The following is a 55,187-nucleotide window of genomic DNA, read 5'->3' as shown; positions in this document are numbered from 1 at the left end:
CATCAAGATCAGGTTGGCGCCCCCGAGCACCTGACAAATCCCTCATGGCGGCGTTGCATCGTCTCGCCGTACAATCGTACTGTCTTCGACGATGCGCCTTGCCCTGAGGGCTTTGTTAGGCGCTTCCAATAAATGACCCAATAACAATGACCGACAAAGCCACCATCCGCGTTTTCATCGCCGACGACCATGCCATCGTGCGCGAGGGCCTGAAACAGATCCTGGCCGAGCAGCGCGACATCGTCGTCGCCGGCGAGGCCGAGAACGGGCTGGACGCCATCAAGCTGTTCCGCAAATCGCGCTGCCACGTGATGCTGCTCGATATCTCGATGCCTGACCGGAACGGCATCGAGGTGCTCAAGCAGATCAAGCAGGAGCGCCCCGAGCTGGCCGTGCTGATGCTGTCGATGCACCGCGAAGACCAGTACGCGATCCGCGCCCTGAAGGCCGGCGCCGCCGGGTATCTCACCAAGCAGAGCGCGCCGCGCGAGCTCGTCACTGCCATCCGCCAGGTCGCGGGCGGTCAGAAATACGTCAGCGCCACCCTGGCCCAGGCGCTGGCCAGCCAGGTCGGCGGCGACCACGACGCCCCGGCCCACGACAGCCTGTCCGATCGCGAATTCCAGACCCTGACCATGATCGCCTCCGGCAAGACGGTGAGCGAGATCGCGCGCGAGCTGTCGCTGTCGGTCAAGACCGTCAGCGAATACCGGGCCCGCCTCTTGGCGAAGATGAACCTGAAGACCAGCGCCGAGCTGACCCATTACGCGATCCGCAACCAGTTGGTCGAATAGACAAGGTTTTATGCATTGCCGTAAGTAAGATGCTTTTTAGCCTCTTTTCGTGCGATGCCGGAATGAAAAGGTGCTTATCATTGCTGCACAGTAAATACGTAAGCTTGCATCATGACTAACCCGCCCGCTCAGAATCCAGTCGACATCGCCCGCGAGGCGTTTCGGCGCCTTGCTACCCGCCGCATCGCCCCCACACCCGACGCTTACCGCGATATCTACGACGAGATCGCCGGCATTCCGAAGCCGGCGCCGGCGCCGGTGGCATCCGCCCCGGCCGAGCGTGTATTGGGCGACTTCGCGACCGAGCTGACCGACACCCCGGGGGAACTGGCCGAGTACGGACGCCGCCTGAACCGCGCCGTGAAGGGGCGCGACTGGGATGCCTATGCGCGCGCCCTGTCGCAGTTGGTCGAAAAGCACCTGCGGCGCGGGATTCCGCCCGGCGTCACCTACGGCATGGAAAGCAACGACACCAAGCTGCTGCGCGAGCTGCTCAGCCGCACGCTGGCCTTCGCGCTGGCCTCGCTGCTGCCAGCCAGCCCGACGCTCTCGAAGGAAGCCGAGTCGCTGGGCGCCGCCGTGAAGGTGGCCCACGGCGAAGCGGCGCTGCAGGAAATCGCGACGCGCCTGAAGGAACTGTGCTTCCAGATCGAACTGCACAGCGGCGACGCCGGCGAACAGCAGGAACTGCTGCTGCGCCTGTTCAAGCTGCTGCTGGAGAACGTCAGCGAACTGCTGGACGACGACAGCTGGATGCGCGGCCAGATCGAAGCCGTGCAGGAGCTGATTTCCGGCCCGATCGACACCCGTTCGCTGGAAGACGTCACGCGCAGCCTGAAGGACGTCATCTACAAGCAGGGCCAGCTGAAACACAACCTGTCGGACGTGAAGGCGACCGTCAAGAACATGATGATGACCTTCATCGACCGCCTCGGTTCGGTGGCGGCCTCGACCGGCGACTACCACGACAAGCTGGGCGGCTTTTCGGATCGCATCCGCCATGCCGGCGACATCACGGAACTGAACGAGGTGCTTGACGAAGTGCTGCGCGAAACCAAGCAGGCGCAAGCCGAGGCGCTGGCCTCGCGCGACCGCATGCTGGCCGCGCACCGCGAGGTGCAGGAAGCGGAGAGCAAGATCAAGGAGCTCGAAGCCAAGCTCCAGCACATGAGCGAGCTGGTGCGCGAAGACCAGCTGACCGGCACCCTGAACCGGCGCGGCCTGGACGACGTGTTCGAGCGCGAAAGCGCCCGCGCCGACCGCCGCAACACCCCGCTGTGCGTGGCCCTGCTCGACCTCGACAATTTCAAGAAGCTCAACGACACCTACGGCCACCTGGCCGGCGACAACGCCCTGCGCCACCTGGCCAAGGTGGTGAAAACGACGCTGCGCTCGATCGACGTGATCGCCCGCTTCGGCGGCGAGGAATTCATGATCATGCTGCCCGAGACCCCGGTCGAAGCGGCCGTGCAGACCATGGTGCGCCTGCAGCGCGAGCTGACCAAGCATTTCTTCATGCACGATAACGAGAAGCTCCTGATCACCTTCTCGGCAGGCGTGGCTTTGCGCTTGCCGAACGAGGATCAGGCGACGCTCTTGGCGCGGGTGGATCGGGCGATGTACCAGGCCAAGCAGACGGGGAAGAATCGGGTCGTGGTCGCCGAATAAGACGTGCCGTCGGTTTGCAAACCGTGAACGCGTGGGCTCGGGGCGCCCACCCTACGGTATGCAGCGGCTAACGATACCGTAGGGTGGGCGCCCTGTGTCCACGCGTCTCGAACGCTCGATCACACGCACAAAAAAATGCCCGCATTCGCGGGCATTCTTCATTTAACCATCCGACTAAAACTCAATACCCCGAATTCGCCGCCAGCGCCGCCAACTGCTGGCTCAAATAGCTGTTCATGCTCTGCATGTTCACCATCATCGTATCGAGCGAGGTGAACTGCGCGCGGTAGCGCTTCTCGGTTTGCGCCAGTTGCAGCTCCATCCGGTCCTGGCTCTTGCCCAGGCTGCTGATGGTGGCGTTCAGGCCGTCGGTGCGGGTCTTGAACACGCCCTTCGAACCCAGCATCTCGTCGGTCACCTTGGTCAGGCGGGTGGCGACGCCGTCGCTGCCGCCGAACAGGCTCGACACGGCGGTGAAATTGGTTTCCAGTGCGGTTTTCAGCTTATCCGGCTTTTCCAGCTTCAGGGTGCCGTCGCGCTGGAAGGAGATGCCGATGTCAGACAGCGTTTTGAGGCCGCCGGCGTCGCCGACCGCCTTGCCCAGTTCGGCGCGGATGCCGGTCAGGATCGAGCGTGCCGAGGCGTCGCCATTGAGCACGGCGCCGGTCTTGGTGGTGGCGTTGAATGCCGTCTGCTTGTTGACCGCCGTCGCCAGCGTGTTGTAGGCATCAACAAACGCCGTGATGTTCTTGGTGACGTCCGCCGTATCCTTCGCCAGGGTGACCTTGACCGGGCTGCCGACGTTGGTCTGGGCCAGGTTCAGGGTCACGCCCTTGATCGCGTCGGTGACGGTGTTCGAGGCTTTCGAGACCGGCACGCCGTCGATCGTCATCTCGGCATTTTGCGCCGTCTGCGACTTGGTCATGGTGCTGCCGGCGCCGGTGGCGAACTGGGCCAGCTCGCCGGTGGCGGCGATGGTGACGCCGTTGGCGGTGCCGGTGTTGTTGCCGGTGATGACGAGGCGGTCGCTGGTGCCGTCGTTCAGGATGGTGGCGGTGACGCCCGCATTGGCTTTATTGATGGCGTTCGACAGGCTCGAGAGCGAACCGTCGGTCGCCGTGACGGCCGTGGTCTTGCCGCCGATGGTGATGCTCATGCTGCCGCCGGCCGCGGTGAACTTCGCGTCCGGGGCGACGCCGGCGGACACGAGCTTGTCGCTTTGCGCCAGCTTGCTCACTTCGATCGAATAGGTGCCGGCGGTGGCGCCGCTGCCCTTGGCGGCGGAGACGCCGACCGTGTCGGTCTTGCTGGAGGTGGCGGTAAGCGCCGAGAGCGCGTCGCCCGAGACGTTCTTGACCGCGGTCTGGAAGGCCGACACCGCGCTTTTCAGGGTGCCGAAGGCCGACAGCTTGGCATTGAAGCTGGCCTGTTTCGATTGCAGGTTCGCCAAGGGCTGCTGCTCGACCCGCATCAGTCCCGACACCAGGTCGTCCACCGGCAGTCCCGACAACATGCCTGCGCCGCTAATAGTCGCCATGCGATTCTCCCTTCAATATGCCCGAGGCGTCCTGCCTCAAGCCTTGTCGCGCAACATCACGCCTTGCATCTGCTCGATCGAGCGCCAGAGTTTGAGCGCCTCGACCGTGGGGATCTGGCGCAGCACCTTGTCGGTCTGGGTGTCGACCACCTTGACCACGGTGCGGCCAGTGTCCTCGTCGACCGAAAAACGCACGCCCTGCGAGGCGGCCTGGGCCACCTTGTTGAGGTCGGCGACCGCGTTGCTCAGCTCGGCATGCTGGGGCTGCTTATCGGTCTTGACGGACGCGGCGGGCGCAGCGGCAACGGGAGCGGCAATCCTGGCTGCCCCATCGACAGATGGCCGTGCGCCGTTGCCGGCGACGGCCATTGGGTTTCCAGCGTTTAACGGTTGCAACATCGGAACACCTCCCGTGGAACGACGATGCGGGGCTCTGCCCCGCATCGTCAGTTCATCAATACTCTTTATCGATTATACCGCTCTGATATTAACCGCGGAGCAGCGACATCACGCTGTTCGGTGCCGAGTTGGCCTGGGCCAGCATCGCGGTACCTGCCTGCTGCAGGATCTGCGAGCGGCTCAGCTTGCTGGTTTCAGCAGCGTAGTCGGTGTCGGTGATGCGGCTCTTCGCTGCCGACTGGTTCTCGATCGAGGTTGCCAGGTTGCTGATGGCGTAGCCCATGCGGTTTTGGGCGGTACCCAGCGACGAACGCTCGGTGTTCAGGGCCTTCAGGGCGCCGTCGATCTTGGCGATGGCGTCCGATGCCGATGCCACGTCGGTGACGTCGACGTCGGTGGCTGCCAGGCCGGCGTAGGCGGTGTTGGCGCCGAAGCTGACGGTGATCTTCTGGCCCGAATCGGCGCCCACCTGGATGTCCTTGGTGACTGGCGACGAGGTCAGCAGTGCGGTACCGTTGAACTTGGTGTCCGAAGCGATACGGCCGATTTCAGTGTTCAGCGCCTTGATTTCGGTGTCGATGTTCGACCATTCTTCCGTGCCGTTGGTGGCGTTGGCGCCCTGGACTGCCAGTTCACGCATACGCTGCAGTGCGTCCGAGATGTTCGACAGCGCGCCGTCGGCGGTCTGGATCATCGAGATGCCGTCGTTGGCGTTACGCGATGCCTGCGACATGCCGCGCACCTGAGCGTCCATCTTGGTAGCGATCGACATACCGGCCGCGTCGTCCTTGGCGCTGTTGACGCGCAGGCCCGACGAGAGGCGCTGCATCGAGGTCGACAGTTCACCGGCCGACTTGGTCAGGTTACGTTGTGCGTTCAGCGAGGACAGGTTGGTGTTGATCGAAGTCATGGTCATTCTCCAGTGGGCAGTTCAGTTTGGTGCTGCTATCAGGGTTCGGTTGGTTTTTTGCGTCGCGTTTGCCGCTCGCTTGTATTCTTTAACGGAGACCTCTGCAAAACCTTGAGGACTTTTTTAAAAAAAATGTTTGTGAGCAACTTTGCATCGGATGCGAACGGTAAGACACGACGTTCTGTCCGCGACCTAAGCGTTCACGGCGAGCCGGACAAAACCTTTAGTTTTATTTAGGGAAGCTGCTTCAGCGCACCTTGTAATCTGGATGCGCTACACTCGCCATCGATGCCGACATCGGCCCCCAGTGACGCAGACGAATGAAATCCAGACTTCCCCAGAATACCGTGCAGAACGAGGCCAACCGCCTGTTTGCCAGCGGCCTCGCCGCCCACCAGGAAGGCCGCCTCGACGATGCCTTCGGCGCCTACGAACAAGTACTGCAGCGCGCGCCGCGCCATTTCGACGCCCTGCACCACCTCGGCATCCTCGGTTACCAGATCGGCAATCACGAACTGGCGCTGCAATTCATCCAGGCCGCGATCGAGGTCAATCCACGCGTCTCGTCCGTGTATAGCAACCTGGGCAATATCTTCAAGGCCATCGGCGAGCAGGAAGCGGCCTTGCAAAGCTATGAGCAGGCACTCGGGCTCGACGCCGACAATGTCGACGCTTTATATAACCGCGGCAATGTGCTGCAAGGCCTGAAGCGTTACGAGGAAGCGCTCGAGAGCTACGACCGCGCGATCGCGCTGGCGCCGGGCGATGTCGAGGCCTGGAACAATTGCGCGGTCGTGTTGCAGCATCTGAAACGTTTCGAGGAAGCGCTCGGCAGCTGCAACCACGCGATCACGCTCAATCCCGGCCATGCCGAAGCCTTCAACAACCGCGGCAACATATTGGTGTCGCTGGGCCGTGCCGACGAGGCCATCGCCAGTTTCGAGCAGGCCATCGTGCTGCGTCCCGGCTATACGGAGGCACGCGTCAACCTGGGCCAGGTGCTGCGCGTGCTGGGCCGGCTCGACGAATCGCTCGCCGCCTATGACACCGCACTCGCCGAAGCGCCGGATTCGGCCGACGCCCTGCACGGTCGCGGCGGCACCCTGCGCCAACTGAAACGAGGCAACGAGGCGCAGGCCGATTTCGAGCGCGCCATCATCCTGAAACCCGACTCGGCCGCCTTCCGCGCCAGCCTCGGCGGCATGCTGCACGAGCAGGCCCGCTTCAGGGGTGCGCTCGAATGCTTCGATGCCGCCATCGCCCTCGACCCAGGCCTGCCGGCCCTGCACAATGGGCGCGGCCTGGTGCTGCAGCGCCTGCGCCGCTTCGAGGAAGCGCTCGCCAGTTTCGACAAGGTGCTGGAACTCGAACCCGAGCACATGGACGCCATGCTCAACCGCGGCAACGTACTGGGCGACCTCGGCCGCATCGAGGATGCCCTCGCCTGCTACGACGAGGTGCTGCGCATTAAGGGCGAGACGGCGCCGCTCTGGAACAACCGCGGCAATGTCTACGAAACCCTGCGCCAGTACGACGACGCCCTGGCCTGCTTCGACCGCGCCATCGCGCTCAGCCCCGAATATGCGATTGCCCACTGGAACCGCGCCCTGCTCAACCTGCAGCACGGCCGCCTCGACGAAGGCTGGCGCGGCTACGAATGGCGCTGGAAGAACGAAGCGCTGACCGTCTACCGTCAGAAACGCGACTTTACCGAGCCCCTGTGGCTGGGCCAGGAATCGCTCGAAGGCAAGACCATCCTCCTGTTCGCCGAACAGGGACTGGGCGACACCCTGCAGTTCTGCCGCTATGCCCCGCTGGTGGCGGCGCGCGGCGCCCGCGTCATCCTCGAGGTGCAAGGCGCGCTGGTGGGCTTGCTGGGACAGCTCGAGGGCGTGGCCCAGATCGTGCGGCGCGACGACCCGTTGCCGCCCTTCGACTTCCAGGCGCCCCTGATGACCTTGCCGCTCGCCTTCGGCACCGACTTGCGCTCGATTCCCGCGCCGCCGCGCTACCTGGCGGCCGAGGCGGTGCGCCTGGCCGAATGGCTGCCGCGCCTGGGCGCCCACGTGCGCCCGCGCGTGGGGCTGGTGTGGAGCGGCAACGCCCACCACGCGAACGACCACAACCGCAGCATCGCGCTGGCCCAGCTGGCGCCGCTGTTCGCGCTCGACTGCCAGTTCGTCTCGCTGCAAAAGGAACACCGCGCCGACGACCTGGCCGTGCTCGAAGCCTCCGGCGTGCTGCGCATGGATGCGCACCTGAACGATTTCTCCGACACGGCCGCCCTGTGCGAACTGATGGACGTGGTCATTTCGGTCGACACCAGCGTGGCCCACCTGGCGGGCGCCCTCGGCAAGCCCCTGTGGGTGCTGCTGCCCCATGTGGCCGACTGGCGCTGGCTGACCGAGCGCACGGACGTGCCCTGGTATCCGAGCGCGCGCCTGTTCCGCCAGCGCACGGCGGGCGACTGGGAGGGCGTGGTCGAGGCGGTGAAAGGCGCGCTCGGCGCCCTGCCCCATCCATAAGCCGAGGCCCTCGCCATTACGCTCGCACCAAATTGATTTTACAATTGCGTGGCAATTGCAAAATTGCGGAGCTTCTGGCGTAATGCAGACTGGATCACGACCACAGCCGTATCGCGACGATACGGCGCGCCCAGCCCATGATGACACCATCCATTCCGGTCGACGAGGCACGCCGGCTCGCCGCGCTGCATGCCACGAACCTGTTCGGTACCGGCCCCGAGGAAGCCTTCGACCGGATCACGCGCATGGCGACCAAGCTGCTCAAGGTGCCGACCGCCCTGATCTCGCTGGTCGGGAGCGATACCCAATGGTTCAAGTCGCGCTGCGGCTTCGTGGCCCAGACCACCTCGCGCGACGTTTCCTTCTGCGGCCATGCCATCCTGACCGACCAGGCGCTGGTCATCAAGGATGCGACGCAGGATCCACGCTTCTCCGACAACCCGATCGTCACCGGCGCGCCCTTCATCCGCTTCTACGCCGGGGTGCAGCTGTATTCGGTCGAACGCGCCAAGCTGGGCACCCTGTGCGTCATCGACAGCGCGCCGCGCGAACTCGGCGAGGACGAGCTGGCCGAACTGCACGACTTGGCGCGCATGGTCGAGGAACTGATCTACCACCGCCAGCTCGCGATCGCCTCGCAGCAGCTGCACGACCAGCTGCAGCACAACGCCTCCGGCGAGCAGCTGGCGGCCAGCGCCAGCCAGGTGCAGTTCCTGCTGACGCACGACACCCTGACGGGTCTCGCCAACCGCCAGGCCTTGTTGAAAGCCATCCGCGACAACATGCCGGACTGGCGCCGCCAGGCCACGCCGGCGACCGTCGCCTGTCTCAACATCGACCGCTTCAAGCGCATCAACGACGCCTTCGGCCACGCCGCCGGCGACGAGGTACTGGTGGCCATCACGCGCTGCCTGCAGGCGGGGCTCGGCGAGCATGATTTATTGGCGCGCATCGGCAGCGACGAATTCGCGCTGCTGCTGAACGCCCCCGGCGCCGCACCCGACGCCGCACCCGACGATGCCGCGCTGCCGGCGCGCCTGCACGCGCTGCAGGCCAGCGTCAACGGCAGCGTTTCCTGGGCCGGCAAGGACATCGCCATTACCTGCAGTCTCGGCTATGCCTGTTTCCCCGAGGATGGCGAGGATGCCGACACCCTGCTCAGCAACGCCGCCACGGCCATGCGCCATGCCAAGGGCACCGGCGGCGCCCACCTGCAGCGTTTCGATCCCGGACAGCGCCGCGAACCGGGACGCCGCATCACGCTCGAACACCAACTGCAGCGCGCCATCGAGCGCGAGGAACTGTTCCTGCAATACCAGCCGAAAGTAGGCCTGCAAGACGGCAGCCTGGCCGGCTTCGAGGCGCTGCTGCGCTGGCGCCATCCGCAGCATGGCGTCGTCTCGCCCGAGGAATTCGTGCCGATCGCCGAGGAAACCGGCCTGATCGTCCCGATCGGCGACTGGATCGTGCGCACGGCCGTACATCAAATGGCGGCCTGGCGCGACGCCGGCGTCCCCGCCATTCCCGTGGCGGTGAACCTGTCGGCCCGCCAGTTCCTGCAGGGCGACGTCGTGCTCCTGGTCGAGCAACTGCTGCGGGACGCGAAGATCGCGCCGCACCTGCTCGAGCTGGAATTGACGGAAAGCCTGTCGATGGCCGATCCGGGACGTAGCCTGGCCATCATGCACAACTTGCGCGCGCTCGGGGTCACGCTCAGCATCGACGACTTCGGCACCGGCTATTCGAGCTTCAGTTATCTCAAAAAATTACCAATCGACAAGCTGAAAATCGACAAATCCTTCGTCAACGACATGGTGCACAGCGCCGACGCGCGCGCCATCGTGCAGGCCATCGTCGCCATGGCCCACCGCATGCAGTTGCGCGTGGTGGCAGAAGGCGTGGAATCGGCGGAACAGGCCTTGGCCCTGCGCGAGACCGGCTGCGACCAGGGACAAGGCTATTACTATGCCCGCCCGCTCGACGCGGCTGAAGCCGGCAGCTTCCTGGCGCCCGGGCCGGGGCAGGTGCGGATGAGCGCACGCTGACACCGGATTACAACAGAAACAATTTCTCACAAATGAGGTTTGTGCGCGCGGCCGACGTGGATATCATTGTGTTAACGCGACACGGAGGACGTATCTGACGTCCGGCCGGCTGTCGACCGAGTCCATGGTTGAGTTTTATGATGCAGAGAAGAACCGATGAGCAAACTGCGCTGACCGCCGAATATGCGCTGTACCTGGTGGACATTCGCGGAGTCGAGTTCGCGCTCTCGTATCTCGACACCTGCAATGTATCGCGCACGATCCTGACCCGCGCATTGCAGTCGCCCGAGCTGCGGCGCCATCACGAGCGCCGCAAGCAGCCGCGGAACGACTAGCCCCGCAGCGACCAGCCCAGCGACTGATCCACCGCATCTCCTGCGGCCTTTCCCGAGGCCGCGCAAGCACTCCCTTCCCTCTCGCACGTCCTGCCCGGCGCTTGTCTTCATTCCGTTATCGGGATGACAAAGCCGGAAAAAGCCGGGTATTCCTGGCTCTCAAGTCCGGTTAGAACCTGCCGTTAAGCAAGTAAACTACCCTCGCTGAAGAATGGCAGGCCGGCGCAGCAGCCGCCCCGACCAGCTGCAGCACGAACTCGGAGGAACGCCCATCGGCGCGGTCTTCCACAAGACGAAGTATTGGAGAGCATGATGTTTGGATCGATGCAGCGCGGCGTCAACGCTTACGCCAAAGTAGGACTGGAAACCTCGGTGATTTCGGCTTCGCCGCATAAACTGATCGTCATGCTGTACGACGGCGCGCTGGCCGCGATCAAGAGCGCCGCCAGCCACATGGCGGCAGGCCACATCAGCGAGAAAGGTGCCGCGATTTCGAAGGCACTCGACATCATCAACAACGGCCTGCGTGCCAGCCTCGACAAGAAGGCCGGCGGCGACATCGCCAGCAACCTGGATTCCCTGTACGTGTACATGACCGAACGCCTGTTGACCGCCAACCTGCAGAACAAGCTGTCGCTGCTGGACGAAGTGCAAGCCCTGCTGGTCGACCTGCGCGACGCCTGGACGCAGATCGGCGAAAAGCCGGTGCAGGCGCCGTCGATGTCGCACTATCCCGTGATGGCGAGCGCCTGATGATGACTGGCCAGGAAGTCCTGTCTGAATACGCCGCGGTCGCCGACCTGACCGGGCAGATGCTCGCCGCCGCCGAAGCCGGCGACTGGGATCATCTGGTCGTGCTCGAACAGGAATGCACGGTGCATGTGAACGTGCTCAAACGCAGTGAAGCCGCCGTCGAACTCACTGCCTCGAACCGCCAGGCCAAGATCGACTGCATCCGCCGCATCCTGGCCGACGACCGCAAGATCCGCGACCTGACCATGCCCTGGATGGCGCATCTGTCCGCCATGATCAACAACTCCGGTACCCAGCGCCGCCTCGCCAACGCCTACGGCAGCGTCTGATCCACTAGTCCCGCATGGTCGAGCGCATTCCCGGTTCCGGCGTCAGCGCCCCGCTGCCCGTCCGGCCCGCGGCGCCGGTCGAACGCGCGGGCGATGGGCGCCTCGACGCCTTCCAGCGCACCCTTGCCACCATGCTCGGCAGCCAGGTACCGGTCACGGTGCTGGCGCGCATGGGCGACGGCAGCTTCCTGACGCGCGTGGCCGACACCCCGGTACGCATGATGCTTCCGCCCGGCACCCAGCCCGGCGCACAACTCTCCATGACCGTCCTCGCGGCCACGCCGCAGCCGACCTTCGGCCTGGGCGACGCCACCCTGCAGGGCACGCCGGTGCCGCTCTCGGCCAACGCCGCCTCGCTCGCCGCCAGCGTCGCCGCCGCCAGTTCGCCGCTATTGCAATCGGGTGGCCAGCACCAGGGGGCCGAACTCAGCCCGGCCGCGCGCCTGCTGGGACAAGTCCTGCAAAGCGCGGCCGGCGCGCCGCCGCTGGCGAGCCTGAATCCGAGCACGCCGCTGGCGCCCCAGGGCGCGCCCGATCCGGCCCAGCTTGCCAGCCAGTTGCAGCATGCCGTCGCCAAAAGCGGCCTGTTCTACGAATCGCACCTGGCCCAGTGGGCCGAAGGAAAACGTCCGCTGGGCGAACTGATGGCCGAGCCGCAGGCGCAAAAGCCGCCGGGCACGCCGCCGACCGAACCCGGCGCCGCCCAGCTGATCAACCAGCAGCTGGCGACCCAGGAGTCCGGCCAGCTGGTATGGCAGGGCCGCCTCGGGCCGGATCAGCCGATGCGCTGGGAGATCACGCGCGAAGAAGACGAGCGCGCGGGTAGCGATCGCGATGGCGACGGCCCGGGCTGGCACAGCGGCCTGCGCCTGCGCTTCGCCCTGCTCGGCGAGGTCGAGGCGAGCGTCAGCCTGCGCGGCACGCGCCTGCACATCGAATTGCTGGCCGATGCCGGCGCCGCCCCGCTGCTGCGCGCCGGTGCGCCGCGCCTGCAGGAGGCGCTGGCCGCTGCCGGCAACGAGCCGGCGGCCTTGCGCATCGCCGGCCGGGAGGATGCATGAGCGAAGGGGCACTCCCACGCCAGCAGCGCGCCGTGGCGCTGGCCTATGCGGCCGGATCGCGCGCGCCGACCGTCGTCGCCAAGGGCCGCGGGCTGGTGGCCGACCAGATCATCGAGCGCGCCCAGGAGGCCGGCGTCTTCGTGCACGAATCGAAGGAACTGGTGTCGCTGCTGATGGACATCGACCTCGACGGCGAGATTCCGCCTGCCCTGTACCGCGCAATTGCGGAACTGTTAGCATGGCTATATCATATTGAGGCAGCGCAACAACTCGGCAGTCCGCATGTGGGAACAAGCGCACCTCCGCACGACAGCGCCCAATTCATCGACTCACCTGCACTAGCGGCGGAACCAAATGCAAGCAATGCATGACGCAGAACTGGATAACTGGCACGACTACGAGGTGCATTCGCGCCGCGAGATCGTGGCGCTGCTGCGCCAGATCGGCGAAAAGAAGCAGCTGATCCGCATGAAGATCCGCGGCGAGGCCGATGTCTGCGTTACCTCGATCCTCGACGTCGACGCCGACGATGGCGTCTTCGTGCTCGACCGTTCGATCAACCGCGAGCAGAACGAGCGCATCGTGCAGGCGAAAAGCGTGATGTGCGAGACCTATCTCGACAAGATCCGCATCCTGTTCAGCGTCAGCGGTGTCGAGGAAACCGAACACCGTGGCTCGGGCGCCCTGGCCGCCGCGATTCCCGATTCCCTCATCCGCCTGCAGCGGCGTGAGTTCTACCGCATGCCCACGCCGGTGACCAACCCGGTGCCGGCCCTGGTGCCGATGCCGCTGGATCTGGGCGGCGGCAACGCCACTTTCCCGCTGGCCGACATCAGCTGCGGCGGCGTCGCCCTGCTCGACAACAAGATGATGCTCAATTCGACGATCGGCCAGACCTTCACCAATTGCCGCATCGACTTGCCGGAGATCGGGCCAGTGACGACCTCGCTGCAGGTGCGCAATGCGCTGGATGTGACGATGCTGAACAACAAGACCAGTCGGCGGATCGGTTGCATGTTTGTCGATATTTCGCGCGGGAACATGGCGGCGGTGCAGCGGTACATTACGCGGCTGGAACGTGAGCGGAATGCGAAGCTGGCGGGTCTCTCGTAACCGATCCGCGTGTGCACGGAGTGCCCGGAGACTCCGTCATGGCGGCCATTGGCCACCATGCCCCCGTACGGTGCACCGCCGTCAGCAATAAAAAAGGGCCGCGTTTCTCTCGAAGACGCGGCCTTTTCGCATGTCGATCAATCCGATCACACCTGCATATTCATAATCTCGTGATACGCCGACACCAGCTTGTTGCGCACCTGCACGGTCGCCTGGAAGGCAATGCTCGACTTCTGCATGGCGATCATGGTGTCCGACAGGCTGACGCTGTCGTCGCCCATGGCGAATTTCTGGCCCAGCTCCTCGGCGTGCTTTTGTGAGTTGCTGACCTGTTCCAGCGAATTCTTGAGGGCGTCGGAGAAGCTGACCTTCGACGGGCCTTCGTTGACGGGCGCGGCGTTGCCGAGGCCGCCCAGGGCGCCGGGGCCGCCAGGCGCGAGCGAAGGCGCGGTCGGCTTGGTGGCCGCAGCCTTGAGCTGGGCCATCATCGATTCGATCCGGCTGCTGTCGATTCCGCCTACGTTCATGGGTTCTCCTGTTGTATCGCTTGCGTGCTGCGCGTACGAGCCGTACGGGAGCAATGTCAGGCTTACAGCTTACCAGCGTGAAAGCAAGCAGCTCGGTCGAGCAGGAGGGGAAAGCAGCCCCTATTCCCCGAATTGAATGTTGCCCTGTGGCTTCATAATTCGGCCCTGATCTCCTTTCTCCCCTGGACTAACATGGCCGCGACCGCCGACGAATTGCTCGACACTCCTGCTGCTCCACAACCGTTCCTGAAAACCCCCATGGGCCGCAATGTGCTCATCGGCGGTGGCGTGGCGGCCGTGCTGGCGGTCGTCGTCGCGATCTGGATGTGGAGCAGCACGCCGGAATACCGCGTCCTGTATGCCAACTACAGCGACAAGGACGGCGGCGCCCTCACCGCGGCGCTCGACCAGATGGGCGTGAAATACAAGTTTTCCGAAGGCGGCACCGCGATCCTGGTGCCGGCCGAGCAGGTGCCGGATCTGCGCCTCAAACTCGCGTCCCAGGGTCTGCCGAAAGGCGGCAACGTCGGCTTCGAACTGATGGAGAACCAGAAGCTGGGCGTGTCGCAGTTCCTGGAGCAGGTCAATTACCAGCGCTCGCTCGAGGGCGAGCTGGCCCGTTCGATCCAGTCGCTCGGCTCGGTGGCCGGCGCGCGCGTGCACCTGGCGCTGCCGAAACCCTCCGTCTTCGTACGCGACCAGCAAAAGCCGACCGCCTCCGTGCTGCTCAATCTGCAGTCGGGCCGCGCCCTCGATCCGGGCCAGGTCAGCGCCATCGTGCACCTGGTCGCCTCCAGCGTGCCGGAACTCACCATCGGCAACGTCACCGTCGTCGACCAGAACGGCAACCTGCTGTCCGAGCAGCCGAAAGCGAATGCGCTCGGCAAGCAGCTCGATGCGACGCAGCTGAAATACGTCGAGCAGGTGCAGCAGAACATCATCAAGCAGGTCGAGTCGCTGATCACCCCGATCGTCGGCAAGGGCAATGTGCGCGCCGAAGCGACCGCCGAGATCGATTTCGCCCAGGTCGACACGGCCGCGGAGATGTACAAGCCGAATTCGCCGCCGGAGCCGCAGGCGATCCGCAGCCAGCAGACCTCCGAGCAGACCGGCGCCACCACCGGCCCGGCCAACGGCATTCCGGGCGCGCTGTCGAACCAGCCGCCGGGCGTGGCCACCGCGCCGCTGGAAGGCGGCGCCCCCGCTGCCGCGCCGCAAACGACGACCGGCCCGGCCAGCAAGAACGCGACGACGAATTACGAGCTCGATAAAACGATCCGCTACGAGCAGCGTCCGATGGGCGGCATCAAGCGCCTGACGGTGGGCGTGGTGGTGAACTACCGCAGGTCGGTCGATCCGAACACCGGCAAGATCACGGTGAAGCCGCTGGCCGCTGTCGAAGTCGCGCAGATCAACGAGCTGGTGAAGCAGGCCATGGGTTACTCGCAAGCGCGGGGCGACACGATGAACGTGGCGAATGCCCCCTTCGACGGCGTCGACCGCCCGGACGAGAACGGCCCCGACTGGTACAAGGATCCGGCCAACTTGCCGCTGGCGATGGAAGTGGGCAAGTACCTGCTGATCGCCGCCGTGCTCGCTTTCCTGTACTTCCGCATCCTGCGTCCGCTGCTGCGTCCCGTGGTGCGCAAGTTCGACGAAGCGACCGCCGAGCCGGAAGAGGAAAAGAAGGAAGAGGAAGAAGACGAGGACGCCATCGTCGACCTGGAAGGCAAACCGGCGCTGGGCCCGGACGGCCAGCCCCTCGAGGAAGAGGAAGCGCCGCGCGAACGCAGTTACCGCGCCAACCTGGCGATGGCAAAAGAGATGGCGAAGAATGATCCGCGCATCGTGGCAAACGTAATCAAGGCATGGGTGGGTTCGGAATGAGCGACAAGGACAAAGACGGTATCACCAAGGCGGCCATCCTGATGCTCGCCATGGGCGAGGAAGAAGCGGCCGAGGTCATGAAATTCCTCGGCCCGCGCGAAGTGCTCAAGCTCGGCGGCGCAATGGCCGCCATGAAATCGGTGCAGCACGAGCAGGTGGTTAGCGTGCTGGAAGCCTTCCGCGACGAAGCCGACGCCCACTCGACGGTCGGCCTCGATTCGGACGAATACATCCGCGAGGTGCTGACCAAGGCACTGGGCGACGACAAGGCCGCCGTGCTCTTGAACCGCATCCTGGGCGGCAAGGACGCCTCGGGCATCGAAAGCCTGAAGTGGATGGACTCGCAGTCGGTGTCGGAACTGATCCGCAACGAGCACCCGCAGATCATCGCCACCATCCTGGTGCACCTCGAACGCGACCAGGCCTGCGAGATCCTCAGCCACTTCACGGATCGCCTGCGCAACGACGTCGTGCTGCGTATCGCCACCCTGGACGGCGTGCAGCCGGCCGCACTGCGCGAACTGAACGACGTGCTGACCAAGCTGTTGTCGGGTAACGAGCACATCAAGAAGTCTTCGCTGGGCGGCGTGCGTACCGCGGCCGAGATCCTGAACTTCATGGCAGGCGAGCAGGAAAGTTCGGTGATGGAAAACATCAAGAACTACGACAACGACATGGCGCAGAAGATCATGGACGAGATGTTCGTGTTCGACAACATCATCGACATCGACGACCGCGGCATCCAGCTGCTGCTGCGCGAAGTGCAATCCGATATGCTGATCATTGCACTGAAAGGCGCGTCGCAGGACTTGCGTGAGAAAATTTTCAAGAACATGAGCCAGCGCGCCAGCGAAATGATGCGCGAGGATCTGGAATCGAAGGGGCCCGTGCGTTTGTCCGAGGTCGAGGCGCAACAGAAGCAGATTCTGCAAATCGTGCGCCGCCTGGCGGACGAAGGGCAGATTGTGTTGGGTGGCAAGGGCGAAGATTCCTTCGTCTAACGTTAACGTCGGATAAAGATGAGCAAAGACACGCAGGGCGCCTTCAAGCGCTGGGAAATGACCTCCTTCGGCGATGAGCGGCCCAGTTCGCTGGCGGCGCGCATCCAGGCCGAAGAGCGCGCTGCGGCGGCGGCGGCGGCTTCGGCGGCAGCCGCGGCTGCGGCGGCGATTCCTGTCGTTCCTGCGATGCAATTGCCCACCGCCGCCGAGCTGGAAGCCCTGCGCGAAGGCGCCCGCGCCGAGGGCTATGCCGAAGGCCTGGAAGAAGGCCGCGCCGCCGGCCATGCCGAAGCCTTTGAGGCCGGCCGTGCCGAAGTGGCCGCCGAGATGGAAACCCTGCGCGCGGTGGCCGCCACCTTCAGCCAGGCCGTGACCGCCGCCGACGAAACCATCGCCTCCGACGTGCTCGACCTTGCCCTGCACCTGGCGCGCTCGATGGTGCGCACGGCATTCACGGTGCGCCCCGAACTCGTCATCCCGATCGTGCGCGAAGCGATCGACTACCTGCCGGTGCTGCAGCAGCCGGCCATCCTGGCATTGAACCCCGACGACATCGAGATCGTGCGCGCCGCCCTGGCCGACGAACTCGACAAGGGCGGCTGGCGCGTCGTCGCCGATCCGCAGGTCGGGCGCGGCGGCTGCAAGGTCGATACCGCCAGCAACCAGATCGACGCCCAGGCGAACGCGCGCTGGACGCGTTTGGCGCATGCGCTGGGCAAGAACGTCGAGTGGCTGGGCTGATGGAGAATACGCTCGACCGCGCAGTGGATCGCTCAGTAGATAAGCACACTGCGCGCTGGAAATCGTATCTTTCCGACTGCGATTCGCTGCTCAATTTCGTCGAACCGATGCAGGTCTCGGGCCGCGTCACGCGTGTGGCCGGCCTGGTGATGGAATGCGTCGGCCTGCGCCTGGCCGTCGGCAGCGCCTGCACCATCCCCCTGCCGAACGGCGCGAAGATCGAGGCCGAAGTCGTCGGCTTCGAGGGCGAGCGCCTGTTCCTGATGCCGCAATCGGATGTTGAGGGCGTGGTGCCCGGCTCGCGCGTGTTCCCGATCGAAACGCCGGTGCCGCGTCCCGGCACGGTGAACCATCCGCGCCGCCGTCCGAGCGACCGCGCGCGTCACCTGCCGGTCGGCTGGAACCTCCTTGGCCGCGTGGTCGACGGCGCCGGCCGTCCGCTCGACGGCAAGGGCCCGCTGGAAACCACCGAGGTCGCGCCGATCAACGCCCGCCCCGTCAACCCGCTGGATCGCGCGCCGATCAAGGACACCCTCGACGTCGGCGTACGCGCGATTAATTCGATGCTGACCGTCGGCCGCGGCCAGCGTCTCGGCCTGTTCGCCGGTACCGGCGTCGGCAAGTCGGTGCTGCTGGGCATGATCGCGCGCTACACGACGGCCGACGTGATCGTCGTCGGCCTGATCGGCGAACGCGGCCGCGAAGTGAAGGAATTCATCGAGCAGATCCTGGGGCCGGAAGGCATGGCGCGCTCGGCCGTCGTGGCGGCGCCCGCCGACAGCCCGCCGCTAATGCGCCTGCAGGGCGCGGCCTATGCCACGGCGATCGCCGAGCATTTCCGCGACCAGGGCAAGAATGTCATGCTGATCATGGATTCGCTGACCCGCTATGCCATGGCCCAGCGCGAAATCGCGCTCGCCATCGGCGAGCCGCCGGCGACGAAAGGCTATCCGCCTTCGGTGTTCGCCAAGCTGCCGGTGCTGGTCGAACGCGCCGGCAACGGCCTGGAGGGCGGCGGCTCGATCACCGCTTTTTATACCGTCCTCTCCGAGGGCGATGACCAGCAGGATCCGATTGCCGACGCGGCGCGCGGTATTCTCGACGGCCACATCGTCCTCAACCGTCACCTGGCCGAGGCCGGCCACTATCCGGCCATCGACATCGAGCAATCGATCAGCCGCGCCATGCACGGCATCACCACGCACCAGCACCAGCTGGCGGCGCGCAAGCTGAAACAGCTGTATTCGCGCTACCAGCGTTCGCGCGACCTGATCAGCGTGGGCGCCTATGCAGCCGGCAGCGATCCGGTGCTGGATCAGGCGATCGCCCTGAACACGCAGATCGAGGAATTCCTGTGCCAGGAAATCCACGAAAACACGAACATGGGCCAGAGCTTGGGGCAATTGACCTCTCTATTCAGCTGATCAAGTTGAATTTGCCGCCGCTATACTTTCACCATGGCAAATACTTCCGCTCTTGAAACCCTGATCGACCTGGCCCAGCGCGATTCCGACGCGTCCGCCAAGCGCCTAGGTGCCGCCCTGAAAAGCGTCGAGGAAGCGGAACAGAAACTGCAGATGCTGCTGGGCTACCGCGACGATTACGCGAACAGGCTCGACCAGGCACAGATGAACGGCATCACGCCCTTCGCCTATGCCAATTTCGTCGCCTTTGTCGGCAAGCTCGACAACGCGATCAACGGCCAGCAGGAAGTGCTGAAACATGCGAAATACAAGAGCGACCTGGAAAAGGCGACCTGGCAGGAAAGCGAGCGCAAGCGTCTGTCCTACCGCACCCTGAACGACCGCGCCGCCGCCGAAGCCCTGAAAATCGAAAACAAGCGCGACCAGAAAATGATGGACGACCACGCCGCGCGCACCGCCCGCCGCGCCAACAGCTGACCACCGCTACCACACCATGACGATGCAAACGACCTCCCTGCCGATCCAGCTCAACGCTCCCGCCGCCCCGGCGCCGAACCTGCGCGCCAACCTGCCGGGCAATGGCGACGGCGCCAGTTTCGGCGCGACGCTTGGTCGCCAACTCGAACAGCGCCAGCTTGAACAGCGCCAGCTCGAGCAGCGCCAGGCCCTGATGCAGCCGCAAGCGAAGCCATTGATGCCGCCGCCGGCGCAGCCGCAGCCCGCCATGGCGCAGCCTGCCGCGCCGAAGCCGCAGGCCGCTCCCAAGCCGGCCGCCAACGAAGCGAAGCCGGCGGCGCGCGAGGTCGTCAAGCAGGCGGCCAAGGAAACCGAACACGCCGCCTCGACCAAGGAAGCCGGCGCCGAGAAGGCGACCGGCCCCGAAGAGAAAACGGCCGCCACCCAGGGCAGCGACACCGGCAAGGGCGAGGAAGCGGCGTCGCCCGACGCCAAGGCCGCCGATGCCGTCGTCGACATGCTGGCCCTGGTCGCCAGCTTCAACCAGATGCAGCAGACCGCCGCCACGGTGACCGCCGTGCCGGTGACGGCCCAGGCCGCCGCCCAGCCTGAGGCGCTGCAGGCCCAGCTGGGCGACGGAACGGAGCCGCTCGTGAAACTCGATAGCGACGCCCTCGCCTCGGCGACCGATGCGCCGCAGGACAAGGCGCAGCCGGGCATCGACCTGCGCGCCCTCGACATGGGCAAGGCGGGCGAGGCCGGTAAGCCGCAGGTGGACACCGCCGACTTCGCCAGCGCTCTGCGCGACAGCGCCGCCCAGGCATCCGCCATGAAGGAAGCGGCCCCGACCGAAGCGCTGAGCAGTCTCACCGCCCAGGCCACCGCCCTGCAGACTGCGCAAGCGGCCGGCAGCGCGCCGACCGACCGCCTGAGCGCGCGCGTCGGCACCCCGGCCTGGGACAACCAGGTCGGCCAGAAAGTGATCTGGATGGTCGGCGGCGAAGACCAGAGCGCCACCCTCGAACTGAACCCGCCGGATCTCGGCCCGGTGCAGGTGGTCTTGAACGTGTCGAACGACATGGCCAGCGTGACCTTCTCGTCGCAGCAGCTGGAAGTGCGCCAGGCCTTGGAGAACGCCCTGCCGCGCCTGCGTGAAATGATGAACGAGAGCGGCATCGCGCTCGGCAACGCGACCGTGAATGCGGGTGCCGAAGGACGCCAGGGCCAGGACGGCCAGGGTTCCGGACGTCCGGGGAGCGGGCGTGGCGGCAATGGCGATGGCGGCGAGAGCGCCGTGGCCGAGGTGACGCCGCGTCAGCGTACGAGCATCCTGGGTGGTGCGGGAGCGGTCGACACCTTCGCATAAGCACAGCAAGGATTTTTCCGTTACGGCCGCCCAGTGCGGCCGTTTTTTCGTAGGGTGGGCGGCTTTGCCGCCCACGCGGTGATAGTTTGCGGCACGATCATCCGGAACGATATCGGAGCCGTCGGCGATCACCGCGTGGGCGGGAGACCCGCCCACCCTACGAAATGACCCACCTTCCCCTCTCTTTTCAAAGCTTGCCGCTGCGCACTTTTTCTCGATAATGACATAATTACGCAACCCCTATCAGGCACCAGAGGCAACTTGAAAGCGAATCCGAAAATGAAGGCTGATCCGAAGGCGGACGCGGCACCGGCAGCAGGCTCGAAGAAGAAGCTCATGATCATGGCGATTGCGGGCGTGCTCGTGCTCGGCGGCGGCGCCGGCGCCGGCTGGTTCTTCCTGCACGGCAGCGGCGATGCTGAGGCGGCCCATGAAGAGGCACCGAAGAAGAAGAAAAAGAAAGAGAAGGAGGCCGTCAAGGCCGAATATGTGCCGGTCGAGGCCTTCACGGTGAACCTGCAGCCCGAGAATGGCGACCAATATCTGCAAGTGCAGTTTACACTGCAGGTGGAAGGGCCGGAACAGGTCACGCTCATCAAGGACAACATGGCCAAGGTGCGCAGCCGCGTCCTGCTTCTGCTGTCGGGCAAGAAGGCGTCGGAAATCAATACCGTGGAAGGCAAGCAGCAGCTGGCGGCCGAGATCAAGGCCGTGGTCACGGAGCCGTTCGACGAAGGCGGCGACGAACAGGACGTGGCCGACGTATTGTTCACCTCGTTCATTATTCAATAAGTAAGCAGTAAGCACTCAGTCGAAGAAATAACATGGCCGATAATTTCCTCTCACAGGAAGAAGTCGATGCCCTCTTAAAAGGGGTCAACGGCGATCAGGACGAACTTTCCGCGCCTGAAGACACCTCGGGAGTCCGCACCTACAACCTGGCGACCCAGGAGCGGATCGTGCGCGGCCGTATGCCGACGCTCGAGATCATCAACGAGCGCTTCGCGCGCCTGTTGCGCATCGGCTTGTTCAACTTCCTGCGCCGCAGCGCCGAGGTCTCGGTCGGCTCGGTGCGCGTCTCCAAGTACAGCGAGTTCATCCGCAACCTGGTGGTGCCGACCAACCTGAACCTAATCCACATGAAGCCCCTGCGCGGCACCGCGCTGATGGTCTTCGATCCGGGTCTCGTGTTCCTGCTGGTCGACAACCTGTTCGGCGGCGACGGGCGTTTCCATACCCGCGTCGAGGGCCGCGACTTCACCCAGACCGAGCAGCGCATCATCCTGCGCATCCTCGACATCGTGTTCGAGGCCTATACCAAGTCGTGGGAGCCGGTGTATCCGATCGAATTCGAGTACATCCGCTCGGAGATGAACACGCAGTTCGCGAACATCGCGACGCCGAACGAAGTCGTGGTATCGTCCACCTTCACGATCGAACTGGGCCCGGTATCGGGCCAGATCCACTTCTGCATGCCGTATTCGATGATCGAGCCGATCCGCGATGCGCTCACCTCGAGCCTGCAGGGCGAGGCGCTGGAAGTCGATAAACGCTGGATCCGCCTGATGACGCAGCAGATCCAGGTGGCCGAAGTCGAACTGGTGGCCGAACTCGGGCACGGCAAGGCGAACTTCGACGAGATCCTCAACATGAAAGTCGGCGACGTGATTCCGATTACGGTGCCGGAAGCGATTTCAGCCACGGTCGATGGCGTGCCGGTGATGGAATGTTCCTACGGCGTCTTCAACGGCCAGTACGCGCTGAAGGTCGAGAAATTGCTGGCCAACAGCGACAGCTTCAAGTAATTCAGGAGAAACACCATGTCTGACAACCAGGACGACCAAATTCTCGACGACGACTGGGGCGCCGCGATCGCCGAGCAGGCCGCCGCCGAAGCCGCCGCGCTGCAGAAGCAGCAGACGGCCAGCGCCGCCGTGTTCCAGGACTTCGGCACCAAGAACCCGCGTCCGGACACCCCGAACGATATCGACTTCATCCTCGACATCCCGGTGCAATTGACCGTGGAACTGGGCCGCACGAAAATCGCGATCAAGAACCTGCTGCAGCTGGCGCAGGGCTCGGTCGTCGAACTCGACGGCCTGGCTGGCGAGCCGATGGACGTGCTCGTCAACGGCTGCCTGATCGCCCAGGGCGAGGTGGTGGTCGTGAACGACAAGTTCGGTATCCGTCTGACTGATATCATCACGCCTTCGGAACGGATCAGAAAATTGAATAAATGATGCCCACGCGCCCACCTGCCTGCCCTCCTGCAATCGATCACGCGCCAAGCTTCCCGGCCACCGGCTGGGAACGGTTGCCGGTCACGCTGCGCAGGGGCGGCGTCAGGGCGCTGCTGGCATCTTGCTTCCTGCTACCGCTGGCCGCCTGCGCGATGCAGCCGGCCGGCAGCAACTCCTCCTCCAGCCAGGCCACGCCGGCAGCCGCACAGCCGGCCACGCCGACCTCTGCTTCCACTCCCGCTTTAACTCCCGCTTCTACTCCCGCTTCTACTCCCATGCAGCGCCAGCAGGATGGCGCCAGCGCCGCCGGCCGCCAGGACAGCGGTGCGCCAGCCACTACCGTGCAGCCGCCCGCACCACGCGCCGCTGCGCAAACCGCCACGCCGGCCGCATCCGGCAGCGGCACGCCTGCCAATACGCCCGTCGCCGAACGCGCCACCACCGTCGGCGAGGTGCCGACCGCTCCCGCCACGGCGCCGACGACGGCGCCCGGCGTCGCCAGCCTTCCCGCCGCGCCGGCCGCCATTCCCGGCACGCCGGCCAATCCGGCGACGATCCCGCAGGGCGCGCCGGGTCCCTCGACCGGCACCCTGCTGCAAACCATCTTCGCCCTCGTCCTCGTGCTGGCCCTGCTGGCGGCGCTGGCCTGGGCGGCCAAGCGCTGGGGCCCGCGCGTGACGGGCAGCTCGGCCAACCTGCGCATGGTCGGCGCCCTCAACATCGGCGGGCGCGAACGCATCCTGGTGGTCGAAGTGGGCGACCAGTGGATCGTCGTCGGTGCGTCTCCGGGCCGCGTGAACGCGCTGGCGACCATGCCGAAAGGCGACTCAGGTGCCAACACCTCGGCCAGTGCGGCGCTGGCCGGCCACGCGCCGTCGGCATCGAATTTTTCCGATTGGCTGAAACAGACGATCGACAAGCGCAATGGGAAATAAGCGAAACAAGCGAATAAGGTAACGCCGTAATGCGAAACACGAAAAAACTCCTGCTGGCAGCCGGCCTGATCCTGCTGCCGCTGGCCGTGCTGGCGGCGCCCGGCGTGCCGGCCTTTACCACCGCGCCAAGCCCCGGTGGCGGCACCACCTACACCCTGCCGGTGCAGACGCTGCTCCTGATGACGGCGTTCACCTTCCTGCCGGCGGCGCTCTTGATGATGACGAGCTTTACCCGCATCATCATCGTCCTTTCGCTGCTGCGCCAGGCGATCGGCACGCAAACCGCGCCGCCGAACCAGGTGATGGTCGGCCTGGCCCTGTTCCTGACCCTGTTCGTGATGGGCCCGACCTTCGACAAGATCTATACGCAGGCCTACGTACCGTTGCAGGAAAACCAGATCCAGATGACGGAAGCCATGAGCCGCGGCGCCGAGCCGCTCAAGGACTTCATGATCAAGCAAACGCGCCAGTCGGATCTGGCCATGTTCGTCAAGATCTCGCGCACGCCCGCCCTGCAGGGCCCGGAAGACATTCCGCTGCGCGTTCTGATCCCGGCCTTCGTCACCAGCGAACTGAAAACCGCCTTCCAGATCGGCTTCGCGATCTTCATCCCCTTCCTGATCATCGACATGGTGGTCGCCTCGGTGCTGATGGCGATGGGCATGATGATGATGTCGCCGGCGGTGATTTCGCTGCCGTTCAAGATGATGCTGTTCGTGCTGGTCGACGGCTGGCAACTGCTGCTGGGTTCGCTTTCCCAGAGCTTCAACTAGGGGAGCGCAGATGACGCCCGAATCGGTCATGACGATGGGCCGCCAGGCCATGGAAATCACGCTGCTGGTGTCGAGCCCGCTGCTCCTGATCGCCCTCATCATCGGTCTCGTGGTCAGCATCTTCCAGGCCGCCACCCAGATCAACGAAGCGACCCTCTCCTTCATCCCGAAGCTGGTCGGCGTCTTCGTCGCCCTCGTGATCGCCGGCCCCTGGATGCTGTCCGTGATGCTCGACTACATGCGCCAGGTGTTTACCGGCATTCCCGGTATGGTCGGCTAGGCGGCCGCGCGCAGTGCTGACGCTGACCTCGCTCGAGATCAACGCCTGGATCGCGGGCCTGCTGTGGCCGCTCACGCGCATCCTCGGCATGCTCGCGTCCGCCCCGCTGTTCGGCCACGCCAGCGTGCCCAACCCCGTCAAAGTCATCCTCGGCGTGCTGCTGGCGCTGATCGTCGCGCCCACCGTGCCGTCCATTCCCGCGGTCGACCCCACCTCTTACGCGGGCCTGCTCATTCTGGTGCAGGAACTCCTGGTCGGGCTGGCCATGGGCTTCGCCATGCGCCTGGTGTTCGCCGCCATCGAATACGCGGGCGAGCTGGCCAGTTCCACCATGGGCTTTTCCTTCGCCTCCTTCTTCGATCCGACCACGCAGGGCCGCTCGGCGGCCATCAGCCAGTTCCTGTCGATGGTGGCGACCATGGCCTTTCTCGCCCTGAACGCGCACCTGGTGCTGCTGGCGGCGCTGACGGAAAGCTTCATCAGTCTGCCGATCTCCGCCACGCCGCTGTCCTCGACCGCCCCGCTGGAACTGGCGCGCCTGGGCAGCCGCATCTTCTCGGCCGGCCTGCAGATCGCGCTGCCGATCATCGCCGCCCTCCTCATCACCAACGTCGCGCTCGGCATCCTGACGCGCGCCGCGCCGCAACTGAACATCTTCGGTATCGGCTTCCCGATCACCCTCGGCGTCGGCATGCTGACCCTCTCGGTGGCCCTGCCCTACCTGAACACGCCGGTGCAGAACCTGTTCAACGAGGGCATCGAGGCCGGGCGCCGGATTCCGCGGGCGGCGGCGGAGCGCGTGCCGCCGGCGCTGGCGCCGCAACGACCCGCTTCCACCTTGCCTTCGCCTGTTCCACCGGCTTCGTAGTATTGGTTCGATCGTTCTGCAATCGATGGAGCCGAGGATGAATGCAAAACGCCCCAAGATCGGGGCGTTTTGCATGCTGCGGCCGCCATCGCGGCCGTGGGGTCGGTCAGCCTGCCTTGCGGCACCGCGCGACGGCAGCGCCCAGAATTCCCAGGCCGATCAGCGCCAGGCTGCCGGGTTCAGGAACCTCATTGGTGATCAGGAAGTTAGCGCCGCCGTAGATTGCCGACGATCCCACAAAACTGGTCAGTGCCGTCTTGGGAGACGAGTTCCAGGCACCTTTTACTTCGGACAATTGGGCCGCCGGCGTGAAGCTATAGCCAGCGTAGCTACTAAGCATTACGGAGCCGCTGAACGTGCTGCCGATCGTATAGGTTTTGCCGGCTTGCAAGGTGATGTCACTGATGTCGGCATAGCGATAGTGGCCGATCAGCGTACCCGCAGTACCGGTACCGACGGTGACACTTGCCAGCAGATTGTTCGATGCGTCCCAGATGCCGACCCAGCTGCTGCTCGACAGGCCATTGTCCTGGAAGTCCCACTGGCCGAGGGCGCCGACGTTCATGTCGCTCTTGGCCTTAAATGACCAACCGAGGGTGCCGGAATAATTGAACGTACTCGAACCGACCGCGGTCAGATCGATGGCGCTGATCGGAGCGGCATTGGCGTGCCCAGCGAAGAGAGTTGCGGTGAGCAGAGCGAGAGCAGCGAGTTTCATCATCATCCTTACATTAAAGAAATTTTTATATACATCCAGCAATTTTCATTCCATGAAAGATTATTTCCTATGTAGAACTCGAATCTTGCTGACGTAAGGCGAACGTATGAAGTAACTGGTGTAAAGTTTTCCGACAGCTAATATTTCACCATATGAAATACGGCCGATCCATTGCCTTGGGCAGCTGCCCCTGCCTATGGCTCCTGCCGCTGTTCCATATCCCCGAACGAATTCTTCTCGCTCCTCATCGCTGACTGGACTATCATGCAATTGTGCAGGCTGTATTTACATGCGCAAATGTCCAGCACACACGAGGGAGAAGCCTTGAATCTGTCGCCGCTGCCACTCGCCGTCTTCGTTGTCGATGCCGATGGCACTATTGCCAGCTGGAACAAGGCCTGCGAAAAGCTCGCCGGCTATACGGCTGCGGACATCCGCAGCAAGCGGCTGGACGAAATCATCGAATTCGATGCCATCGCAGGATCGTCGCCGGCGGTGCCCTTGACCATTGCCGTGCGCGTCGAGCTCGACTCGACCGGCCAGCTGCGCTGCGCCGACGGCCGCTGCCTGCCGGTGCGGATCACGATCGCACCGCAGTCGCTCGATCCCGAACAGACCGGCGCCTTCAGCGTCATCGTCATTCCCCGCGCCGGCCAGGTGCCGCCGCGCTATGCGCTGATCCAGGACTTGCCGACGGCCGACATCATCGAAGGCCTGCCCTGCGTGTTCTACGTGATCGACCAGAGCGGCCATTTGCTGTTGTGGAACCACCAGCTGGAAGCGGCGCTGGAAATGACGAGCGAGGAACTGCCGACCTGCGAAGTGCAGTATTTCTTCGACGAACGAGAGCGCCAGGAGGTCGTGCAGAAGATCCTCGACGCCTTCGAGCACGGCCATTCCTCGCATGAGGCCGAACTGATCGGCAAGCACGGCAAGCGCACCAGCCTGCTCTTTCATTGTGCGCGCACCAGCCTGGGTGACTTGCCCGTCATCTTCGGCACCGGCCTCGACATCAGCGCGCGCAAGCAGACGGAGCAAGGACTGCGGGTGCGCGAGCGCGCCATCTATTCGAGCGTCAACGCCATCGTCATCACCTGCTGCGAGGGCGGCGACAACAAGATCGAGTACGTCAACCCTGCCTTCGAGCAGATGACGGGCTACGCGCTGGCCGAGATCAAGGGGCGCAACCCGCGCTTCATGCGCATCGAGGGCTGCGACGTGGCCGAACACCGGCGCATCCACGATGCGCTGCGCAAACGGCAGAGCGTGCAGGTCATCCTGCGCAACGCGCGCAAGAACGGCGAAGTGTTCTGGAACGATTTACGGATCGACCCGGTGAGCAATATCGATGGCGAGGTGACCCATTTCGTCGCCATCATCAACGACATCACCGAGGCCCGCCATTACGAGCGCCGCCTGCACCACCTGGCCCACCACGACCCGCTGACCGGCCTGGCGAACCGCACCCTGCTGCAGGACGAACTGAAATTCTCGATCGATTTTGCGGTACGCAACAAGGTGCTGGGGGCGCTGGCCTTTCTCGACCTCGATAATTTCAAGCACATCAACGACAACTTCGGCCATGACGCCGGCGACGTGGTGCTGCGCGAGATCGCCGGCCGCCTCAAGCTGAGCGTGCGCGACAACGACACGGTGGCGCGTGTCGGCGGCGACGAGTTCGTCCTCGTGATCAACAACCAGCCGGGCGACGAGCAGCTGGCGGACCTCATCGAACGCATCCGCCTGCGCGTGAGCGCGCCGATCACGGTCGGCGGGCGCGACATCCTGCCCAGCACCAGCATCGGCGTCGCGCGCTTCCCGGTCGATGGCGACACGGTCGACCGCGTGATGCGCGCGGCCGATGCGGCGATGTACCACGCCAAGGCCATGGGCAAGAACAACTGCCAGTTCTATTCGAGCGAGCTGAACCAGATCGTGCACCAGCACCTGATGCTGGAAGCGAGCCTGTCTCGCGCCATCGGCAACCACGAAATGGTGCTCGGCTACCAGCCCAAGGTGGATCTGCGCACCGGCAAGGTCGTCGGCGCGGAAGCGCTGGTGCGCTGGAACCATCCGGAAAGCGGCATGGTGCCGCCCGACCAGTTCATTCCGGTGGCCGAGCAGACCGGGCTGATCGTGCCGCTCGGCGAATGGGTGATCGTCGAGGCCTGCGGCGCCCTCAAGGCGCTGGCCCGGCTCGGCATCGACGACTTCGTGATCTCGGTGAACCTGTCGGCGCGCCAGCTGCGTCAGCGCCAGTTCGCGGCGAGCCTCGCGCGCATTCTCAAGCGCGAAGGCATCGATCCGCGCAACCTGGAGCTGGAAGTGACGGAAAGCCAGCTGATGGATCATCCCGACGAAGCGATGCAGGCCCTGGCCGAACTGAAGACCCTGGGCGTGCGCCTGTCGATCGACGACTTCGGCACCGGCTATTCGAGCCTGTCGCACCTACAGAAATTCCCCGTCGACTTCATCAAGATCGACCGCTCCTTCCTGGGCGAAGTCGCCCACGACGGCCACGCCGTCATCACGCGCGCCATCATCGCGCTGGGCCACAACCTCAAACTGAAAGTGATCGCCGAAGGGGTGGAGACGCTGGAACAGCTGACCTTCCTGCGCGACCACGATTGCGACCAGATGCAGGGCTATTACTTCAGCCCGGCGCTGTCGCAGCAATCGCTCGAAGAGATGGTCTGCAGCGACACGCGCCTGCCGGGCTAGTGGGTTCACTCGACTCGGCCGGGAATGTATGCACACGCGATAACAGCCGTGCTACGATCCCGGATTGCTTCCGAGCGACATCATTCTCATGATTGGTTCAGCATAAGAACGGATACGGAGGACATCACCCAGAGACAGCTTCATGAATTTCGGCACCCGTTGCATCACCCGTTACATCGCTGCGATCCGATGGTTCATTCCCCTCGAAGTGCGGGAAAACGCCACGACCCTGACGCGCGCCCAGAACGTGATCAACGCCGTCGTCATGGCCGCCCTCTCCGGCCCGCTGTACGCCTTCACCTACCATGCGCTCGGCTATACCGCCGCCGGCCGGGTCATCCTGACCTGCTGCGTCTGCATGTTCATCGCGCCCTTCCTGCTGCGCGTCACCAAGAGCATCGTGGTGGCGCGCGAAGTCTTCCTGTGCGCGGTCTTCTTCAATTTCAGCTGGCTGACCTATGCGATGGGCGGCGTCTCCGCGCCGACGGCCGGCTGGATGGTGGTGCCGCCGATGGTCGCCATGTTCCTGGGCGGCTTCAGGACCGCCATGTTCTGGCTCGGCCTGACCTGCGCCACGGTCGTCTTCATCTATTGCCTGCCGCTGCTCGGCATTCCCCTGCCTGAGCACCCGATCGAGGAAATGCGCCTGCTGTTCCTGCTGTGCGACTTCGGCCTCTACATCGTGATCGTCTTCTTCGTGATGCTGTTCGAGCTGACCAAGACGGAAGGCTTCGTCAAGCTCCAGCACGCGCTCGACTTCATCCACGACTATGCAAGTTACGACGGCCTGACCGGCGGCCACAAGCGCAGCCGCATCGCGCGCCTGGCCGAGGGCGAACGCCTCGACGCCCTGCGTGACGGCACGCCGTTCAGCCTGTGCCTGCTCGAGATCGACGGCTTCAAACGCATCAACGCCGAATACGGCCAAGCCGGCGCCGACCTGGTGCTGCGCGAGGTGGCAACCTACGTGCGCGAGCAGCTGGGCGAGACCGGCGCCTTCGGCCGTTATGGCGCGTCGCAATTGCTGCTGCTCCTGCCGGACACGCCCCAGGAAGCGGCGCGGCAGCTTGCCGAACGGCTGCGCGCGGGCGTACGCCAGCTGCGCTTCGGGAACCTGTCGCCGCAGCCGGAGGTCGCGGTGTCGACCGGGGTGGCGCAGTTCCTGCCGGGCGAGACGATCGGCCAGACCATCGCCCGCGCCGACGAAGCCCTGTACCAGGCCGCCGCCGGGACGCAGGCCAATGCCGCGACCGTGGCGGACAGCAGCGTGCAGCTCGACACCCTGACCGGCCTGCCCGGCCGGCGCGTGCTGCGCGACCGCCTCGGCCACGCCATGGCGCGCGCCCTGCGCAACGGCCGTCCGGTCGGGCTGATGCTGCTGCACATGAACCGGCTCGGCGAGATCAACGCCGCCTTCGGGATCGAGGGCGGCGACGCCGTGCTGGCGCAGGCGGCGCGCCAGGTGCGCGACTGCCTGCACGTGGCCGACACCGTGGTGCGCTGGAGCGGCGACGAATTCATCGTCGTCCTGGAAGACCTGGCCGGCGCCGCCGACACCCAGCTGGTGGCGGACCGGATCCTCGAACGCTTCGCCCTGCCGCTGCTCGTGGGCGGACGCGAATGCGCGGTCACGCTCGCCATCGGCATCGCCCTCTTCCCGGCGCCGTCCTGCGACCTGGACGCGCTGCTGGCGCGCGCCGAACGCGCCATGCTGCACGCCCGCAACCGCGGCGGCAACGGCGTCCACCTGTACGGCCAGGACGCCGCACCGGCGCCGAACGCGCGCATGGCGCTGAAGAACGACCTGCGCGCGGCCTTGGGCGCCGAGCAGTTGCTGATCCAATACCAGCCGCAGCGCGAGCTCGCCGGCGGCCGCATCGCCGGCGTCGAAGCCCTGGTCGGCTGGGCCCATCCGGAACACGGTTTGATCGAAGCGGCGCGCCTGATGCCGCTGGCCGAGGAGACGTGGCTGGATCTGCCGATCGGCGAATGGGCCCTGCGCCGCGCCTGCATGCAGAACGCCGCCTGGCGCGCGGCCGGCCTGGCGCCGGTCGCCACCTCCTTGCGCTTGAGCGCCGGCCAGCTCGCCCATCCCGGCATGGCCGAGCGCATCCTCGCCATCGTCAAGGGCAGCGGCATCGATCCGCAGTGCCTGGCGCTGCACGTGAGCGAAGCGGCGCTCGCCGACGATCAACCGCTGCAGCGCGCTGGTTTGGGCCGGCTGCGCCGCGCCGGCATCCGCATCTGCATCGATGGTTTCGGCGCCAGCGCGGGCCTGGGCTACCTGGCGGAGCTCCCGGCCGACAGTCTCAGGCTCGAGCGCGCCTTTGTCGCGCCGCTCGGGCAGCCGCAGCGCAATGAGTGCGATGAGCGCGCCTGGGCGCTGGCGCAATCGGTCGTCGACCTGGCGCACCGCCTGCGCATGCGCGTGATCGCCGACGGCGTCGAGACCGAGGCACAACTGGCCGACCTGCAGGCCATGGGCTGCGATGCCGCCCAGGGCGCCGCCGTGCACGAGCCGGTGGGCGCCGGGAAGCTGGCGCAACTGCTGGCGCAAACGGCCGTCACGGACGCCGTCGCCGCGGCTGAATAGACGGAGAGCGCCATGACGCCCATCCACGAAGTCGTCAACCGCATCGTCTGGGACGTCGACTTCGGCAATGCCGAATTCGTCATCGGCTATTACGACCGCGTCTTCAAGCGCGTGGTGCGCGTCTCCTTCGAGCGCATCCGCATCGAACGCGGCCAACATTTCGGCTTCGACCTGATCGGCAGCGACGGAGAAGCGCGCATGGTGCCCTACCACCGGGTGCGCGAAGTGATCCGCAACGGTCAGCTGGTCTGGAGCCGGCCGACGCCCGACTGAGGCACGGCGGCCGGCGCGACCGGCCACCACTGCGCCACGCCCCAGGCGAATTCCGGCACCAGCAGCAGCCACAGCACCGGCGCCCCGGTCTGCGCCAGCGCCCACACCATCCAGCCCGAGAACAGGAAGCGCGCGGCGCCGTCGTGGCGGCCCAGCACCAGGCTCGGCATGCGCAGGCGCAGCAGCGACCAGACCAGCACCACGCTGCCCAGCAGGCCGCCGATGAACATGTGGAAGGGTGCAAATGCCGGCAGCGCCGCGCCGCCGAGCTGCTGGTTCAGGTGCGACATCAATGCGTGGGCAAACGGCAGCGTCCAGGGCGTGGCGAGCGCGCCGGTGACGACGATGTCGTAGAAGGCGCTGGCGCGCACAAGGCGAAGGTAAGCGGGCAGTTGCATGGCGGTCTCCAGAAGGTGAGACCGCATCATCAACCCTGGAGTACACTCCAGGGTCAAGGCATTTCTGGAGGCACCATGCGCATCGGCGAACTGGCGGCGGCGACGGGCCTGACCCGCGACACCCTGCGCTTCTACGAGGAGCGCGGCCTGCTCGCGGCGCGCCGGCGCGCCAATGGCTACCGCGACTATCCGCCCGAAGCAGTGGAATGGCTGTGCTACCTGCGCAGCGCGCAGGCGCTCGGCTTCACGCTGGCCGATATCGAGGCGGGCATGCCGCTCCTGGCCGATCCGGCGCAGGCCGGAGAAGAGTTGCGCGCGGCGCTGGCGCGTAAACTCGGCGACATCGACGCCCGCATCGCCGGCCTCACGCAGCTGCGCGGCGCGCTGGCTGCCAAACTGGAGGATCTGGGCGCCGATTGCCCGCTGCGGCCTGCCGGTATCGAGGCTACTAGCCCCGATGTTCCCGCAATTAGCCGATATAGTTGAACAGCGACAGCCCCGACATCGTCTTGAACGATTTCTGCGCCGCTTCCAGCGTCTGCTGCTGGGTGGCGTACTGGGAGATCGCCTTGACGATATCCAGATCCTGCAGCTTCGACAGGGTAGCGTCGTACTGGATGCCGAGATCCGAACCCGAGCTGTCGAGGTAGTCGAGTTCCTTCATGCGCGAGCCGACCGAGGCGCGCACCGTCAGGATGTTGTCGAGCGAGGACTTCAGGCCTTCGCTGGCCGTGTTCAGCTTGTTCGACAGGGTCGCGCGGGCGTTGGTGTCTTCGCCGGAATCACGCAGGGCCTTGACCAGGTTGGTCATGGTGGTGAAGATCGATTCCTTTTCGCTCGGCTTGACCTCGAACTTGTCGCCGTTAGCCGGTTCGCCCGTGATCGAGAACGAGGTGCCGTCGAAGGTGATCTGCTTGCCGCTCACGTACGGCTCGTTGGTCGGCAGCGGGCCGGCGGGCGAGCCGCTGTTGTCGACAACGGAATACGTGGTCACGGCCGGCGTGCCCGTTACCGAGAATTGCAGCGTGTAGTTGTGGCCGGTGAGCTTGGTCGCGTCCGACACCGAGCCCGTGACGGCGATCGCCCCGCCCTGGTTGCCGTCGACCATGACGGTCTGGTAGCTGCCGTTGCCGGTACGGTTGTTCTCGAACACGGCGCTGCCCGAGTCGCTGATCGGGATCGAGCGCGAGGAGCCGACCTGCAGCTTGCGCTGGCCCTGGTCGCCCTGGTAGGCCGCGCCGGTCTCGGTCTGGATGAAGGGGATGGTGGTGCCGCGGTAGCCCGAGAACAGGTAGCCGCCGGTGCCGTCCGAGGTGTTGGCCACGCCCAGCAAGTCCTGCATGCGCGCTTCGATCTCGGTGGCGATCATGTTGCGGTCGGCCTTCGACAGGGTGCCGTTGCCGGCCTGGACGACGAGGGTCTGCACGTCCATCAGCAGGTCGCCGCTGTCGCTGAGCGCACCTTCGACCAGGGCCAGCGAGCTGTTCGCGTTCGAACGGTTGGTGGCGTACTGTTCGTTCAGCGATTTCGACTGGGTCACTTCGAGCGCGCGCGCCGAGGCGATCGGGTCGTCGGCCGCGGTCAGCATGCGCTTGTTCGTGGCCAGCTGCATTTGGGTGCGCGCCATGCCGGACTGCAGCGTGTTGAGCTGGGTCGTCGCGTTTTCGTAGATGCTTTTCGTGCTGATGCGCATGTCTTATTCTCCGGCTATCGCGACGCTTAGCGTGCGATCGACAGCAGCGTGTCGAAAATGGTGTTGGCGATCTGCATGACCTTGCCGGCGGCCTGGTAGGCCTGCTGGTACTTCAGCAGATTGGTCGCTTCCTCGTCCAGGTTCACGCCCGAGACGTCCGAGGCCGCGCCCGTCACCTGCTTGAGCAGGGCCTCGCCGGCGCTGGCATTGACCTGCACTTCGCGCGTCTTGTTGCCGACCGCGCTCACCGTCTGGGCAAAGGCCGACTGGTAAGTCGCGCTGCCGCCGTTGAAGATGTTCTTGGTCTGCAGGGCGCCGAGCGCCTGGATGTTGCGGGTGTCGGCGGTGCCGGCGGTATTCGCGCTGACGGTGAACTTGTCGCCCTGCTGCGGCACGCCCGACATCGTCAGGTTCACGCCGCTGAAACTGTAGCTGGCGCCGGCCTTGAACGGTGCGCTGCCGCCGGTGTGGGTGGTGGTGGCGCCGTTGAGCGTCATGGTGACGGAGGCGCCCGCCGGGAAGCCGGTCAGCTGGCCGCCGCCGGCGGCATCGAAGCTGAGCGAGACCGGCAGCGCAGGCGGCGCCGTGAAATAACTGGCGCTGACGCTGCCGGCGCTGATCTGGCCGCTGCCCTTGTTGGCGATCGGGGCGGCGGTGGCGATCGGCGTGCCGGCGGCGATCTGGCCGACGTCGCTCAGGGCCAGGTTGAAGCCGGAGGCGCCGTTCGCGGTCGGACGCACCAGGTAGTTGTCGCCCGAGGAAGCCGTACCGGAAATGGCGAAGTCGACACCGTCGACCTTGACCGTGGTGCCGGCCGCGTTGTAGGGATCGACCTTGGTGCGCTGGTTGTCGGACAGGCGCGTGACAAAGAAGCTGCTGCCGTCGGACTCGACCTTGTAGTCGCTGTCGGTCAGCTTGGTCGGATCGGTGACGGTGGCGCCGACCTTGGCGGTGCCGGCGTTGTCGACCGCCGCGGCCACGTAAGCCGGGGCCTGCACGAAGAAGTCCTTGCCCTGCTGGCCGGCGCCGTCGATGCCGAGCTTGTGCTGGGCGTTGAAGGTGAAGGCCATGCCGATGGCCAGGCGGCCGATGGAATTCTGCACGCGGTCGAGGGTGCCGCTGCGGAACTCGAGAAGGCCGCCCAGTTCGCCGCCGGTCACGGCGTTTTCCGGCAATTGGGTGACCTTGTCGCCGGTGACATAGCCGACGGTGACGCGCGTGAGGTCGGTCGGCGTCTTCATGGTCGCCAGCTGGAAGGCCTGCTGGCCCACGACCAGCGGCTGGCCGTTGCCGATCGAGACGTTCAGCGCATTGTTGCTGCCGGGGGTGACCGATGCCTTGACGTGCTTGTTCAGTTCCATGACGAGCTGGTCGCGCTGGTCGAGCAGGTCGTTCGGCTGGCGCTGGGCGGTCGAGCCGTAGGAGCCGATCTTCGCGTTGATCTCGGCGATCTGCTTGGCGTAGGTGTTGATCAGATTGACGTTCGATTCGATCTGGCTGTTCACGCCCTCGCCGATTTCCTCCAGGCGCGCGTCGATCTGCTGGAAGCTGGCCGCCAGCGTTTCCGAGGACGACAGCAGGGCCTGGCGCGACGGGATCGAAGCGCCGTTGCCGGTCACGTCCTGCACGCTCGAGAAGAAATTCTGGATCGCCGGCGACAGGCCGGAGGTGGTGTCGGCCAGCAGGTTGTCGATCTGGCTGATCTGGGCGTAATAGGCGTCGAGCGAGCCCGTCGAGGCGGTGGCCGTGCGCACCTGGTTGTTCAGGAAATCGTCGCTGTAGCGCTTGATTTCGGCCACCTTGGTGCCGGTGCCGACGAAACCGACGCCGGTCTCCATCGTGATCGACGTCGCCTGCACCACGCCCTGGCGGCTATAGCCTTCCACGTTGGCGTTGGTAATGTTATGGCCGGTCGTCGTCAGCGCGGTTTGCGCTGCGTACAATCCGCTTTTGCCGATGCTGAGGAGGTTTCCGGACATGTTTTTCTCTAGGTGACTTTTCTTCTACGGCAGGCCGCGCAAAAACTTGAGCGTTGATTACCGGTCGTGATTTTTACGTCAATGTTTATGCCAACGAGTTCTTGATAATCTTCGACAGCTTGGCGGCGTACTGCGGATCGGTCGCGTAACCGGCGCGCTGCAGGCCGTGCGCGAAGGCCGAGGCGTCGCCGGCGTGATCCAGCACCTTCTCGTAGCGCGGGTTATTCGCCAGCATGCGCGCGTAATCCTTGAACGAATCGGCCGGCGTATCGTAGGCGCGGAACTTCTCCACCTTCTGGCGCGCCACGCCGTTCACGTATTCGGTGGTCACAGCGGTCGCGACCTTCCCTTTCCAGTTCGGCCCGGCCTTGATGCCGAACAGGTTGTTGGCGTTGCTGCCGTCGGCATTGCGGATCATGCGCTTGCCCCAGCCGGTTTCCAGCGCCGCCTGGCCGAGCATGAACTTGGCCGGCACGCCGGTGACGGCTTCCGCCTCGGCCGCGTGCGCGCCCAGCTTTTCCTGGAAGGCGCGCACGTGCGGCGCCTGGCTGCGCCCGCTCGCGCTCAGGCCGTTGGTCTGGATCGCGCCTTCCATGCCCTTCAGCGGGCCGAGGTTCTTCGGCAGCATCGGGATGTCGAGCGCACTCGCCGCGCCATTGGTGCCATTAGCACCGTCAGTGCCAATGGCCAGGGCCTTGGCGTCCGTCTGGCTGGATAACTGGCGCACCAGCACGTCGGCCAGGCCCATGCCGCGCTTGGCCATGTTCTGGCTCAGCTGCTGGTCGAGCATCGAGGTGAACATCTTGGTCTGCTGGTTGTCCATCAGCCCCTCCGAGGGCGTGGCGTCGCGCATGCTCTTCATCATCTGGTTGATGAAGAGCGCCTCGAACTGCTGGGCGGCGCCGCGCGTGGCTTCAAGCGACCCTGCCTTGGCCGAACGCTTTAGGTTGCCGAGGCCCTGGGTGTCGAGCGCGAAGCTGCTGCTGACGTCGTGGCGGGAGGGAGTCATGGACATGGCTGGCCCTTAGATGATTTCGAGTTCGGCGCGCAGCGAGCCGGCGGCCTTCAGGGCCTGCAGGATGGCCAGCAGGTCTTGCGGGGTCGCGCCGATCGAGTTCATCGCCTTGACGACTTCGGCCAGCGAAGCGCCGCCTTTCACCAGCAGCACCTTGCCCGGATCCTTCTTCACTTCCACGGCGGCAGCGGCCGTGCTTGGGTCGGCACCGACCGTCACCGACAGGTTGCCGTGCGAGATGGCGCAGGTATCCAGGCGCACGGCCTGGTTCATCACGACGGAGCCGGTACGGGCGTTGAGGATCACCTTGGCGCTGGCCGCGGCCGGCTTGACTTCGATGTTTTCCATCATGCCGATGAAGCTCACACGCGCGTCCGACGAGGATGGCGTGCGCACGCGGATCACGCGGCCGTCCAGGGCCGTGGCGGTGCCGACGCCGAACTGGTCGTTCAGGGCGGCGACGACGCGGCTGGCGGTGGCGAAATCGGTGGTGTTCAGTTCCAGGCGGATCTGGTTGTTCTCGCCCAGGTTCGAGGCGACGGCCTTTTCCACCGTGGCGCCGGCCGAGATCTTGCCGACCGCCAGGTGATTCACCTGCACCTGCGCGCCGCCGGCGGATGCGCCCACGCCGCCGACCAGCACGTTACCCTGGGCCATGGCGTACACCTGGCCGTCGGCGCCCTGCAGCGGCGTCATGAGCAAGGTGCCGCCGCGCAGGCTTTTCGCATTGCCGATCGAGGACACCGTGATGTCGATGTTCTGGCCCGGCTGGGCAAAGGCCGGCAGCGAGGTCGTGACCATCACGGCGGCGACATTCTTCAATTGCAGCTGGCCGGCCGGCGGCAGGTTGACGCCCTTCTGCTGCAGCATGGCGATGATCGACTGCACCGTGAACGGGGTCTGGCTGGTCTGGTCGCCGGTACCGTCGAGGCCGACCACGAGGCCATAGCCCGACAGCTGGTTCTGGCGCACGCCGGCGATGCTGGCCATGTCCTTCAATCGCTCGGCGTGAGCGGCTGGGGTGATGGCGGTCAGGGCGGCGCAGAGGGCCAGCAACGGGAAAGCGAAACGCATGATCGATCCTTGAATCAGAATGGCAGCAGGGACTGGAAGAAACGCGACATCATCGAATTGACTTCGGCGCGGTCGATCCGGCTGTTGGTGCGGTATTCGACACGGGCGTCGGCGACCAGGGTCGACGAGACGACATTGCCGTTCTGGATGGTGTCGGGGCTGACCATGCCCGAGAAGCGGATGAACTCGATGCCCTTGTTCATCGCGACCTGCTTCTCGCCGGCGACGATCAAATTACCGTTCGACAGCACTTCGGTGACGGTCACGCCGATGGTGCCGGTGAAGGCATTGCTCGCGCTCTGGTTGTCGCCGTCGGCGAACTTGATGCCGCCTTCGGTCGCCACGTTCGCGCCCAGCTTCGATTGCAGCGGGCCCGGCAGGCCAAAGCTAGCGCTGCCCGACTTGTTGCCCGAGCTGTTGCCAGCCTTGTTGGCCGAGGTCTTCTCGACGATGTTGATCGTCAGCAGGTCGCCGATCTGGCGCGCGCGGCGGTCTTCGAACATCGGACGGTAGCTGCGCGCGTTGTAGATGGCGCCGTCGGTCGGCGGCGCGAGCTCGGCCAGCGCCGGACGCGCGCTGCGCGTTTCCTGAACGATGGTGCTTGGCGTGACGGCGCAACCGGCCAGGGCCGCAAGGATGAGCGAGAAGATCAGTGTTTTCATAGCTGGGACAGTTTTTGCAGCATCTGGTCGGACGTCGTAATCGCCTTGCTGTTGATCTCGTAGGCGCGCTGGGTCTGGATCATGTTGACCATTTCCTCGACCACGTTGACGTTCGAGGTTTCGACGAAACCCTGCATCAGCACGCCGGCGCCGTTGGTGCCCGGAGTGTTGGCGTTGGGGTTGCCGGATGCGGTCGTTTCCAGGTACAGGTTCTCGCCCTTCGATTCCAACCCGGCCGGGTTCACGAAGGTCATCAATTGCAGGTTGCCGATTTGCGTGGTGGCGGTGCTGCCGGCGACCTTGATCGAGACGGTGCCGTCGCGGCCGACCGTGATCGATTCGGCGTTCGCCGGCACGGTGATCGGCGGCTGCACCGGATAACCGCTGGAAGTGACGAGGGTGCCGTTGGCGTCGGTCTGGAAGGAGCCGTCGCGGGTATAGGCCTGGGTGCCGTCAGGCAGCAGCACCGGGAAGAAACCCGCGCCGTTGACCATCACGTCTTTCGAGTTGCCCGTCTGCTGGGGATTACCCTGGGTGAAGATGCGTTCGGTCGAGACGGCGCGCACACCGGTACCGAGCTGCAGGCCGGACGGCAGATTGGTTTGCTGCGAGGATTGGGCGCCGGGCTGGCGCACGGTCTGGTACAGCAGATCCTCGAACACCGCACGCGAACGCTTGAAGCCGTTGGTGCTGACGTTGGCGAGGTTGTTGGTGATGACGTCGAGGTTGGTTTGCTGCGCCTCGAGGCCGGTCTTGGCGATATACAGCGAACGAATCATGGGTTTCTCCTAAGGGCGACAGACGAGAGCCGCCGCGTATAGGAGAATTATGCTGGAGAAACACTTAGTTCAAAGCAAGGATCTGACTGGCTTTCGCGGCGTTATTCTCGGCGTTCTTCATCAGGCTCATTTGGGTTTCGAAGGATCTTGCCAGGCCGATCATTGACACCATGGCATCGACGGCGTTCACGTTGCTGCCCTCCAGCGCGCCGCCGGCGACGCGCACGTTCGGATCGATCTGGGCCGGGGCGCCATCCTTCAACCGGAACAGGCCGTCGTCGCCGCGCACCAGATCCTTCTCGGGCGGGTTCACCAGCTTGATACGGCCGAGGATCACCGGCGCGGCCGGGCGCTCGGCGTTCGACACCGTGGAGATGGTGCCGTCGCCGCCCACCGTCACGGTAACGTCGGGCGGAATCGTGATCGGGCCGCCCTCGCCCGCGATGGTCTGGCCGCCGGTCGTGGTCAGCACGCCGTTCGGGCTCATCTGCAGGGCGCCATTCCTTGTGTACGCTTCGCTGCCGTCCGGATTCTGCACGGCGATCCAGCCCGGGCCCTTGATGGCGACGTCGAGGTCGCGGCCCGTCATCTGCAGCGGGCCGGAAGAGAAATCGGCGCCGACGGTGTTGTTGACGACGAAGGTACGGGTCGGGAGGCCTTCGCTTTGCACGGGCACGGCGCGGAAGGTGTCGAGCTGGGCACGGAAACCTGTGGTGTTCAGGTTGGCCATGTTGTTCGAGGTCGTGGCCTGCTGCTCGAGGATGTGCTTGGCGCCGGAGGCGGCCGTGTAGATCAAGCGATCCATTTATTGTTCCTTGTTCGTGCCGTTTTCAAGCGTTTCGATGTGCGTTCGTTGGTACGCGGGCATGCCCGCCCTACGTTACGCGACGGCCAATGGGGTCAATCGAAACGGTGGTGCACCGTAGGGCGGGCATGCCCGCGTTTCACGGCATGCCTACCCTACGCCATCACCTTATCGATTAACGCATGCTCACCAACGTCTGCAACACCGAATCCTGCGTCTTGATGGTCTGCGCATTCGCCTGGTACACGCGCTGCGCGGTGATCATGTTGACCAGCTCGGCCGTCAGATCGACGTTCGAGGTTTCCACCGCCGACGACTGCATCACGCCGAAGCTGCCCGAGTTCGGCGTGCCGATCAGCGGGGTGCCGGAATTGGCCGATTCGGCCCAGGCGTTGTTACCGAGCGGCTCGAGGCCGTTGCTGTTGGCGAAGTTCGCCAGCACGACCTGGCCCAGGGGCTTCGACTGGCCATTGCTGTACTGGCCCAGGATGATGCCTTCCTTGCCGATCGAGAAGCGCTGCAGGTGGCCGGCCGTGTAGCCGTCCTGCACCAGCTTCTTGTCGCTGGTCGCGGTGCCGTATTGCGTGGTGCCGGTAAAGGCCAGTTCCATCGACTGGGTCTGTTCCGCGCCGGTCGACGGGAAGATCGGCAGGTCGACGGTGAACTTGCCGGCGTTCGCGGTGGTCGCCGCGTTCAGCGCGCCGTTCTCGTCGAAGCGCAGGGTGCCGACCGGCACGGCCGGCACCTTGACCGAGGCCAGGATCGCCTTGTCGACCAGATCCGGCGTGCTGCCGGCCACCAGGGCGGCATCGCCGCCGGCGGCGACGATCGCGGCCCGGGCGGTCGCGTCGGCGCCGGCCGCGCCGGCTGCATTGGAGACGGCGCCCGAGGCAGCGGCGGCATAGGTGGCCAGGGCCGCCGAGATCGTCGCGGCGACCGGCGGCACGGCCTTCGTTGCCGCATCCCAGGCAGCGCGCGCGTTGGCGACGCCCGTGTCACCCTGGGCGGCCTGCGCCACCTTCAGGTTCGTCACTTCGGTGCCGTCGTTGGCCGCGTAGATGTCCCAGGTGCCGGAACCGTTCTTCACGTAGAAGGTCGACAGCACGTGCGGGTTGCCGAGCGTGTCATACACGTCCACCGGCGACTGCTTGTTGTAGGTGTTCGGATCGGTGGCGTCGAACGGGGTCACGGTCGGCGCGGCAACGCGCGAGTCGAGGTTCATCTCGATGCCCACCTTGGTGGTCGAGACCGGTTTGATGTCGCTGGTGCTGATCTGCACGGGCGTCGGCGCGCCGGCCAGGATCTCTCCGCTCGGGCCGGTGCTATAGCCGGTTAGCTTGGCGCCCTGGGCGTTCGTCATGTAGCCGTCCTTGTCGAGCGAGAACTGGCCGTTGCGGGTGTACTGCACCATGCCCGAGGAAACGGTGCGGAAGAAGCCCTGGCCGTTGATGGCGACGTCGAGCGAGTTGTTCGAGGATTCGATATTGCCTTGGGTGAACTGCTGGGCAATGGTCGACACCTTGGTGCCGATACCGGCCGTCACGCCGCCGGCGCCGTTGAGCGAGCTGGCATACACGTCGGCGAACTGCGCCTGCGCGCCCTTGAAGCCGACGGTGCTGGCGTTGGCGATGTTGTTACCGATGACGTCCAGCGATTTGGCTGCGCCGTTCAAGCCGCTCAGGCCTTGTTGGAAAGACATGTGATGCTCCCGGAAAGTATTGGGGTCGTAATTAGAGAACTTGCTTGATGTCGGCGAGGGTGATCGCCCCTTTGCCTGCGAGGTTCACCTTGACCCCGTCTTTGGTATTCGTGCTGACGCTGGCGACCGTGTCGAGCGTCAGGGCTTTCACGTCCGTCAGCGGCTGGCCGCCTTGGGTGGCCACCACGCGGAAGCTGTACTTGCCGTCGGCCAGGGTGGCGGCGTCGACGCTGTCGCTGCTGCCGTCCCAGGCCAGCGGCATCGCGCCCGCCTCGGCCGACCCGAGCTCGATCGTCGCCACGTCCTTGCCGGTGCGCGGATCGGTGACGATCACCTGCACGTTGTCGGCAGCGGTAGCCAGCTCGACGCCGAACACCGACTTGCCGCCCGAGAGGTTCAGGGTGCTGCCTTCGACCAGCACGCCGTGGCCGATCAGGCTGGTGGCCGACATCGCCTCGGTCGACTGGTAGCTCGACTTCAGCGATTCCAGCGTCTCGTTCAGTTTATTGACGCCGGTGACGGTCTGCAGCTGGGCCAGCTGGCTGGTGACCTGGGCGTTGTCGAGCGGGTTCAGCGGATCCTGGTTCTTCAGCTGGGTGACCAGCAGGGTCATGAACTTGTCGGTGTCGGCCTGGACGCTGTCGGTCGACTCCTTCTTCTTGGCGTTCATGGTCGACATCAGGTCGGTGATCGACGTGCCGGCGGCGGCGTTGACGGTGGACATTGTTCAGTACTCGCTTGGATTATTGACCGAGGGTCAGGGTTTTCAGCAGCATGCTCTTGGCCGCGTTCATCGTTTCGACGTTGTTCTGGTAAGAACGCGAGGCCGACAGCATGTTCACCATCTCGTCCACCGGGTTCACGTTCGGCATCGTCACATAGCCCTTGTCGTCGGCCATCGGGTTCTTCGGGTCGTAGACCTGTTTCATCGGCGACGGATCGTCGACCACTTCCTTGACCTTGACGCCGGTGCCGCCGGTCTGCATCGGTACGGCTTCGAAGACGACCTGCTTGGCGCGGTAGGCCTCCCCCGTGGCGGAGGTGGCGCTGTCGACGTTGGCGAGGTTGCTGGCGACCGTGTTCAGGCGCTGGGCCTGGGCGCTCATGGCCGAGCCGGAGACATTGAAGATATTGAAGAGCGACATGGTAATTATTGACCGTTCTGGATCGCCGCCATCAAGCCGCGGATCTGGTGGTTGATCATCGTGATGCCGGCTTCGTAGCGCAGCGCGTTGTCGGCGAACTGGTTGCGCTCGACATCCATGTCGACCGTATTGCCGTCCACTGCGCCCTGCACCACGCCGCGGTACAGCACCGGGGTGCCGTCGGGCAGCGCCTTGCCGTCCGCCGCCGGCTGGACGTGGCCTTTATTCGTGGCTGCCAGCGGAGCGGCAGCGCCTGGGGCTTTTGCCAGGGCACCCTGCATGGCGCTGGCGAAATCGATGTCGCGCGCCTTGAAATTGGGCGTGTCGGCGTTGGCGATATTCGACGCGATCAGTTCCTGGCGCTGGGCGCGCAGGGACAGCGCGGATTCGTTGAAGCGTAAGTAGTTGTCGAGTTTGCCGATCATGCCGCCTCCGGGCCGATTTCTTGTTGGGACAGCGTGAATCATACGTTTGGGCAACACCACCCAATCGAAGGATCAGGCCGCCAATACCCCTCCTATTCAAAGTTTCGCTACGGCATCAACACGCCTAAGATGGCAGCCATCACGAAAGGCTGATCATTCATGTTCAAGAATTTCAAGCTGTTCTCCCTGTTGTTGTTGGCCGCACCCCTGGCGCTGGCGCAGAACGGCGCGCGCCAGGACGGCGCCGCGCTGCGCAAGCTCGCCGAAGGCTATCTCCAGGCGCAAAGCGCCGGATTGCCGGGCAAGGTCACGATCAAGGTCGGCGCGGTCGACCCGCGCCTGTCGCTGGCCGCTTGTCCGGCGCCGGAAGCTTTCCAGCAGCCGGGCGCCCGCCCCTGGGGCAAGACCACGGTCGGCGTGCGCTGCACGGCGCCCGTCTGGTCGATGTTCCTGCAGGCCCAGGTGAACGTCATCGCCGACTACGTCACCGCTGCCGTGCCGCTGGCCCAGGGCCAGGCGATCGACGCCAGCCAGCTGACGACCGTACAGGGCGACATCGCGGCCATGCCGAACGGGATCATCACCGACACGGCGCAGGCGATCGGCCGCACGCCGACGGTCTCGCTACCCGCCGGTGCCCCGCTGCGCCTGGATGGGTTGAAGAGCAAGCCGGTGGTGCAGCAGAACCAGGCCGTGCGCGTCGTCTCGCGCGGCGAGGGGTTCTCGGTTTCCGGCGAAGGCAAGGCGATCGGGAATGCCGGCGAAGGCCAGATCGTGCAGGTGCGCACGCCGCGCGGGGCGATCGTCAGCGGCACCGCGCGCGCTGGCGGTATTGTCGAAGTGGCATTGTAAGAAGGACTTGCAGCAGGCCTGGCGGCAAGGCCGGGCTTGTCTTTGAAAAAACTTCTTTGTTTTGGGTTCTGCGCTAAAGTTTGTGGCCGAACAGCCGTTACACACTGCAGATCCCGGAGTTCCTGCTCCGAACAGAGAAGGATAGTGCTGTGAAAATTAACGATACCCTCAAGGGCCAACAAGCCCAACAGCTTCAGAACACCCCGGCAGCGAACGCCAAGCAGGCCGAAAAGGCTGCCGCAGCGGCCGCCCCGACCCAGACGCAGACCGACAGCGTGCGCCTGTCGTCGCAGGCGCAAGGGGCCAGCGGCACCTCGTCGAGCTCGCAAGTATTCGACGCCAAGAAAGTTGAACGTATCAAACTTGCAATTGCCGATGGGCAGTTCCAAGTGAATTCCGAAAGGATCGCGGACGGCCTGCTCGATACCGTGCGCGACCTGCTCCACTCACGCAACCGATAACGACCCATGACCCGTCCGAACGCCACCCTCCCCGCCGAACACGAGCGCATCGCAGCGCTGGTCGAACTGATGAAGCAGGAGCAGCAATTGCTGGTGGCGGCGGACGCGGACGCGCTGGGAGCGCTCACGCCACGCAAGGTGGCGCTGGTGCAGGAGCTGGCCCAACTGGCGCACCAGCGCCATGCCGCGCTGGCCGGCGCCGGCTTCATGGCCTCGGAAGCGGGCATGGAACCGTGGCTGGCGGCGCAGGGCGACGAAGCCGCGCGCACTGCCTGGACGGGCTTGCTGGCGCTCACCGCCGACGCCAAGGAACTGAACCGGGTCAACGGCATGCTGATCAACCGGCAGATGGCACATAACCAGACCGTGTTGAATGCCTTGCGTACGCCCACGGCGGCGCCGGAGTCGACCCTGTATGGGGCGAAGGGACAGACTTTCGGGACGGCGCCGTCGCGGCGCTTCGTGCTCGGTTAAATATCGATAACACGGCCGCCGATGCGGCCGTTGTTGTTTTTGGAATCAAACTTCGCCTCCAATCGATTGTGCGCTGAACGCGTGGGCGGCGCACAAGCCGCGTGGATGCGGGCCGAAGGGTGGAGCCGACCACCCTACTTGCTGTAACGCAAGCTCCATCACTTCTAACAAGCGGAAAGTATTCCTGATTGTCATCAACTGACGGAGGAATCCATGCACCGCACCGCCCTCGCTTCCCTGCTCCTGGCCGCCGCCCTGCCCGCCCTGCCCGCCCAGGCCGACACTGCCGTCACCATCACGCCCGAGCGCGCCGCCCTCGGCAAGCGCGACGACGTGTTCGTGACCGTCACGCTCACCAATACCGGCAGCGCGCCGGAACGCATCCTGAGCGCGCGCACGCCCTTCGGCCCGGCCGAATTCGCCCTGTTCGACATCACCCGCGACGGCCAGCCGGTGCGCTACCTGGGGCGCGAGGTCAAGCGCCCGGTGCCGCGCGCAGCGGACTACATGCTGATGGCGCCTGGCGAAAGCCGCAGCGCCCGGGTCGAACTCTCGCGCTCCTACGACATGGCCGCCACCGGCGCCTATGCCGTACGCTACCGCGGCGCGGCGCCTGCCGCCGCCCTGCAGGCCGGCGCCATCACCTCGAACACGGCCGCCATCTTCATCGAAGGCCGCCTGCCGCGCGGCACCAGCACGCCGCTGCTGGCCGCGCCGACGGCGCCGAGCCTGTCCTACGCCCAGTGCTCGAACGCCCAGCAGGACACGATCGCCGAAGCGGTCGCCGCCGGCAGCGCGATGGCGGCCAACGGCTTGGCGTATCTCACCAGCGGCAAGGAGCAGGGCCAGCGCTACCTCAACTGGTTCGGCGCCCTCGACGCGGCGCGCCAGGCAACGGTCAACAAGAACTTCGCGGCCATCAAGGACGCCTTCGAAACGAAACCGGTGAAGGTCGATTGCGGCTGCGACGAGGATTATTTCGCCTACGTCTATCCCTTCCAGCCCTACACCATCTATGTCTGCAACGCCTTCTGGACGGCGCCGATGACGGGCACCGACTCGAAGGGCGGCACCATGCTGCACGAGATGAGCCACTTCGACATCGTCGCCGGCACCGACGACCACGTGTACGGCCAGCAGGGCGCGGCCGAGATGGCACGGACGGCGCCGCAACGCGCGATCAACAATGCGGATTCGCACGAATACTTTGGCGAAAACACGCCGCCGCTGAATTGATTCGACCTGTGTCAATACGCGCTAGCACGACGGGGAAAAGAAATCCAGCGAAGCACAAAGTAAATGCATGATTGTTACTTTTTCGCAAACGCATGCCACACACAATCCGAATTGCATTGCTGTCAGCTCATGAATTCGCCAGTATGGGGGTGAGTTTTCGTTAGATTGAAGTCAAGGTTTATGCGGAAACTCATCAAAAGAAGGGCCGATACGGCCCCGACAAACCACATACGGAGAAGACACATGAGCAACAGCATCTGGAAGTCGGTATTCGGTATCGCAGCACTTGGCATCGCAGTTGGCGCACAGGCAGGATCGAACGGCGTGAAGGTGGACGTGGCGCTCGACAAGAGCACGCTCGGCCCGAGCGACGACGTGGTGGTGAAGGTGACCCTCACCAACACCTCGTCCACGCCGCAATACGTGCTCAAGGCGCGCACGCCCTTCGAAGGCCTGTCGGCGCCCTTGTTCGACATCACCCGCGACGGCGCCAAGGTTGCCTACACGGGCGCCCTGATCAAGCGCGGCAAGCCGACCCAGGCTGACTACTACCTCCTCAAGCCGGGCGCTTCGCACACGGTGAAGGTCGAGCTCTCCTCGCTGTACGACATGAGCGTCAGCGGCGACTATGCGATCAAGTACCGTACCGCCTCGCCGGATCTGTTCCTCGCCGCCGACAACGGCCGTGCCCGCGCCGCCGCGGCCGGTGCCGCCGACATCGGCGAACTGCAGTCGGACGCGGCCCGCGTCTACATCGAAGGCCGCCTGCCGCGCGGCGCCGAGTCGCCGATCATGCAGGCGCTCAAGCGTCCCGACGGCGGCGGCACCGTCTCGCCGATGGGCCTGAGCTACGCCTCCTGCACGGCTTCCCAGCAGAGCACGATCGCTTCGGCGATTTCGGCGGCGAAGACGATGAGCAACGGCTCGGTCAGCTACATGGCCAAGACGACCATGGGCCCGCGTTATACCAAGTGGTTCGGCGCCGTCAATTCCACCCGCCAGGCGCAAGTCAAGGCGAACTTCGCGGCGATCAAGGATGGCTTCGACAACAAGAACGTCGTCGTCGACTGCAGCTGCAAGCAGAGCTACTACGCCTATGTGTACCCGACCCAGCCGTACAAGATCTATGTCTGCAAGGCCTTCTGGACGGCGCCGCTCACCGGCACCGACTCGAAGGGCGGCACCCTGGTGCATGAGATGAGCCACTTCGACGCCGTCGCCGGCACCGACGACAACGTGTATGGCCAGAGCGGCGCCGCCAGCCTGGCGATCAGCAATCCGGCCGCCGCCGTGCAGAACGCCGACAACCACGAGTACTTCGCCGAGAACACCCCGGCGCTGAACTAATCGGTCGGCAGCGATGAACGCCGCGGCCTCATGCCGCGGCGTTTTTCATTTCATGTTGTAGATGAAGGAAACGGGCCGCGCGCCGAATTCGAGGGGCTTGTCGAGCTGCTTGAGGTCGGCCAGCACCGGGCCGTTGTAGCCGATGTGGTAGTTGTGGCGGCCCTTGACGAAGGCATAGCTGTGCGTGATGTCGATCGTGTTCATCAGCATCTTGCCCGGCTCGAGCGGCTGGTAATCCGCGCCCGTCAGCGCGGCGCGCTTGACCATCTTGCCCGTGTACTTGAGCGGCTTGCCGCCGGCGTCGCGCACGTCGAAACGGGCGCCCGTCAACTCGTTGCCCGCCGCCAGTTCGCGCGGAATCCAGACCGTGGTCTTGCCCTGGTTGGTGAAGGTCAGTTCCACCAGCACCTTGCCGGGCGGCGTTTCGATGTCGATGCTGTGCTTGACGCTCACGTTCGGTTCTCCGGCAGCGCCCGCGAGTTGGGGCAGGAAGCTCGCCGCGCCGAGGGCGGCCAGCAGGATCAGTCTGCGCTGCATTGTCAGCTCCGTATGGTTGTGTCGCTTATTGTACGATGGACGTAGGGTGGACTCTCCGAGCCACGCGGTGATACGTACCGGCTCCGATTTCGTGCTCGGCGATCTCGCTGTCGCGTATCAACGCGTGGGCGGAGGATCCGCCCACCCTACATCGCCGCTAAAATCGTCACGGCCACGCGCCGGTTCCGCGCCCTGCCCGCCTCGTCCGTATTCGGCGCCAGCGGCCGATTCGCCGCATGCCCCACCGCCGTCAGCCGCCCTTCCGCCACCCCGCTGTCGATGAACAGGCGCACCACGCTGCTCGCGCGCGCGCTCGACAGCTCCCAGTTCGAGGGAAAGGCCGGATTGGCGATCGGCAGGTTATCGGTATGCCCTTCGACTTCGATCGCATGCGGCTCACCCTTGAGCAAGGAGGCCACCGTGCCCAGCGTCGTGCGCGCCTCGCCGCCGAGCGCCGCCTGCCCTTCCTCGAACAGCACCTTGGCATTGATCTCGACCGTGACGCCGCGCGCGGTCTGGGTCACGCGCACCTGCCCGTTTTGAATCAGCGGCGCCAGCGAGGCGTTCAGCTCGCGCGCCAAGGTGTTCAGGCGTTCGCGTTCGCGCCGCGCCGCTTCCGCCCGCTTGCGCGCGATGATGCTCGTGAGGGGAAGCTGTTCGATGGTGGAGCTGGCCTGCGGCACTTCGGGACGGCCGCCGAAGGCATCGCCCAGCGCGTCCGACAGCGCCTTGTACTTGCCGGTGTTGACCACCGAGATCGCATACATGACGACGAAGAAGGCGAACAGCAGCGTGATGAAATCGACGTAGGAAATCAGCCAGCGCTCGTGGCTCTCGCGCGTGTGGTCGTCGTCGTCGTAGCGTTTGCGCGCCATCTCAACGCTTCGCCAGCAGGCTGGCCACGCGCTCCTCGACCACGCGCGTGTGGTTGCCGCTCGCCAGGTCGTGGAACACCTCGAGCAGGATTTCGTATTGCGCCACCTGATCCGACACGATCGCCTTGAGCTTGTTCCCGACCGGCAGGAAGAACAGATTGGCCAGGCCCACGCCGTACACGGTCGAGACAAAGGCCACCGCAATGCCCGAACCCAGGCGCGACGGGTCGCTTAAATTTTCCATCACGTGGATCAGGCCGAGTACGGCGCCCAGGATGCCGATCGTCGGCGCATAGCCCGCCGCCGCTTCCCAGATGCGCGCGGCCTGGCGCTCGGCGAATTCGAAGGCGGTGATTTCCGTTTCCAGCAGGCCGCGGATCTTCTCGGGCGCGATGCCGTCGACCACGAGGCGCAGGCCTTTCTGGACGAACGGATCCTTGGTCGCCATGTACTGCTCGAGCGAAAGCAGGCCGTCGCGCCGCGCCGTGTGGCTCCACAGGGCGATCTCGCGCGACAGCGGCTGGCGCCGGCTTTTGGGCGGAAAGAACACCCAGCGCAGCATTTGCACGCCGCGGCGGAAGGTGCGGGCTTCGGACTGCAGCAGCACGGCGCCGAAGGTGCCGACCACGACGATGGCAAAGGCCGCCGGTTGAATCAGGGAGGCAAAACGCCCACCGTCGAGCGTATGCCCGACGACGAGTCCCGCGAGGGCGAGGGCCAGCCCGATCAGGCTGGCGAAGTCCACAGCTTTTCCTTGAGCGAAGCGCGCAGGCGGGCCACCGCCTGGGTATGCAGCTGGGAGACGCGCGACTCGGACACGCCGAGCACCGCACCGATTTCCTTCAGGTTCAGCTCTTCCTCATAGTAGAGGCCCATCAGGATCTTTTCGCGCGGCGGCAAGGAGTCGATGGCGTCGATCACGGCCGAGCGGAAGTCGGTGTCGAGCAGCGCGCGCAGCGGGTCGTCCTCGTCCACCGCATAGCGGTCGAGGAAGCTGTCGTTGCCGTCCTCGTCGTGGAAGTCTTCGTAGTACACGAGTTGGTGGCCGCCGCCTTCGAACAGCATTTCCTGGTATTCGGAGAGCGGGATGTCGAGCGACTTCGCCACTTCGGTTTCGGTCGGCGGACGGCCGAGCTTTTGCTGGAGCGAGGTCATGGCCGTCTCGACTTTCTTCATGGTCTGGCGCGTACTGCGCGGCATCCAGTCGTTACTGCGCAGCTCGTCGACCATGGCGCCGCGGATGCGCAGCACGGCATAGGTCTCGAACTGGGCGCCGTGGTTGTCTTCGTAGCGGTTGATGGCGTCCAACAGGCCCATCATCCCGGCCTGGATCAGGTCGTCGACCTCGACCGAGGGCGGCAGCTTCGCCTTCATCTGGTGCGCAAGGCGCTTCACGAGCGGCGCGTGCTCGGTGAGCAAGTGGTTCTTGTCCGCTTTTCCTTTAACGGTATACATACTTTTTATGCTTTTCTCAGGAACCAAAACGGGCGCCACCGCCCTGGCGCATGCGCGGCAGCGTAAAGCGTCCGGCCAGCGCGCGGAAGGCCACCGACGCCCCGGCCAGCGGGAAGGCGTCGACCACCGAGCGTCCCAGCCGCGCCGCGCGATGCAGGTATTCGTCGGCCGGCACCGAGCCCATGGAACTCAACGTTACTGCAAGGTAACGACTTGCTGCTGCCGACATATTATCGTAAACAATCTTCGCCTCGGCTTCGCTTGCCCCGGTGACCAGGATGCCGAAGGGACGGCGTCCGAGTTCCTGCGACAGGCGCTTGATCAGGCCGTAGGCGTTGGTGATCGAGGTGGCGCCGGTCGAGACCTGCACCACGATTTCCGAGTCGGCCAGCTGCGGCACGGCGAAGCTGCCATCGCGGTTCAGTTCGCCATCGACGATGACGATGCCGCCCTGCTTTTTGACCAGCACATCGAAGGCTTTCGACAGGCGGCGTGCTTCGTCGGCATTGCCGGCCGCCTGACCGTCGCGCGCCAGCAGCGCCACATTGAAACCTTGGGGCGCGGTCTGCACCACCTGGTTCAGCGCGCATTCCTGGCGCGCCACCTGCAGCAGGCTGACGTGGCGTTCCATCTCCAGGCGGCGGGCGACGCCGTAATCGCGGCGGCAGGCGTCGACGATCAGGACTTCGTTGCCGGCCTGGGCCAGTGAGGCGCCCAGGTTGACCAGCATCGCGCCCTTGTCGTCGCTCGGGGTGGCGGATAAAAACGTGACGATGCGTGGCTTGGGGCCGGCCAGCATCCGGCGCAGGCCTTCGGCCTGGTCGAAATCGAAACTAGCCAAAGCGCACCTCGCGCAGGCTTTCGTCCTTGTGCACGTTGCCGGTGCCGGCCATCATCAGCGGCAGGTCGGCATCTTCATATTGATTGGCGCCGTCGCGGCGGCCGCGGAAGGCGCGGTCGACCAGCATGGCGCGGTCGGCCAGGTGCAGGTCTTCCGGCACGCGCTGGCCGTTCGAGATGTAGTGCAGGTTCAGCTTCTGGCGGATCACGACGTCGAGCACGTTGCCGATCGAGGCGGCTTCGTCGAGCTTGGTCATGATGCAGCCGTGCAGGCCGCTGCCCTGGTAGGCGCGCACGACTTCGGCCAGGGTTTCGTTGGTCGAGGTCGCGTTCAGGCACAGCAGACGTTTCACGTCGGCGCCGGCGCCGGTCAGCATGGCGACCTGTTCGGTCACCATCTGGTCGCGCTGCGACATGCCGATGGTGTCGATCAGCACGGTGTGCTTGTTCTTGAGTTCCTTGAGGGCGATGCGCAGGTCGGCTTCGTCCTTCACCGAGTGCACCATCACGCCCAGGATCTTGCCGTAGATGCGCAGCTGCTCGTGGCCGCCGATACGGTAGGCGTCGGTGGTGATCAGGGCCAGCTTTTCCGGGCCGTGGCGCATGACGCAGCGCGCGGCCAGTTTCGCGGTGGTGGTGGTTTTACCCACGCCGGTCGGGCCGACCAGGGCGAAGACGCCGCCCTTGTCGAGCAGGTTGTCTTCGTCGGCCATGGTCGTCAGGTTACGGGCGAGCACGGTCTTAATCCAGCGCATCGCTTCCGCCGCATCCTTGTTGGCCGGCATCTTGTCGATCAAGTAGCGCGACAGCGAAGCCGAAAAGCCGGCAGCCAGCATTTCGCGCAGCACGGCCGCCTTTTGCGGTTCGCGCTGCTGGGTGCCGCCCCAGGACATTTCGGCCAATTGCGTTTCCATCATGCCGCGCATGGCGCGCAGTTCGCTCATCATGCCGCTCATCTCTTGCGCTGCGGACTCTTTGGCTTGCGCGATGGCGGCCGACATCATCGAGGTCATGGCGGCCATGTCGAAAGCCGGCTCCGGCTGCGGCGCGCGGCGGTTGGCATAGCTGTGCTCGGCGGCGAAGTCGCGCTCTTCCGGCAGCGGCTGCGCGGCGCGGCGGGTGGCGTAGACGGGCTCGGCGGCGAAATCGTCGGTTTGCGGTGCGCGGCGGGCTGCGTAGATCTGTTCCGGCGTGGCGGCAGTGGCGGCGGCGCGGCGGTTCGTGAAGCTCGGCGCTTCCGGTTCGAAGGCGTTCAGGTCGAGGCGCGGCTGCGGCTGGGCCATGTCGGAACCCGGCGCGGGGGCGGCCAGGGAAGCGACATCGTCGTTGTCGAGCGCCAGGATTTCGACGACGCCGTCGACAGGACGGTTCGAGAGGATGACGGCGTCAGGGCCCAGCGCATCGCGCACCTTGCGCAAGGCTTCCCGGGATGTTGCCGCTGTAAATTTCTTCACATTCATCTTATTCTCCGCACTGCTCTATTCGATTGTGTCCGGCACACGAACGGCCGGTCTATAGAAGCAATTATTGACGATGCCGTGAAGCAAGCATCCGGGGAAAAGGATGGGGAAAAGGGGTTAATTCGATTTAGATGGGGTTTGCGGACGATCGGGCACAGGAATACGCACGAAACGCGGGCATGCCCGCCCTACAACGGCGATGCACCGTAGGGCGGGCATGCCCGCGGGGGTTACTTAATCAACCTGCGCCGACGAGACTCGTCACACGAATCGTCTTGGTCTCCGGAATCTCCGAATGCGACAAGACCTTCAACTGCGGCAATGCCCGGCGCAGGAAACGCGACAGCAGTACCCGCAGCGGCGCCGGCACCAGCAGCACCGGCGTGTGCCCCATCGCTTCCTGCTGCTGCGCGGCGTTGTGCGCCTGCTGGGCGATGGTGTCGGCCAGGCCCGGCTCGATGCCGGTGCCGTCGCCGCCCGCGCCCAGGGCCTGCATCAGCAGGCGCTCGAGGCGGTTGTCCAGGGTCATCACGGACAATTCATTGGTGCCCGGGAACAGCTGCTGCACGATCGCGCGGCCCAGCGCCACCCGCACAACGGCCGTCAGGTCGCTTGGATCCTGGGCGCCGTTCGAGTGTTCGGACAGGGTCTCGATAATGGTGCGCATGTCGCGGATGTGCACGCCTTCGGTCAACAGGTTCTGCAACACCTTCTGCAGGGTCGACAGCGACACGACCTTCGGCACCAGGTCTTCGACCAGCTTCGGCGTGTCCTTGCCCAGGTGATCCAGCAGCGCCTGCACTTCCATGCGGCCCAGCAGTTCCGACGCGTGCGTCGTGATCAGGTGGTTCAGGTGGGTCGCGACGACGGTACCGGCATCGACCACGGTATAGCCCAGGTTCTGCGCTTCGTCGCGCATGCTCGCCTCGATCCACACGGCCGGCAAACCGAAAGCCGGATCGGTCGTCGCCTGGCCCGGCAACGTGCCGCTGGCCATGCCCGGGTTGATCGCCAGGAACTGGCCGTTGATCGCCTCGCCAGTGCCCACTTCCACGCCCTTCAGGGTGATGCGGTAGCTTGAGGGTTTCAATTCCAGGTTGTCGCGGATGTGTACCGGCGGCGCCAGGAAGCCGACTTCCTGGGCGAACTTTTTACGAATACCCTTGATACGCTTGAGCAGCTCGCCGCCTTGCGTCTTGTCGACCAGCGGAATCAGGCGGTAGCCCACTTCCAGGCCCAGGGTATCAACCGGCATGATGTCCTGCCAGGTCGCCTCTTCCGCCTCGGCCGCGCCGCTGCGCTCGGCGCCCGCCGCCGCTTCCGTGGCCGCCGCTTCCGCTTCGCGTTCCGGCGCCGATTTCGCGCGCTTGGCCAGCAGGTAGCCGCTGCCGCCCAGTACGCCGCCCAGCAGCAGGAAGACCAGGTTCGGCATGCCCGGGATCAGGCCCATGCCGGCGATGATGGCGCCGGTGATGTACAACACTTCCGGTTTTGCGAACAGCTGGCCGATCATCTGGCCGCCGATGTCCTCGTCGTTGGCCACGCGCGAGACGACCATACCGGCCGCGATCGAGATGATCAGCGATGGAATCTGCGCCACCAGGCCGTCACCGATGGCCAGCAGCGTATAGGTCTTGGCGGCCTCGCCCACGGCCATGTCGTGCTGCACCACGCCGACGATCAGGCCGCCGATGACGTTGATCA

At 65.1% G+C, this 55,187-nt stretch carries 58 protein-coding genes (2 of these 58 only partly in view); 33 read left to right on the top strand and 25 right to left on the bottom strand.

Annotated elements, in window-relative coordinates; all coding sequences use genetic code 11:
• From ASF77_RS17590 to ASF77_RS17580, 3 genes are all read left to right on the top strand, one after another.
• On the top strand, positions 1 to 34 hold the final stretch of the coding sequence (locus tag ASF77_RS17590) for an ATP-binding protein (RefSeq protein ID WP_229445474.1). The gene continues 1,424 nt to the left of window position 1, outside the view; only the last 34 of its 1,458 coding nucleotides appear in the window; the start codon falls outside the window, past its left edge; it ends in the stop codon at positions 32 to 34.
• Between the two features lie 112 nt (positions 35 to 146).
• The gene (locus tag ASF77_RS17585; RefSeq protein WP_056342124.1) at positions 147 to 794 is read left to right on the top strand and encodes a response regulator transcription factor; all 648 of its coding nucleotides are present in this window, start codon (positions 147 to 149) and stop codon (positions 792 to 794) included.
• Positions 795 to 905: 111 nt separating this feature from the next.
• On the top strand, positions 906 to 2,462 hold the full coding sequence (locus ASF77_RS17580; RefSeq protein WP_056342121.1) for a GGDEF domain-containing protein: 1,557 nt from the start codon (positions 906 to 908) through the stop codon (positions 2,460 to 2,462).
• A 181-nt stretch (positions 2,463 to 2,643) separates the two neighbouring features.
• Here the strand turns inward: ASF77_RS17580 and fliD are convergent, their stop codons facing one another.
• From fliD to ASF77_RS17565, 3 genes are all read right to left on the bottom strand, one after another.
• Positions 2,644 to 3,999 (bottom strand): flagellar filament capping protein FliD, encoded by a 1,356-nt coding sequence (gene fliD / locus ASF77_RS17575; RefSeq protein ID WP_082493854.1) that lies wholly within the window; start codon positions 3,997 to 3,999, stop codon positions 2,644 to 2,646.
• A 36-nt stretch (positions 4,000 to 4,035) separates the two neighbouring features.
• Entirely contained in the window at positions 4,036 to 4,368 is a 333-nt protein-coding gene (locus ASF77_RS23795) for a flagellar protein FlaG (RefSeq protein ID WP_082493853.1), read from the bottom strand.
• A gap of 118 nt (positions 4,369 to 4,486) precedes the next feature.
• On the bottom strand, positions 4,487 to 5,308 hold the full coding sequence (locus ASF77_RS17565) for a flagellin (RefSeq protein ID WP_056342117.1): 822 nt from the start codon (positions 5,306 to 5,308) through the stop codon (positions 4,487 to 4,489).
• Between the two features lie 320 nt (positions 5,309 to 5,628).
• On the opposite strand from ASF77_RS17565, the gene ASF77_RS17560 reads away from it, so the two are divergent.
• From ASF77_RS17560 to ASF77_RS17525, 8 genes are all read left to right on the top strand, one after another.
• Positions 5,629 to 7,833, top strand: a complete 2,205-nt coding sequence (locus tag ASF77_RS17560; protein ID WP_056342114.1) for a tetratricopeptide repeat protein — start codon at positions 5,629 to 5,631, stop codon at positions 7,831 to 7,833.
• Between the two features lie 137 nt (positions 7,834 to 7,970).
• Complete coding sequence (locus ASF77_RS17555; protein WP_056342110.1) at positions 7,971 to 9,878, top strand: GGDEF domain-containing protein; 1,908 nt, start codon at positions 7,971 to 7,973, stop codon at positions 9,876 to 9,878.
• 140 nt (positions 9,879 to 10,018) lie between these two features.
• Positions 10,019 to 10,213, top strand: coding sequence for a hypothetical protein (locus ASF77_RS17550; RefSeq protein ID WP_156648922.1), 195 nt, complete (start codon positions 10,019 to 10,021; stop codon positions 10,211 to 10,213).
• A gap of 312 nt (positions 10,214 to 10,525) precedes the next feature.
• Positions 10,526 to 10,966: a flagellar export chaperone FliS gene (gene fliS, locus ASF77_RS17545; protein WP_056342103.1), complete on the top strand. Its 441-nt coding sequence runs from the start codon at positions 10,526 to 10,528 to the stop codon at positions 10,964 to 10,966.
• On the top strand, positions 10,966 to 11,295 hold the full coding sequence (locus ASF77_RS17540; RefSeq protein WP_056342101.1) for a flagellar protein FliT: 330 nt from the start codon (positions 10,966 to 10,968) through the stop codon (positions 11,293 to 11,295). Before fliS ends, ASF77_RS17540 begins: the two co-directional genes overlap by 1 nt.
• A 14-nt stretch (positions 11,296 to 11,309) precedes the next feature.
• Positions 11,310 to 12,356 carry a flagellar hook-length control protein FliK gene (locus tag ASF77_RS17535; RefSeq protein WP_056342098.1) on the top strand — a complete coding sequence of 349 codons (1,047 nt, stop codon included), beginning with the start codon at positions 11,310 to 11,312 and terminating at the stop codon, positions 12,354 to 12,356.
• Positions 12,353 to 12,727, top strand: coding sequence for an EscU/YscU/HrcU family type III secretion system export apparatus switch protein (locus tag ASF77_RS17530; RefSeq protein WP_056342095.1), 375 nt, complete (start codon positions 12,353 to 12,355; stop codon positions 12,725 to 12,727). Before ASF77_RS17535 ends, ASF77_RS17530 begins: the two co-directional genes overlap by 4 nt.
• Entirely contained in the window at positions 12,720 to 13,469 is a 750-nt protein-coding gene (locus ASF77_RS17525) for a flagellar brake protein (protein ID WP_056342092.1), read from the top strand. Before ASF77_RS17530 ends, ASF77_RS17525 begins: the two co-directional genes overlap by 8 nt.
• 146 nt (positions 13,470 to 13,615) lie before the next feature.
• On the opposite strand, the gene fliE is transcribed toward ASF77_RS17525, so the two are convergent.
• Positions 13,616 to 13,996 carry a flagellar hook-basal body complex protein FliE gene (gene fliE / locus ASF77_RS17520; protein WP_056342089.1) on the bottom strand — a complete coding sequence of 127 codons (381 nt, stop codon included), beginning with the start codon at positions 13,994 to 13,996 and terminating at the stop codon, positions 13,616 to 13,618.
• 192 nt (positions 13,997 to 14,188) lie between these two features.
• Between fliE and fliF the strand changes: the two genes are divergently transcribed.
• The 9 genes from fliF to fliN all read left to right on the top strand — a co-directional run bounded on the left by fliF (position 14,189) and on the right by fliN (position 23,111).
• Positions 14,189 to 15,883 carry a flagellar basal-body MS-ring/collar protein FliF gene (fliF, locus tag ASF77_RS17515; protein ID WP_056342086.1) on the top strand — a complete coding sequence of 565 codons (1,695 nt, stop codon included), beginning with the start codon at positions 14,189 to 14,191 and terminating at the stop codon, positions 15,881 to 15,883.
• Positions 15,880 to 16,884 (top strand): flagellar motor switch protein FliG, encoded by a 1,005-nt coding sequence (fliG, locus tag ASF77_RS17510; RefSeq protein ID WP_056342083.1) that lies wholly within the window; start codon positions 15,880 to 15,882, stop codon positions 16,882 to 16,884. The genes fliF and fliG overlap by 4 nt, the downstream gene beginning before the upstream one ends.
• A gap of 18 nt (positions 16,885 to 16,902) precedes the next feature.
• Positions 16,903 to 17,625 carry a flagellar assembly protein FliH gene (locus tag ASF77_RS17505; protein WP_056342080.1) on the top strand — a complete coding sequence of 241 codons (723 nt, stop codon included), beginning with the start codon at positions 16,903 to 16,905 and terminating at the stop codon, positions 17,623 to 17,625.
• Entirely contained in the window at positions 17,625 to 19,049 is a 1,425-nt protein-coding gene (fliI, locus tag ASF77_RS17500; RefSeq protein ID WP_056342077.1) for a flagellar protein export ATPase FliI, read from the top strand. Before ASF77_RS17505 ends, fliI begins: the two co-directional genes overlap by 1 nt.
• 33 nt (positions 19,050 to 19,082) lie before the next feature.
• The gene (gene fliJ / locus ASF77_RS17495) at positions 19,083 to 19,526 is read left to right on the top strand and encodes a flagellar export protein FliJ (protein WP_056342074.1); all 444 of its coding nucleotides are present in this window, start codon (positions 19,083 to 19,085) and stop codon (positions 19,524 to 19,526) included.
• A gap of 22 nt (positions 19,527 to 19,548) precedes the next feature.
• Complete coding sequence (locus tag ASF77_RS17490) at positions 19,549 to 20,871, top strand: flagellar hook-length control protein FliK (RefSeq protein WP_156648921.1); 1,323 nt, start codon at positions 19,549 to 19,551, stop codon at positions 20,869 to 20,871.
• A gap of 279 nt (positions 20,872 to 21,150) precedes the next feature.
• Positions 21,151 to 21,663, top strand: a complete 513-nt coding sequence (fliL, locus tag ASF77_RS17485) for a flagellar basal body-associated protein FliL (RefSeq protein ID WP_056342322.1) — start codon at positions 21,151 to 21,153, stop codon at positions 21,661 to 21,663.
• Positions 21,664 to 21,695: 32 nt separating this feature from the next.
• On the top strand, positions 21,696 to 22,676 hold the full coding sequence (fliM, locus tag ASF77_RS17480; RefSeq protein ID WP_056342068.1) for a flagellar motor switch protein FliM: 981 nt from the start codon (positions 21,696 to 21,698) through the stop codon (positions 22,674 to 22,676).
• Positions 22,677 to 22,691: 15 nt separating this feature from the next.
• Positions 22,692 to 23,111 (top strand): flagellar motor switch protein FliN, encoded by a 420-nt coding sequence (gene fliN, locus ASF77_RS17475; protein ID WP_056342065.1) that lies wholly within the window; start codon positions 22,692 to 22,694, stop codon positions 23,109 to 23,111.
• Positions 23,112 to 23,148: 37 nt separating this feature from the next.
• Here the strand turns inward: fliN and ASF77_RS24980 are convergent, their stop codons facing one another.
• Positions 23,149 to 23,346, bottom strand: a complete 198-nt coding sequence (locus tag ASF77_RS24980) for a hypothetical protein (protein WP_056342062.1) — start codon at positions 23,344 to 23,346, stop codon at positions 23,149 to 23,151.
• A 40-nt stretch (positions 23,347 to 23,386) separates the two neighbouring features.
• Between ASF77_RS24980 and fliO the strand changes: the two genes are divergently transcribed.
• From fliO to fliR, 4 genes are read left to right on the top strand one after another with little or no spacing between them, the layout of a single operon-like run.
• A complete protein-coding gene (gene fliO / locus ASF77_RS23790; RefSeq protein WP_229445473.1) occupies positions 23,387 to 24,046 on the top strand; it encodes a flagellar biosynthetic protein FliO in 660 nt (219 codons plus the stop codon).
• Positions 24,047 to 24,075: 29 nt separating this feature from the next.
• Entirely contained in the window at positions 24,076 to 24,819 is a 744-nt protein-coding gene (gene fliP, locus ASF77_RS17460; protein WP_056342060.1) for a flagellar type III secretion system pore protein FliP, read from the top strand.
• A gap of 10 nt (positions 24,820 to 24,829) precedes the next feature.
• Positions 24,830 to 25,099 carry a flagellar biosynthesis protein FliQ gene (fliQ, locus tag ASF77_RS17455; protein ID WP_056342057.1) on the top strand — a complete coding sequence of 90 codons (270 nt, stop codon included), beginning with the start codon at positions 24,830 to 24,832 and terminating at the stop codon, positions 25,097 to 25,099.
• Between the two features lie 13 nt (positions 25,100 to 25,112).
• Complete coding sequence (gene fliR, locus ASF77_RS17450; protein WP_056342054.1) at positions 25,113 to 25,967, top strand: flagellar biosynthetic protein FliR; 855 nt, start codon at positions 25,113 to 25,115, stop codon at positions 25,965 to 25,967.
• Positions 25,968 to 26,073: 106 nt separating this feature from the next.
• Here fliR and ASF77_RS17445 read toward each other — a convergent pair whose 3' ends face one another.
• A complete protein-coding gene (locus ASF77_RS17445; RefSeq protein ID WP_156648920.1) occupies positions 26,074 to 26,727 on the bottom strand; it encodes a PEP-CTERM sorting domain-containing protein in 654 nt (217 codons plus the stop codon).
• Between the two features lie 255 nt (positions 26,728 to 26,982).
• On the opposite strand from ASF77_RS17445, the gene ASF77_RS17440 reads away from it, so the two are divergent.
• The 3 genes from ASF77_RS17440 to ASF77_RS17430 all read left to right on the top strand — a co-directional run bounded on the left by ASF77_RS17440 (position 26,983) and on the right by ASF77_RS17430 (position 32,272).
• On the top strand, positions 26,983 to 29,406 hold the full coding sequence (locus ASF77_RS17440; protein ID WP_162244868.1) for a bifunctional diguanylate cyclase/phosphodiesterase: 2,424 nt from the start codon (positions 26,983 to 26,985) through the stop codon (positions 29,404 to 29,406).
• 142 nt (positions 29,407 to 29,548) lie between these two features.
• A complete protein-coding gene (locus ASF77_RS17435) occupies positions 29,549 to 31,999 on the top strand; it encodes a diguanylate cyclase domain-containing protein (RefSeq protein WP_056342045.1) in 2,451 nt (816 codons plus the stop codon).
• 12 nt (positions 32,000 to 32,011) lie between these two features.
• Positions 32,012 to 32,272, top strand: a complete 261-nt coding sequence (locus ASF77_RS17430) for a DUF504 domain-containing protein (RefSeq protein ID WP_056342042.1) — start codon at positions 32,012 to 32,014, stop codon at positions 32,270 to 32,272.
• Here ASF77_RS17430 and ASF77_RS17425 read toward each other — a convergent pair.
• A complete protein-coding gene (locus ASF77_RS17425; protein WP_056342039.1) occupies positions 32,239 to 32,670 on the bottom strand; it encodes a hypothetical protein in 432 nt (143 codons plus the stop codon). The two genes, ASF77_RS17430 and ASF77_RS17425, sit on opposite strands and share 34 nt — an antisense overlap.
• 75 nt (positions 32,671 to 32,745) lie before the next feature.
• On the opposite strand from ASF77_RS17425, the gene ASF77_RS17420 reads away from it, so the two are divergent.
• Positions 32,746 to 33,156 carry a MerR family transcriptional regulator gene (locus ASF77_RS17420; protein WP_056342036.1) on the top strand — a complete coding sequence of 137 codons (411 nt, stop codon included), beginning with the start codon at positions 32,746 to 32,748 and terminating at the stop codon, positions 33,154 to 33,156.
• On the opposite strand, the gene flgL is transcribed toward ASF77_RS17420, so the two are convergent.
• The 11 genes from flgL to flgB form a co-directional block, all read right to left on the bottom strand.
• Positions 33,140 to 34,363 (bottom strand): flagellar hook-associated protein FlgL, encoded by a 1,224-nt coding sequence (gene flgL / locus ASF77_RS17415; protein WP_056342033.1) that lies wholly within the window; start codon positions 34,361 to 34,363, stop codon positions 33,140 to 33,142. The genes ASF77_RS17420 and flgL overlap by 17 nt on opposite strands.
• A gap of 26 nt (positions 34,364 to 34,389) precedes the next feature.
• Positions 34,390 to 36,342, bottom strand: coding sequence for a flagellar hook-associated protein FlgK (flgK, locus tag ASF77_RS17410; protein ID WP_056342030.1), 1,953 nt, complete (start codon positions 36,340 to 36,342; stop codon positions 34,390 to 34,392).
• An 85-nt stretch (positions 36,343 to 36,427) separates the two neighbouring features.
• A complete protein-coding gene (gene flgJ / locus ASF77_RS17405) occupies positions 36,428 to 37,351 on the bottom strand; it encodes a flagellar assembly peptidoglycan hydrolase FlgJ (protein WP_056342317.1) in 924 nt (307 codons plus the stop codon).
• Positions 37,352 to 37,366: 15 nt separating this feature from the next.
• Entirely contained in the window at positions 37,367 to 38,431 is a 1,065-nt protein-coding gene (locus ASF77_RS17400; RefSeq protein ID WP_056342027.1) for a flagellar basal body P-ring protein FlgI, read from the bottom strand.
• A gap of 14 nt (positions 38,432 to 38,445) precedes the next feature.
• The gene (locus ASF77_RS17395; RefSeq protein ID WP_056342024.1) at positions 38,446 to 39,093 is read right to left on the bottom strand and encodes a flagellar basal body L-ring protein FlgH; all 648 of its coding nucleotides are present in this window, start codon (positions 39,091 to 39,093) and stop codon (positions 38,446 to 38,448) included.
• Positions 39,090 to 39,872 carry a flagellar basal-body rod protein FlgG gene (gene flgG / locus ASF77_RS17390; RefSeq protein WP_056342021.1) on the bottom strand — a complete coding sequence of 261 codons (783 nt, stop codon included), beginning with the start codon at positions 39,870 to 39,872 and terminating at the stop codon, positions 39,090 to 39,092. Before flgG ends, ASF77_RS17395 begins: the two co-directional genes overlap by 4 nt.
• Positions 39,873 to 39,936: 64 nt before the next feature.
• Positions 39,937 to 40,677, bottom strand: coding sequence for a flagellar basal-body rod protein FlgF (gene flgF / locus ASF77_RS17385; RefSeq protein ID WP_056342018.1), 741 nt, complete (start codon positions 40,675 to 40,677; stop codon positions 39,937 to 39,939).
• A gap of 175 nt (positions 40,678 to 40,852) precedes the next feature.
• Complete coding sequence (locus ASF77_RS17380; RefSeq protein ID WP_056342015.1) at positions 40,853 to 42,376, bottom strand: flagellar hook protein FlgE; 1,524 nt, start codon at positions 42,374 to 42,376, stop codon at positions 40,853 to 40,855.
• 31 nt (positions 42,377 to 42,407) lie between these two features.
• Positions 42,408 to 43,100 (bottom strand): flagellar hook assembly protein FlgD, encoded by a 693-nt coding sequence (locus ASF77_RS17375; RefSeq protein WP_056342012.1) that lies wholly within the window; start codon positions 43,098 to 43,100, stop codon positions 42,408 to 42,410.
• Between the two features lie 19 nt (positions 43,101 to 43,119).
• A complete protein-coding gene (gene flgC / locus ASF77_RS17370; protein WP_056342009.1) occupies positions 43,120 to 43,521 on the bottom strand; it encodes a flagellar basal body rod protein FlgC in 402 nt (133 codons plus the stop codon).
• Positions 43,522 to 43,526: 5 nt separating this feature from the next.
• Positions 43,527 to 43,946, bottom strand: coding sequence for a flagellar basal body rod protein FlgB (flgB, locus tag ASF77_RS17365; RefSeq protein ID WP_056342005.1), 420 nt, complete (start codon positions 43,944 to 43,946; stop codon positions 43,527 to 43,529).
• A 159-nt stretch (positions 43,947 to 44,105) separates the two neighbouring features.
• On the opposite strand from flgB, the gene flgA reads away from it, so the two are divergent.
• The 5 genes from flgA (at position 44,106) to ASF77_RS17340 (ending at position 48,316) form a co-directional block, all read left to right on the top strand.
• Positions 44,106 to 44,798 carry a flagellar basal body P-ring formation chaperone FlgA gene (gene flgA, locus ASF77_RS17360; protein ID WP_056342001.1) on the top strand — a complete coding sequence of 231 codons (693 nt, stop codon included), beginning with the start codon at positions 44,106 to 44,108 and terminating at the stop codon, positions 44,796 to 44,798.
• Between the two features lie 149 nt (positions 44,799 to 44,947).
• Entirely contained in the window at positions 44,948 to 45,259 is a 312-nt protein-coding gene (gene flgM / locus ASF77_RS17355) for a flagellar biosynthesis anti-sigma factor FlgM (RefSeq protein ID WP_056342313.1), read from the top strand.
• Positions 45,260 to 45,265: 6 nt separating this feature from the next.
• Entirely contained in the window at positions 45,266 to 45,733 is a 468-nt protein-coding gene (locus tag ASF77_RS17350; protein WP_056341997.1) for a flagella synthesis protein FlgN, read from the top strand.
• Between the two features lie 213 nt (positions 45,734 to 45,946).
• Positions 45,947 to 46,969 (top strand): M35 family metallo-endopeptidase, encoded by a 1,023-nt coding sequence (locus ASF77_RS17345; RefSeq protein ID WP_082493851.1) that lies wholly within the window; start codon positions 45,947 to 45,949, stop codon positions 46,967 to 46,969.
• Positions 46,970 to 47,212: 243 nt separating this feature from the next.
• A complete protein-coding gene (locus ASF77_RS17340; RefSeq protein ID WP_056341993.1) occupies positions 47,213 to 48,316 on the top strand; it encodes a M35 family metallo-endopeptidase in 1,104 nt (367 codons plus the stop codon).
• 45 nt (positions 48,317 to 48,361) lie between these two features.
• Here ASF77_RS17340 and ASF77_RS17335 read toward each other — a convergent pair whose 3' ends face one another.
• The 7 genes from ASF77_RS17335 to flhA form a co-directional block, all read right to left on the bottom strand.
• On the bottom strand, positions 48,362 to 48,853 hold the full coding sequence (locus ASF77_RS17335; protein WP_056341991.1) for a hypothetical protein: 492 nt from the start codon (positions 48,851 to 48,853) through the stop codon (positions 48,362 to 48,364).
• Between the two features lie 146 nt (positions 48,854 to 48,999).
• Positions 49,000 to 49,728 carry a flagellar motor protein MotD gene (gene motD, locus ASF77_RS17330; protein WP_056341988.1) on the bottom strand — a complete coding sequence of 243 codons (729 nt, stop codon included), beginning with the start codon at positions 49,726 to 49,728 and terminating at the stop codon, positions 49,000 to 49,002.
• Between the two features lies 1 nt (position 49,729).
• Positions 49,730 to 50,473, bottom strand: coding sequence for a flagellar motor protein (locus ASF77_RS17325; RefSeq protein WP_056341983.1), 744 nt, complete (start codon positions 50,471 to 50,473; stop codon positions 49,730 to 49,732).
• Positions 50,455 to 51,183 carry an RNA polymerase sigma factor FliA gene (locus ASF77_RS17320; RefSeq protein WP_056341980.1) on the bottom strand — a complete coding sequence of 243 codons (729 nt, stop codon included), beginning with the start codon at positions 51,181 to 51,183 and terminating at the stop codon, positions 50,455 to 50,457. The genes ASF77_RS17325 and ASF77_RS17320 overlap by 19 nt, the downstream gene beginning before the upstream one ends.
• A gap of 16 nt (positions 51,184 to 51,199) precedes the next feature.
• Entirely contained in the window at positions 51,200 to 52,024 is an 825-nt protein-coding gene (locus ASF77_RS17315) for a hypothetical protein (RefSeq protein ID WP_056341978.1), read from the bottom strand.
• A complete protein-coding gene (flhF, locus tag ASF77_RS17310; RefSeq protein WP_056341975.1) occupies positions 52,017 to 53,483 on the bottom strand; it encodes a flagellar biosynthesis protein FlhF in 1,467 nt (488 codons plus the stop codon). The genes ASF77_RS17315 and flhF overlap by 8 nt, the downstream gene beginning before the upstream one ends.
• 238 nt (positions 53,484 to 53,721) lie before the next feature.
• On the bottom strand, positions 53,722 to 55,187 hold the 3' portion of the coding sequence (gene flhA / locus ASF77_RS17305; protein ID WP_056341972.1) for a flagellar biosynthesis protein FlhA. It continues 643 nt past the right edge of the window; only the last 1,466 of its 2,109 coding nucleotides appear in the window; the start codon falls outside the window, past its right edge — the gene reads right to left on this strand; its stop codon occupies positions 53,722 to 53,724.

Origin of the sequence: Massilia sp. Leaf139, from assembly GCF_001424165.1 — a bacterium.
Lineage (GTDB): Bacteria > Pseudomonadota > Gammaproteobacteria > Burkholderiales > Burkholderiaceae_D > Telluria.
This window is presented reverse-complemented; position numbering and strand designations above follow the sequence as displayed.

What these genes read in the sequence shown, in the direction of transcription:
- ASF77_RS17585 (WP_056342124.1), top strand. Translation starts at nt 147, where the DNA reads ATGACCGACAAAGCCACCATCCGCGTTTTCATCGCCGACGACCATGCC.
- ASF77_RS17580 (WP_056342121.1), top strand. Translation starts at nt 906, where the DNA reads ATGACTAACCCGCCCGCTCAGAATCCAGTCGACATCGCCCGCGAGGCG.
- fliD (WP_082493854.1), bottom strand. Translation starts at nt 3,999, where the DNA reads ATGGCGACTATTAGCGGCGCAGGCATGTTGTCGGGACTGCCGGTGGAC.
- ASF77_RS23795 (WP_082493853.1), bottom strand. Translation starts at nt 4,368, where the DNA reads ATGGCCGTCGCCGGCAACGGCGCACGGCCATCTGTCGATGGGGCAGCC.
- ASF77_RS17565 (WP_056342117.1), bottom strand. Translation starts at nt 5,308, where the DNA reads ATGACTTCGATCAACACCAACCTGTCCTCGCTGAACGCACAACGTAAC.
- ASF77_RS17560 (WP_056342114.1), top strand. Translation starts at nt 5,629, where the DNA reads ATGAAATCCAGACTTCCCCAGAATACCGTGCAGAACGAGGCCAACCGC.
- ASF77_RS17555 (WP_056342110.1), top strand. Translation starts at nt 7,971, where the DNA reads ATGATGACACCATCCATTCCGGTCGACGAGGCACGCCGGCTCGCCGCG.
- ASF77_RS17550 (WP_156648922.1), top strand. Translation starts at nt 10,019, where the DNA reads ATGCAGAGAAGAACCGATGAGCAAACTGCGCTGACCGCCGAATATGCG.
- fliS (WP_056342103.1), top strand. Translation starts at nt 10,526, where the DNA reads ATGTTTGGATCGATGCAGCGCGGCGTCAACGCTTACGCCAAAGTAGGA.
- ASF77_RS17540 (WP_056342101.1), top strand. Translation starts at nt 10,966, where the DNA reads ATGATGACTGGCCAGGAAGTCCTGTCTGAATACGCCGCGGTCGCCGAC.
- ASF77_RS17535 (WP_056342098.1), top strand. Translation starts at nt 11,310, where the DNA reads ATGGTCGAGCGCATTCCCGGTTCCGGCGTCAGCGCCCCGCTGCCCGTC.
- ASF77_RS17530 (WP_056342095.1), top strand. Translation starts at nt 12,353, where the DNA reads ATGAGCGAAGGGGCACTCCCACGCCAGCAGCGCGCCGTGGCGCTGGCC.
- ASF77_RS17525 (WP_056342092.1), top strand. Translation starts at nt 12,720, where the DNA reads ATGCATGACGCAGAACTGGATAACTGGCACGACTACGAGGTGCATTCG.
- fliE (WP_056342089.1), bottom strand. Translation starts at nt 13,996, where the DNA reads ATGAACGTAGGCGGAATCGACAGCAGCCGGATCGAATCGATGATGGCC.
- fliF (WP_056342086.1), top strand. Translation starts at nt 14,189, where the DNA reads ATGGCCGCGACCGCCGACGAATTGCTCGACACTCCTGCTGCTCCACAA.
- fliG (WP_056342083.1), top strand. Translation starts at nt 15,880, where the DNA reads ATGAGCGACAAGGACAAAGACGGTATCACCAAGGCGGCCATCCTGATG.
- ASF77_RS17505 (WP_056342080.1), top strand. Translation starts at nt 16,903, where the DNA reads ATGAGCAAAGACACGCAGGGCGCCTTCAAGCGCTGGGAAATGACCTCC.
- fliI (WP_056342077.1), top strand. Translation starts at nt 17,625, where the DNA reads ATGGAGAATACGCTCGACCGCGCAGTGGATCGCTCAGTAGATAAGCAC.
- fliJ (WP_056342074.1), top strand. Translation starts at nt 19,083, where the DNA reads ATGGCAAATACTTCCGCTCTTGAAACCCTGATCGACCTGGCCCAGCGC.
- ASF77_RS17490 (WP_156648921.1), top strand. Translation starts at nt 19,549, where the DNA reads ATGCAAACGACCTCCCTGCCGATCCAGCTCAACGCTCCCGCCGCCCCG.
- fliL (WP_056342322.1), top strand. Translation starts at nt 21,151, where the DNA reads ATGAAGGCTGATCCGAAGGCGGACGCGGCACCGGCAGCAGGCTCGAAG.
- fliM (WP_056342068.1), top strand. Translation starts at nt 21,696, where the DNA reads ATGGCCGATAATTTCCTCTCACAGGAAGAAGTCGATGCCCTCTTAAAA.
- fliN (WP_056342065.1), top strand. Translation starts at nt 22,692, where the DNA reads ATGTCTGACAACCAGGACGACCAAATTCTCGACGACGACTGGGGCGCC.
- fliO (WP_229445473.1), top strand. Translation starts at nt 23,387, where the DNA reads ATGCAGCGCCAGCAGGATGGCGCCAGCGCCGCCGGCCGCCAGGACAGC.
- fliP (WP_056342060.1), top strand. Translation starts at nt 24,076, where the DNA reads ATGCGAAACACGAAAAAACTCCTGCTGGCAGCCGGCCTGATCCTGCTG.
- fliQ (WP_056342057.1), top strand. Translation starts at nt 24,830, where the DNA reads ATGACGCCCGAATCGGTCATGACGATGGGCCGCCAGGCCATGGAAATC.
- ASF77_RS17440 (WP_162244868.1), top strand. Translation starts at nt 26,983, where the DNA reads ATGTCCAGCACACACGAGGGAGAAGCCTTGAATCTGTCGCCGCTGCCA.
- ASF77_RS17435 (WP_056342045.1), top strand. Translation starts at nt 29,549, where the DNA reads ATGAATTTCGGCACCCGTTGCATCACCCGTTACATCGCTGCGATCCGA.
- ASF77_RS17430 (WP_056342042.1), top strand. Translation starts at nt 32,012, where the DNA reads ATGACGCCCATCCACGAAGTCGTCAACCGCATCGTCTGGGACGTCGAC.
- ASF77_RS17425 (WP_056342039.1), bottom strand. Translation starts at nt 32,670, where the DNA reads ATGCAACTGCCCGCTTACCTTCGCCTTGTGCGCGCCAGCGCCTTCTAC.
- ASF77_RS17420 (WP_056342036.1), top strand. Translation starts at nt 32,746, where the DNA reads ATGCGCATCGGCGAACTGGCGGCGGCGACGGGCCTGACCCGCGACACC.
- flgL (WP_056342033.1), bottom strand. Translation starts at nt 34,363, where the DNA reads ATGCGCATCAGCACGAAAAGCATCTACGAAAACGCGACGACCCAGCTC.
- flgK (WP_056342030.1), bottom strand. Translation starts at nt 36,342, where the DNA reads ATGTCCGGAAACCTCCTCAGCATCGGCAAAAGCGGATTGTACGCAGCG.
- flgJ (WP_056342317.1), bottom strand. Translation starts at nt 37,351, where the DNA reads ATGACTCCCTCCCGCCACGACGTCAGCAGCAGCTTCGCGCTCGACACC.
- ASF77_RS17400 (WP_056342027.1), bottom strand. Translation starts at nt 38,431, where the DNA reads ATGCGTTTCGCTTTCCCGTTGCTGGCCCTCTGCGCCGCCCTGACCGCC.
- ASF77_RS17395 (WP_056342024.1), bottom strand. Translation starts at nt 39,093, where the DNA reads ATGAAAACACTGATCTTCTCGCTCATCCTTGCGGCCCTGGCCGGTTGC.
- flgG (WP_056342021.1), bottom strand. Translation starts at nt 39,872, where the DNA reads ATGATTCGTTCGCTGTATATCGCCAAGACCGGCCTCGAGGCGCAGCAA.
- flgF (WP_056342018.1), bottom strand. Translation starts at nt 40,677, where the DNA reads ATGGATCGCTTGATCTACACGGCCGCCTCCGGCGCCAAGCACATCCTC.
- ASF77_RS17380 (WP_056342015.1), bottom strand. Translation starts at nt 42,376, where the DNA reads ATGTCTTTCCAACAAGGCCTGAGCGGCTTGAACGGCGCAGCCAAATCG.
- ASF77_RS17375 (WP_056342012.1), bottom strand. Translation starts at nt 43,100, where the DNA reads ATGTCCACCGTCAACGCCGCCGCCGGCACGTCGATCACCGACCTGATG.
- flgC (WP_056342009.1), bottom strand. Translation starts at nt 43,521, where the DNA reads ATGTCGCTCTTCAATATCTTCAATGTCTCCGGCTCGGCCATGAGCGCC.
- flgB (WP_056342005.1), bottom strand. Translation starts at nt 43,946, where the DNA reads ATGATCGGCAAACTCGACAACTACTTACGCTTCAACGAATCCGCGCTG.
- flgA (WP_056342001.1), top strand. Translation starts at nt 44,106, where the DNA reads ATGTTCAAGAATTTCAAGCTGTTCTCCCTGTTGTTGTTGGCCGCACCC.
- ASF77_RS17350 (WP_056341997.1), top strand. Translation starts at nt 45,266, where the DNA reads ATGACCCGTCCGAACGCCACCCTCCCCGCCGAACACGAGCGCATCGCA.
- ASF77_RS17345 (WP_082493851.1), top strand. Translation starts at nt 45,947, where the DNA reads ATGCACCGCACCGCCCTCGCTTCCCTGCTCCTGGCCGCCGCCCTGCCC.
- ASF77_RS17340 (WP_056341993.1), top strand. Translation starts at nt 47,213, where the DNA reads ATGAGCAACAGCATCTGGAAGTCGGTATTCGGTATCGCAGCACTTGGC.
- ASF77_RS17335 (WP_056341991.1), bottom strand. Translation starts at nt 48,853, where the DNA reads ATGCAGCGCAGACTGATCCTGCTGGCCGCCCTCGGCGCGGCGAGCTTC.
- motD (WP_056341988.1), bottom strand. Translation starts at nt 49,728, where the DNA reads ATGGCGCGCAAACGCTACGACGACGACGACCACACGCGCGAGAGCCAC.
- ASF77_RS17320 (WP_056341980.1), bottom strand. Translation starts at nt 51,183, where the DNA reads ATGTATACCGTTAAAGGAAAAGCGGACAAGAACCACTTGCTCACCGAG.
- flhF (WP_056341975.1), bottom strand. Translation starts at nt 53,483, where the DNA reads ATGAATGTGAAGAAATTTACAGCGGCAACATCCCGGGAAGCCTTGCGC.